Genomic DNA, 55279 nt, shown 5'->3' with positions numbered 1-55279 from the left:
GGACGGCCGGCATTTCTACCACCCGTTCGAGCGGCTGCGCATGGTGGACGGCTTCTCGATGGCGGAGTGGTGGCTCGCGCTGGGGGACAGGAGCGTGCCGTTCGACCGCTCGTGCTTCATCACCTCGGCCCTGTGCGAGGCCAAGCGCTCGCCCCGGATGCTGGACAGCTCGCTGTTCGCCGCCGGCCTGGACGGCACGCTCGGCCGCTCGACGCTGGCCGAGCAGCGCGCGCAGTTTCCCTACGCCTACCACTTCGACGCCGACGAGGTCGCCGGATACCTGGCCGGCATCGCGGTCAAGAACGGGGTCGCACACGTCCTCGACAACGTCGAGCACGTCGGCCAGGACGAGCGGGGCTGGATCAGCCACGTCCGCACCGCCGAGCACGGCGACATCGCGGGCGACCTGTACGTCGACTGCACCGGTTTCCGCGGCCTGCTGATCAACCAGACGCTCGGCACCCGGTTCGAGTCGTTCGAGGACGTCCTGCCGAACAACCGGGCCGTCGCGCTGCGGGTGCCGCGCGACGAGGCCACCGACATGAACCCCTACACCACGGCCAGGGCGATGAACGCCGGCTGGATGTGGACGATCCCGCTGTTCCGCCGCAACGGCAACGGCTACGTCTACTCCGACCAGTTCATCAGCCCGGAGGAGGCCGAGCGCGAGCTGCGCCAGGCCGTCGCTCCCGGCAGGGACGACCTGGAGGCCAACCACATCCGCATGCGCATCGGGCGCAACCGCGAGTCCTGGGTGCGCAACTGCGTGGCCATCGGCCTGTCCAGCGCGTTCGTCGAGCCACTGGAGTCGACCGGCATCTTCTTCATCCAGCACGGCATCGAGCAGCTCGTCCGGCACTTCCCCGACGAGCGCTGGGACGCCGGGCAGATCGCCGCCTACAACGACCGGGTGGCGCACGCGGTCGAGGGGGTCAAGGAGTTCCTGGTCCTGCACTACAAGTCGGCCCAGCGCGACGACACGCCGTACTGGAAGGAGGCCAAGGTCCGGGCGATGCCCGGCGGGCTGCGGGAGAGGCTGGACCTGGCCGGTGCGCGCCTCCTGGACGAGGAGACGGTCTACCCCTACTTCCACGGCTTCGAGAGCTACTCGTGGAACGCCATGAACCTCGGCCTGGGCCGGATCCCGCGCATGCCGCCGGCCGCGCTGCGGCACATGGACCCGGCCAACGCGCTGGCGGAGTTCGCCCGGATCAAGGCCGAGGCCGACGAGCTGGTCGCGGCGCTGCCCAGCTGTTACGAATACCTGGCCGAAATCCATGGCTGACGCGCGCGCCACGGCGACGCCCGACGCTTTCCGCGGCTTCATGGGCTCCTACTTCACCGGGGTGACGGTCGTCACCTCGATGGACGAGGGGGGCGGGCTGCACGGGCTGACCTGCAACTCGCTCAGCAGCGTGACGCTCGATCCGCCTACGCTGCTCGTCTGCCTGGACGTGCGCAGCGGCACCCTCGGGGCGGTGCTCGGCAGCGGCTCGTTCGCGGTGAACCTGCTCGGCGACTCCGCCCGGAGCACCGCCGAGCTGTTCGCCTCGCCCAAGCCCGACCGCTTCGCGCAGGTCACCTGGCGGCGGACGGCGCTCACCGGTCTGCCCTGGCTGGTCGACGACGCCCTGGCCGTGGCGGAGTGCCGGGTCGCCCGATCCGTTGCGGTCGGCGACCACACGGTCGTCCTCGGCCGGGTGCTCAACATCGAGAACGGCTCCGGCGACCCCCTGCTGTACGGCCGGGGCAGGTTCGCCGCCGCCTTCCGGCCGCCGGTGCCGGCGAGCGGGCCATGACGAGCCTGCCCGGAGCCGAGCCGACGGCGGGCCGGCCGGCCACGACGAGCCCGCCCGGAGCCGCGCCGAGGGCGGGCCGGCGGGCCGTGCTCGGCGCCTGCGTGGGGCTGGTGGTCCTCGTCGGGTCCATCGCGCTGTGGGCGCCCGGCCGGTCCACGCCCGACCCGGTCACCAAGTTCCTGCTCGCGGTGGCCGTCATCCTGCTGGCCAGCCATGCGTGCGGTGAGCTGATGCGCCTGGTCCGCCAGCCCCCGGTGCTGGGCGAGATCCTGGGCGGGCTGCTGCTCGGGCCCTCGGCGCTCGGCGCCGTGTGGCCGGAGGCGGTGACCTGGTTGTTCCCCGCCGACGTGCTGGCCGCTCTGGACAAGGCGGCGCAGCTCGGGCTCGTGGTCTTCATGTTCCTGCTCGGCTGCGAGCTGCGCACCGACCGGATCAGGGTGCCGCGCATCCTGGCAGCCACGCTCGTCGGGGGCATGGGCCTGCCGTTCCTCGCCGGCGCGGCCATCGCGCTGGTGGCCGGGCCGATGCTGGCGGGGGCGGGCGGGGTGTCCCCGGCCTACCACCTGTTCTTCGGGCTGGCGCTGGCCGTCACCGCGCTGCCCGTGCTGGCCAGGATCCTCGTGGACCTCGGGATCGAGCGCACCAGGGTCGGCGTGCTGTCGTTGTCCTCGGCGGCCATCGGCGACGGCGTGGCCTGGCTGGCGCTCACGCTCATCCTGGCCGGTGTCGGTGCCGGGGGGACCGGCGACCTGTGGCGGACCGCCGCGCTCGCCGTGGCGCTGATGCTGGTCACGTACCTGTGCGTCAGGCCCGCCCTGGCCACGCTGGCCGCCAGGACGGACTCGGCGAGGGTGCTGACGATCGTGCTCGTGGTCGGCGCGACCGGGTTCTCCGCGCTGACCCAGATGATCCATCTCCATCCGCTGATCGGCGCGTTCCTGTTCGGCGTGGCCGTGCCGCGCGGCGCTCCGGTCGTCGAGCGGGTCGGCGAGCAGCTCCAGGGGTTCACGCTGATGATCCTGCTGCCGCTGTTCTTCGCCGGGGTCGGGCTGAAGACGGCGGCCGGGCTCATCGGCGCGCATCCGGGGCACTGGCTCGCCGCCCTCGCGATCCTGGTCCTGGCGCAGGCGACGAAGGTGGTCGGAGCGGGCGGCGGGGCCTTGCTGGCCGGCCTGCCCGGACGGCAGGCCCTGCAGGTCGGCGTGCTGATGAACTGCCGCGGCGTGACCGAGCTGGTGATCGCCAGCATCGGCCTGCAGTACGGGCTGATCAACCAGCTCGGCTTCACCATCCTGGTGCTGGTCGCCATCGTCACGACGGCGCTCACCGGCTGGCTGATGCGTCACACGGCGGGCGGGCGGCCGGTGCGTCACACGGCGGGCGGGCGGCCGGTGCCCTGAGCCCTGTCCGAGTAGGCGTGCACCCCGTGCGTCGGCGGAAGGGGCCGCGGATGCAGCGGGACGCGGCGGTCGCCGCGCAGGGCCCGCCTGATCTCGGTGGCGGCGGTGGCGGCGTCGTCCACGGTCACGATGAGCTCGCCGCCGCCGCGCAGCGCCACCAGCAGCGCCTCGCCCTTGCGTACGACGATCGCGTGCCGCTTGATGCTGTGCATGCGCCAGCCCCAACCGCCCCACCGGCGCGGGTCGACGAGGATGGCCTCGGCGGTCTCGATGCGCCCGAGGGGGATGCGGACGATGACGCCGAGCGGGATACGGCCGCGGACCGACAACGTCTTGCCGTCGAAGGAGGCCAGGACGCCGCCCCACACGTGCAGCGTCGCCAGGCACACGAGCGCGGGGATCACCATCCAGTAGGTGCCGATCAGGGCCAGCACGAGCATGACCGCGGTGGCCGCGAGCGTCTTGCGCATGAACGGGCGGTTCCGCGACTGCCCGATCCACACCGTGCGCCCGCGGCGCTCCCTGAGCCGGGACAGGATCGGCTCGGGCGGCAGCTCGGCGATCTGCGCCGCGCTCCGGTAGAGGGGGTGGACCGCGATCGCCCCCATGGCGAAGGCCACCACGCTGGCCACGATCGTGAAGGGCTCCGACATCGGCGCCGGCCGGGCCGCGCTCCAGTGGGGGGCGTCCAGATTGGCGAGCACGATGCCCAGCAGCACGCTCCCGGTGATCGCCGTCGTCAGCGCCATGACGCAGCCCGCCGCCAGCCGGTTGCCGATCGACCCCGGCGGCCGCAGAAAGGCCAGCAGGGCCAGGATCGAAGACGCGGCGACGTCCAGGACGATGATGTCGCGGACCGTCGGCCAGAACGGGGACGACCCGTCCGGGCTGTCGCCGCTGAAGTGGGAGGCGACGGGGTGGGGGAGCCGCTCCTGGAGAACGAGGGAAGTCGCGAGGGTGAGGGCGATCATCGCCGTGGGTGCGGCGACGATGACGAGGATGGCAGGGGTGGCCGCATGCGTGAGCCCATGACGAATGTGCACCTTTCCCCCGAACCTGCACGTCTTGCCGTAAGGGTGGATCAGTCAGGCATGCTGTCATAGTCGCTGTTCTGTCGGAAGGTGCGTAACACAAGATTCGTCAGCACTTCCTCCGACAGTCCCCGGCGCCGCGCCTCCACGACGAGCCGCACGACCGCCTGGTTGAGCCGCCGGTCCTCGATCTGCGTCCCGGACGAGATGATCACTGTTCCCCGGCCACGGCGCACCTCGACCACGCCCTCATCGCGCAGTTGGGCGTATGCCCTCAACACGGTGTGCAGGTTCACCCGCAGGGCGGACGCCAGGTCCTTGGCGGGTGGGAGATGTTCTCCCACGTGCAGTGTTCCCTCGGCCAGTTCGCGGCGCACACCTTCGGCGATCTGGTCGAACAACGGAGTTCCACTGCTGGGATCGATGCTCAAATGCATACAGGCTCAGCAGCGCTGGGTGCCCTGGAGCGGGCCCAGGTCCCCTGGCCGCGGCATCGGAGAATCTTTACTCATAGTTCTAGAAATTATAGAGTAACTTCCGTGTCAGAAGTGACGCCTATTTCAGGGGTAGCTGATGCAGTGGAAAGCAACCATCCTAGGAGTCGTCTTAGCCGCCGGTCTAACAGGGTCCTCCATGGCGGCGGCCGGCGCCACCGACCAGCAGCGTTACAGCGGGCAGGCGTTGTTCGAGGGGTTGTTCCTCGGCCGCGGGCCGGTCGCGGAACACCATCCGGACCTGCGCGTCCCGACGTCGGGCGCGACGTGGACGGCCGCGCGGTCGGGGCAACTGATCGCCGCGATCAAGCAGGCGGAGCCCGGTTTCTTCAGCACTTTCCAGCGTGAGATCACCAGCGGCGACCGGGTGCGCATCGAGCGGGCCACCGTCGCCGCGGACGAACTGGCCGCCCGTGTGATGGCGGGGGCGCCGCCGGGGACGGCGTCCGCGTACGGCACCTTCATCGTGGTCAACCAGACCTTGGTCGTGCAGTCCAACACCATCTGGGACCAGACAAGGGTCTGGGTCTCGACGGACGGATCCGGGTCCGCCCTCGCCAAGGAGACGTTCGTGAACGACGTGGCCGAGGCCCTCTTGCCATGAGCCCCGGCCGTCGGTTGGGTGCCGTCGTCGTCACCCTCGCGCTCGGCTGGGCCGTCGTGATCGCCTATGTCGTCATCGGTCAGCTCCCCGCCGCCGCCCTCCGGCTGCCCGGCCAGCGGGCGGTCAGCGAGCCGGCCCGGGCCGTGGCGCCCCAAGGCTGGGCCTTCTTCACCAGGTCGGCCCGTGAGCCGAGAGAGATCGCCTGGAGCCGCGCCGCCGACGGCACGTGGCGGCGCGCCGGCCCGGGACCGCACGCCGAGCCCCGCAACCTGTGGGGGTTCGACCGGCGCTCTCGCGCGGAAGGGATCGAACGCGGCATGCTGCTGGCCGGCGTCCCCGCCGCCACGTGGCGGGACTGCCGGAACGAGGTCGTCGCCTGCCTGGGCCTGCCCGGCCCGTCCGTGCCCGTGCACAATCCGGCCCCCGATCCCATCCTCTGCGGGACCATCGAGGTCACCCGGCAGGAACCCCTTCCCTGGGCCTGGTCCTCGGCCGCCGCACAGACCCACATGCCGCTCAAGGTCGTCCGATTGGAGGTCAGGTGCTCGAAGGGTTAGGCGAAAGGGCGCGGAGGATCGCCGGAACGAGCCCGTGGACCAATGTGTACGGTCTGGCCAGAACGCTCGCCGCGCTCTGCACCCTGACCACCCTGCTCGCCAGCGACGGCTCCTCGCTCTTCCGCCCGGCCCAGGGCGTCCCCGCCTTCCCGCACTGTGACGGCGCCGCCGCCTACAGCCTGTTCTGCGTCGTGGACGTGGACGTGGCGCACGTCGCCGCCGTCGTGATCCTGCTGACGGCCGCCTCAGGCTGGCGGCCACGTCTCACCGCGCTGCCCCACTGGTGGGTGGCCGTCAGCTTCCAGGTGTCCGCCACCGTCCCCGACGGGGGCGACCAGGTCGCCGCCGTGCTCACCCTGCTGATTCTGCCCATCGCGCTGACCGACCGGCGCGCCTGGCACTGGCAAGCGCCCCAGCCGGTGGGCGACCCGGCCGTGTCGCTGGCCGCCTGGTCGGCGCTCATGGTCGTCCGGCTCCAGATCGCGGGCATCTACCTGCAGGCCTCGGTGGCGAAACTGGGCAGTGAGGAGTGGGCCGACGGCACCGCCGTGTACTACTGGTTCGGAGACCCGCTGTTCGGCGCCCCCGGCTGGGCGGCGGGCCTGATGGGATGGCTGACCGCTTCGCCGCTGGGAGTCACGATGCTCACCTGGGGCGCCATAGCGGTCGAGTTCGCCCTGTTCCTGGGGCTGGTCGCGCGCCGGGCGGTGCGTCCGTACCTGCTGGCGGCCGGACTCGCCCTGCACGCCCTGATCGGGCTGCTCATGGGGCTGGGGAGCTTCGCCCTGGCGATGGCGGCCTGCCTCGTCGTCTATCTGCGGCCGGTCGATCTGCCGTTCGCGCCGGTCCGCCTGCCGCTGGGACGCCTGACCTCCCGGTGGCGGGCCCCGCGTCCGCCGGGTCCCGCGCGGCCCGTCGCCGGCGAGGGCACCCCGAAACTTCTGCAACCCGACACGCGCGCCTGATCACCGGGGGCGATCCTCCCGGAGAGCCGGCGCCGGACCCTCACCTCATTCGAGCTGCTGCTGGCTCATGTCTTCTGTCGAAAGAGCAACGATGAGCGATCCTCTCATGCCGAAAAGAAGGACCAGCGCCGGCCGCGACCGGCGGACCCCACAGCCCGAGAACGGACCACGGCACGGGCTGGGACTCGACCGGATGGTGATCCCGAGAAGGACCGGCCTGCAGTTCCCGACCGAGATCCCCTTCTCCAACTGGGAGAGCATCGGCCGTCAGTTGTCCCTCATCGCCGACTCCTCCGCCTGGTGGCTGGGCGACTGGCTGGTGTACGGCGAGAAGCAGTACGCCGACCGCTACCGCACGGCCATCGAGCGCACCTCGCTCGACTACCAGACGCTGCGCAACTATGCCTGGGTGGCCCGCAGGTTCGGCCTGGCCAGGCGCAGGGACAAGCTGAGCTTCGCCCACCACGCCGAGGTGGCGGCGCTCAGCATGGCCGAGCAGGACCTGTGGCTCCTGCGGGCCGAGCAACAATCCTGGTCCAGAAACCGCCTGCGCCGGGAGTTGCGGCAGGCTGCGGCGTTGAAGAGCGGCGAGGCGCCGGACGGCGCGGAGCCGGCGCAGCCCTCGAACGTGAACGTCAAGCTGCAGCTCAATCCGAGCCAGGAGCAGCTCGAACGGTGGGAACGCGCCGCCCGCACGCAGAACTGCGACCTGGCCAACTGGATGGTGCTGGCCCTGGAGCGGTTCGCTCATGAGATCACGCACGACGGCGCGCGGGCTGCGAGCTGAAGGGGTAAGGGTCCGGATGCGGGATCGGCCGCATCCGGACACCCTCCGATCCGGTGAATCGCCCGTAGCCGGATTCTCCGATCGCCTCAGTCCTGGTGGATCGCCCGCAGGACGTTCATCCGGGCGGCGCGCCGGGCCGGCCAGACGGCCGCGACCAGGCCGATCAGCACCGCGCTCAGCAGATAGAGCGCCAGCCTGCCGTACGGGATGTCCAGCACCTCGATGCCGGTGCCCGCCATCGACCGCTGCAGCGCCCACCCGATGACCACGCCCAGCCCCACGCCGAGCACCGCGCCGAACAGCGCGACGACCACCGCCTCGTAGCTGATCAGGGACCGCACCTGCCCGCGTCCCATGCCCACGGCCCGCAGCAGCCCGATCTCCCGCGAGCGCTCCATCACCGACAGGCTCAGCGTGTTCACGATGCCGAGGGCGGCGATCAGGATGGACAGGACCAGCAGGACCACGATGAGGTTGAGCACCTGGTCGATCTCCTGCCTGGCCTCGGCCCGCAACGCGTCGCGGTCCTTGGCCGCCACGCTCGGGTAGGCCCGTAGCGCCGTCATCACCTCCTGACGCGCCTGCTCCCGGCCGTCGTCGAGGTCGACGAAGGCCCGCTGGACCAACCCCAGGTCGGCGTGGGCCCGGTAGGCGGCCGTGGTCACGATGAACGGCAGTCCGAGCACCTCGTTGCCGGCGTACAGACCGGCGATGGCCGGTCGCGCCGTGGACCGGTCGGGATACTGCGCGTCGACGCGGTCGCCGACCTTCCACTTCCGCTCCGCCGCCAGGGACGCCTGGACCAGCAGGTCGCCCTCGGCGGGCAGGGCGCCGCCGGTCAGCTTCAGGCTCGCCGGCCCCGCCAGCGCCGCCGCGTCGCCCACCAGGACGGAGACCTGCTCGCCCCCGATCCGCATCGCGCCCGTGCGGACCGGGACCACCGACCGCACGCCGGGCACCGCCGCCACCTTCTGCACGACCTCCTCGCCGAACCCGGTGAGCCCGCGCGCCTCCAGCGAGAGCTCGACCGCGAACTGGTCGTCGATCCTTCCGCCGGCGGACGCGCTCATCGATCCGGCCACCACCGTCGAGACGGTGACCAGCGCGAGCCCGACCATCATCGCCGCGGCCGTGGCCGAGGTGCGCCGCGGGTCGCGGCGGGCGTTCTCCTTGCTCAGCCGGCCGACCGCGCCGCCCAGCTTGGCGACGGGCCAGCCGAGCACCGCGATGACCGGCCGGCTCAGGACGGGGCTGAGCATGACCAGGGCCAGCAGCACCAGCAGGCCGCCGCCCACGATGAACACCGCGGCGTCCGCCGCGCCCGACGCCGCGCCGCCGCCCAGGGCGAGCGCGCCGAGAAGCCCGAGCAGCGAGCCCGCGACCGCGCGCAGCCTCGTCGACCTGCGGGTGAGGGTGACGTCCTGCCGCAGCGCCGCCACGGGCGGGATCTTCGCCGCGCGCCGGGTCGGCAGGTAGGCGGCGAGGACCGTCACGACGAGGCCCACCCCGTACGCCCACAGCGCCGTCGCCGGCGTGACCACCGGGGTGCGCAGCGGGACCTGCGTGCCTCCGGAGAACTGCTCGAAGACCACCCTGAGCGCGTAGGACAGACCCACCCCGGCCAGCAGGCCCAGGGTGGACCCGAGGAAGCCGACCCCCAGCGCCTCGCCGAGCACCATCCGGGTCACCTGCCCCCGCGCGGCCCCCACGGCCCGCAGCAGCGCGAGCTCGCGGATGCGCTGCGTCACGAGGATCGTGAACGTGTTGAAGATGATGAACGACCCGACGAACACCGCCACGCCGGCGAACACCAGCAGGAACCGGCTGATCAGCGAGAAGATGGAGTCGAGCTGGCCCTTGACCTCGCGGGTCTCGTCCGTGCCCGTCTTCGCCTCGTAGCCGGCGGGCAGCGCCGCCGCGATCTGCTGCCGCAACCGCTGCTGCGAGACGTCGGCCTTCGGCCGGACGAAGATCGCCGAGTAGCTGTCCGGCCCCGTGAGCAGGGTCTGCGCGGTCTCGGGGGTGAAGGCCACGTACGTGGCGGCCCGGCCGAGCTGGTCGTTGACCGGCCTGAAGACGCCGACGACCCGCATGCTCCTGGTCGCCCGCTGGGTCACCACGCTGACCGCGTCGCCGACCTTGAGGTTGCCCTCGGCCGCGGTGCGCTCCTCGACCACGACGTCGTCGGCCCCGGCCGGCTCCTTGCCCGACAACAGTTGCAGGCCCGCGCCCGGGCGCTGCAGGTAGGCCGCGCCGATGTGCCCGGCGCGGTCCTCGCCCACGATCCGCCCGTCGGTGCGGACGACGGCCGCGTACCCGTCGAAGTAGCCCTTGAACTCCTGGGCGTCGGTGACGTCGCGGCGGAGCGTGTCCAGGAGCGATTCGGGCACGGTGGCGGCGGGGGCGCCCTCGGCGTCGATCGTCCGCGTGGCCCGCACGATCACCGTCGTGCTCTCGCCGCGAGCGGCGAAGATCGGGTCGAAGCTGCGGGTGGCGGTGTCCCGGAAGATCATCGTTCCGGCGACGAAGGAGACGCCGAGCGTCACGGCGAGCACGGAGAGCGCCAGCCTGATCCGGTGCGCCAGCAGGTTGCGCAGGGCGAGCTTGGCGAGCATCAGGCGTGGCCCTCCGTGCGCCGGCTCGCCGGCGAGTCGAGCTCCTTCATCCGCTCCAGCACCTTGTCGGCCGTGGGGGAGTGCATCCGGTCGACGACGCGGCCGTCCGCCAGGAAGATCACATGATCGGTGTACGCCGCCGCCATCGGATCGTGGGTGACCATGACGATGCTCTGGCCGGTACGGCGCGCCGAGTCGCGCAGGAAGGACAACACCTCGGCGCCGGAGCGCGAGTCGAGGTTGCCGGTCGGCTCGTCGGCGAAGATCACCTCGGGCTTGGCCGCCAGCGCCCGGGCGCACGCGACTCGCTGCTGCTGGCCGCCCGACAACTGGTTGGGGCGGTGGTCGAGGCGGTCGCCCAGGCCGGTGATCTCGATGACGGTGTCCAGCCAGTCCTGGTCCGGGATGCGGCCGGCCAGGCGCATCGGCAGGAGGATGTTCTCCAGGGCCGTCAGCGTGGGCAGCAGGTTGAAGGACTGGAAGATGAAGCCCACCCGGTCGCGGCGCAGCCGGGTCAGCTCCTTGTCCGTCATGCCGGTCACTTCCTGGTCGCCGATGAAGACCCGGCCCTCGTCGACCGTGTCCAGCCCCGCCATGCAGTGCATGAGCGTCGACTTACCGGACCCGGACGGCCCCATGATGCCGCTGAACTGGCCCGACTGGATATTCACCGACACGCCGTCGAGAGCGGTGACCGCCGTCTGTCCCGTGTTGTAGCGCTTGTGAATGCGTTCGGCGCTGGCGGCGGCGGGACCGGTCGTATTCTCGGTGGACACCGCTGTCCTGTTCGTCACCATGAATCTCCTGGATGAGTTTCTTCCGCTTTTCTTCCGTGTGCTGGCACGAGGCGGGCACGGCCGCCGTCCACGATTCACGGTAGGGGTGGCACGTACGCCCGCGAATCGGCTTTCGGGATGCGTCCGGGCAACGGAAGTAGCGGCGGCGGCGGCGCCGTCCGACGAAAGTATGAGACTTTCGCGCGATGGTCACGAGTGGGCGCGAGAAAACGGATTCCGGACGGCCCCTTCCGTGCCGATCGCTCGGTTCTCAGGAAAGGCGGGGGAGCATGGAGTAAGCGGCCAGCATGCTCTCAGTTTTCAGGAAAGGCGGAGAGTATGGAGCAGGCCGCCCGCAGTGCCTCCTGCCAGGAACGCAAGGGCGGCAGGCCCAGTTCGTGCGAGCGGCCGTCGCGCAGGACGCTGAAGGCCGGGCGCGCGGCCGGGCGCATCAGGGCGGCCGAAGTCGTCGGCCGGACGCGTCCGGGATCGGCCCCCGTCAGCCGGAACACCGCACGCGCCAGGCCGAACCACGAGGTCTGGCCCGCGTTCGTGGCGTGGAACACGCCCGCCGCGCCCGACTCGCCCACGGCGACCAGGCGCTCGGCGAGGTCGGGCGCCCACGTCGGCTGGCCGCGCTGGTCGTCCACCACGTCCACCGTGCGGCGTTCGGCCGCCGCCCGCAACATGACGGTGACGAAATTCCTGCCGTGGGCCCCGTACAGCCACGCGGTCCTGACGATCGCCGCGCCGGGCAGCAGGGCCAGCACCGCCTCCTCGCCCGCCAGCTTGGTGCGCCCGTACGCGGTCCGCGGCCCGGCCTGGTCGCCCTCGCCGTAGGGCAGGCCGGCCTCGCCCGAGAACACGTAGTCGGTGGAGACCTGGACGAGCCGTGCCCCGTGCCGCGCGCAGGCCGCGGCCAGCAGTCGCGGCCCCTCCGCGTTGACGTGAAAAGCCTCGCTCTCCCGCGACTCCGCCTCGTCCACCGCGGTCCAGGCGGCGCAGTTGACGACGACGCTCGGAGCGTGCGCGCCGAACGCCGCCTCGATCGCCCCCTCGTGGCAGACGTCCAGGTCCTTGCGGCCGAGCGCGGCCACCCGGTACCCGCGGCCCCGCGCCGCGGCCACCACCTCGGGCCCGAGCAGGCCGGTCGCTCCCGTGATGAGCCAGGTCATGTCGTCCTCCCTCCGGTCGGTGAGCCGGGCCCTTGTCCCGCCGATGGGACAAGGAACCACGGCCGGCCCGCGGGTCATACTTTCGTCTATGGACACGTCCGCGGGCCGCGACTTCTGTCGGAATGCGCCGTCCCGACGAATGATCCGCGCCCGGGGCGACCGGCCCTAGGCTGGTGCCATGCGTAAAGTCCTGCAAATGCTGGGCCTGTTCATGGTCGCCGAGGGCGTCAGCGGAACGATCGACCAGATCGCCGTCCAGCCTTTCTTCGGCGTGGTGCTCAACGCCTTCAACAGATTCGTGGTGGAACGGCTGGACGTCCTGGAGGGCTACGAGATATTCACGAACCTCATTCTCGCCATTCTCGGGGTCGTCGTGGTGGTCGCGGCGGTCCGGATCGAATCCACATAAGGGGTCGCATGCGCAAGTTTCTGAGTTTCCTTGCGATTATCGCCGTGCTCGAAGGCGTCACCGGCGTGCTGAACCAGGTGCTGGCCGGTGAGCCCAGCATTCCGCTCCGCCTATTCGACCATTTCAACCGGCTGGTTGTCGAGCGGAGCGCATTCCTGAACGGTTACGAGGTGTGGGCGAACGCCGCCCTGGCGATCCTCGGCGTCGTCCTCGCCGTCGCGGTGCGGCTGCCGCGCAAGACGAGGGCCTGAGGGCTTCCCAGCTGCGGGCGCCCACACCACCGGCCTCAAGGCCGGTCAACGCCCGGGGCGAACCCCGGGCGGAAGCCGCTCGCCTTCATCATCACGGTCGGTGGCCGCGGTTCTCGTGGGGTGGTCGAGCAGCAGGTCGGTGACGCGGGCGAGGACCTGGGCCCGGGTGCGGTCGCCGTGGTCGGCGGCGAGGAAGTGCTCGCCGATCGCCACGCAGAAGGCGAGCAGGCTGCGGGCCTCGACCTCATCGGCATCGGAGCAGAAGCTGCCGATCATCTGGCGCAGCAGGCCCATGCGCCGGTTGTCCACTCGTCGCAGGCGCGCGGCGACCGCCTCGTCGCGCCGGGCCCAGTCCCGGACCGCGAGGTCGATCGGCAGCAGGCGGTCGCTGGAGAAGGTGAGCACACCCGCGCGCTGGATCTTGGTCCGCGGATCGCCGCCCTCGCGCTCGACACGGTCGAGCACCTCGTCGACGCTCTCCCGCTCCCAGGTGTCCAGCATCGCCTCCAGCAGCGCGTCGCGGTCGGCGAAGGATCCGTAGAACCCGCCTTTCGTGACGCCGAGCTTCTTGGCCAGCACTTCGACGCGGACGGCGTCCAGGCCGCCGGCGGCCAGCGCCCGCAGCCCTTCCTCGATCCAGCTCTCCCGCGGCGTGCGAGTCGTGGCCACGATGCGCCGCACCTCATCTCTCCTATATACGCCACCGTATAAATGGGTTAGCCTGCTTCTATACGGCATCGTATACACGAAGGGAGACAGCGAGATGACTGTCGGCTCCATTGGCAGTGCCGTGGGGACGCACAACATCCCCGAACCCGACCGCGCGCTCAGCTCGTTGCCCGGCATCAACTACGCCGACCAGTTCACCCTCTCCGTGGACGTGGACGCGACACCGGAGCAGTGGGCTCGGGCGATGTTCGGCGACGTCCCCAGCTTCGCGGAAGTGCTGATCTGGCGCGGGCTCCTCGGTCTCCGGCTCAGCCGGGGACGATCGCCGGCCACCGTGGGCGGCTGGCGGATCGGCGGACGCGGGGAGGACTGGATCCGGCTGGAGGCCGCTTCCTGGCTTCTGACCGGCAACTTCTTCGTACGGACAGGCCCGGGACGGGTGTCGCTGGCGACCTTGCTGCACTATGAGGGGCTCCTGGGCCATGCCGTATGGCCCTTGTTGTCCGCCATCCATCGCGCACTGATTCCCGGAGTGCTCCGCAGTGCGGCGGCAAGAATCCGGGCATCGGAAATGATGCGCTGAAGGTGTTGTCGACGCGGTTCACACGGTTGTTCGGGGTGCGGCAGCCGATCGTGCTGGCGCCGATGGGCGGCTCGGCCGGTGGGGCGCTGGCGGCGGCCGTCTCGCGGGGCGGCGGGCTCGGGATGCTGGGGGCCGCGGACGGGGACCGGGAGTGGCTCGACCGTGAGGTGGCGATCGTCGCTTCGAGCACCGACCAGCCGTGGGGCATCGGGTTCCTGACGTGGGCGATCGACGTCGGCGCGGTGGAGCGTGCGCTGGCGTACGGCCCCAGGGCGGTCATGTTGTCCTTCGGCGACCCGGGCCCGTTCACGGAACGCATCAGGCGAGCGGGGGCCGCTCTGATGATCCAGGTCACCGACATGGAGGAGGCCCGGCGGGCCGTGGACCTGGGCGCCGACGTCATCGTGGCGCAGGGCGCCGAGGCCGGTGGCCATGGCGCCCTGCGCGGGCGGTCCACGTTGCCGTTCGTCCCCATCGTGGTGGATCTCGCGGCGCCGGTGCCGGTGCTGGCGGCCGGCGGGATCGCCGATGGCCGTGGCCTGGCCGCGGCCCTGGCGTTGGGCGCGGCCGGAGCCCTGATCGGCAGCCGCTTCCAGGCCACCGTCGAGGCGCTGGCCGACCCCGCGATCACCAAGGCGATCGTCGAAGGACGGGGGCAGGACACCGAGCGCAGCAGCGTGCTGGACATCGCGCGCGGCTCCCGATGGCCGTCGAAGTACGCCGCCCGCACCCTCGGCCACCCCTACCTCGACCGATGGCGCGGCCGCGAGGCGGAGCTCGCCGCCGACTCCCAGGCCCGGCAGGACTACCAGCGCGATGCGGCGCGCGGCGCCATACCCCCGCTGCCGATCTGGGCCGGCGAGGCCATCGACCTCATCACCGACCTTCCCTCGGCGGCGGACCTCGTCACCACCTTGGCCACCCAGGCCGAGGACACCCTGGCCAGAGCCGGACGGAGCTGAGCCCACCCTCATCAGCGATCACCACAACCCGGCCGGGGCCCCGCCGGGTCGCCGCCCGGCGTCGCCACCCTGCTCAGTGCCCGCCCTGCTCAGTGCCCGCCATGTTCGGTGCGGCCCTGCTCAGAGCGGCGATGAAAGGCTCGCGGATGCCGGCGTCGCAGTGCGCGTCCTCCAGGGCTCGCTTGTCCGCGTCGGGGTCGGGACCGGCCGCATGGTCGGTCCCGGTCCCGCACGCGACCGGCATCGAGCCGGTGCCGTCCCAACCCGGGCCGGACGGGAAAGTGACGTCGATGACGACTCGGTGCCCGTCCAGGTCGATGGTCAGGTACCGGTGCACGTCCCACAGACCTTCCCCGGGCACCGCGGCGGCCACGTCCGGGCCGAAGTTGCGTGCCGCGTCCTCGGGCGTGCACCGGTAGACGCGATGGACAAGCCGCGGTTCCGTGTGCGGCCAGTGTTCCGCCAGGACCACGGCCAGCAGCGCGTGCTTGGTCGAGCAGGTCCCCCGCCACTCGGCGAGCGCTCCTTGGGCGCTCCGCTCCGTGGGACGCCCGTACGGCATCGACCGCACCGCTTCCACGACCTCCGCAGTTGAAGCGTTCGCCGACAGACCCGCCCTGGCGATCAGCGCGGCGAACATCAAGCCCAGGCCCTCCGGGGAAGGGAGGCGCTCACCGTGGTGCCTTCTCCGCGTACGCCGTTGACGGTGAGGCCGCCGCCCAAAGCTGCGAGCTCGGCCCGCCTGCTCCGCAGCTGGACCTCATACGCCTCGGCCGCCGTCCCCTGGCCGTCGTCGCTGACGGTCAGGCGCAGCCCGCTGGGCGCCACGGTGAGCGCGATGGAGACGGTACGGGCCTGTGCCTGTCGTTCCACCTCCTTCAGGACCTCCCGGATCGCACCATGGACGATCTCGGTGATGAAGGCGGGAAGCGGTTGTTCAGGCAGGGCCCAGCTCTCCACCGTGATCCCGGTCCGCAGCGACCATTCCGCCAGGTGATCCTCCAGGGCGGGTAAGGCCGTGCGGCTGCCTGTTTCGGAGCTATGTGTCATCTGCCTCTCCCTGTTCGCCAAAAGGCTACTATTGACCGACCGGTTGGTCAATAGCGGAAACCCGCGTCGGCCGAGCGCCCGGATCAGGCCGGGTTGTGCGCCGATTCGAGGAAGGGCAGTGCTGCGGCGAGGAAGTCTTCGGGTGCTTCGGCGAAGGGCGCGTGGCCGGTCCGGAGGGGGTGCCACGTCGCTCGGGGGATGCAGCGGCGGGCCTGCCGGCCGTCGATGCCGAGGAGCGGGTCGCGGGTGCCCCAGAGGAGCAGCACCGGCGCGGTGATGTGTGGCGCCTGGGCGCGCAGGTCGTGTGCGGGGGAGTTGAAGCTGCGCCAGATGGCCGCCTCCAGGGCGATGGCGGCCCGGTCGCCGCGCCGTCGCGTGTCGCGGGCGAGCATCTCGCGCACGACCGGAGTGCGCCGGCGGAGGTACACCTTCGGCAGCCGGCCGATCAGCGCGCCGGTGACCCTCTCCGTCCCTTTGCATCGGGTGACGGCCCGCGTGACGACGTTCTGCCGGGTGAAGCCGCCGCTGTTGGCCAGGACCAAGGCCGCGACACTCGCCGGGTGGGTGACGGCGAGCCGGGCCGCGGCGTACCCGCCCACACTGTTGCCGACGAAGGCGGCGCGGGCCAGGCCGAGGCCGTTCAGGATGCCCGGCAGGAGGTCCGCGTAGGCCATCGCCGTGACGGCGCTCGGGTTGGGCGGCGCCGGGGAGCGGCCATAGCCCGGCCAATCCACCGCATAGGTGGTGAAGCGTTCCGCGGCCGGCGCGACGATCGCGTCGAAGTCGCGGCTGTCTCCGGGATTGGCATGCAGCAGGATGACCGGGGCGCCCGCGCCTCGCACCGTCACCGCGACCGGTCCGAGCGCGGTCGCCACGGTGGTCCGGGTCATCGGGGCCGGTCCAGGTGGTCGGGAAGCGCGGTGGTCCGGGTCATTGGGGCCGGTCCAGGTGGTCGGGAAGCGCGGTGGTCCGGGGTCATCGGGGCCGGTCCAGGTAGTCGAGGAGCGCGGCGCGCAGTTCCGGCAACGCCGCGTCCGCTGCGGACTCCGCGACGGCGACCTCGGCGGTCATCGTCACCCACAGGCGTGCGGCCGCCTCTGGGAAGCGCCGGCCCATGGCCGCGAAGTCGGGTGCCACGAGGTCGGTGAACTGATCGTTGCGCTGGGCGACCTCGGCGAGGACATCACGCTCGGCGCGTGCCTCGACCAGGAGGGCGCGTACGGCGCGGTCGGCTCCGCAACCATCGAGGTAAGCCTGGGTGCCCGCCTGCAATCTCGCCCGCCCTGGGGGGAGTTCGGAGATCGCGTGGTCGATGCGCTCGGTGAGCCGGTCGTGGAAGCGCCGATGCAACTCCGTCAGGAAGCCGGCGCGGCTGCCGAAATGGTGGAAGAAGCTGCCCTTGGCCACCCCGGCCGCCGCCACGATCTTGTCGACGCTCAGCCGGCCGAGCCCGGCCTCCTCGGCGAGCGTCAGGCCGGCGTCGATGAGGGTCGCCCGCTTCGCGTCTGGATCTCTGGTACGCACCCCTGAAGGCTATTATTGACCGACCAGTTGGTCAATAATAGCCGGCATCCGCCACCGGCTCCGCGGACGGGCTGATCGCCCGAGCCGCGGAGGATGCCGGCAGGAGCGCCGCCGCCTGGTGCCGGGGGCCCTTCCCGCACGCGCGGCGGCGGTCGCGCCGCTCCTCAGAACCGGTGGTCCCCGCCGGTGGGCGCCGGCCCGTAACCCTCGCCGCGCGGCGGGTGCGCGAACATGGGGGAAGGCGTGTCGGCGGGCGTCCGCGGCGGAACCTGGACGAGGTGGACGCGGTGGTCCTCGACCTCGCCGCTGTCGGCCCAGCCGGTGGCCGAGGCCGTCGTCTCAGAGCGCGCGGTCATGCGGAGCCGCATCCAGGCGGGGCCGTTGCGCAGCCGCTGGGGCGCGAACCAGCTCAGCCGGGCCGTGGTGGCACCCTCCGGGATCTGGGTGGTGGCCCGCTCGCCGGTGTCGAAGCGACCGTCACGGTCGAAGTCGATCCACCCGGTGACGTTCGATGGCGATCCGGCCCGCACCGGCACCGAGAGCGTGCAGAAGCGGCCTCGGGTCGCCACCCGCGCCCGCGCGGTGCTCACGGCGTCGTCGTCATCCGTGCCGGTGGGCAGGCCGCGCGGCCTCGCGCTCACCGTGTCGGTGTGGTCGGCGCTCACGGAGCGTCCCAGCGAGGAGTCGGTGATCGCGTGGGCGGCCGGGCCGTAGGAGGCGGGCGCGTCGGAGCCGTCCTCGGTCAGTGACAACTTGAACGCGGCCCACAGTTCGGGAGTGGGGCCCCCGTGCCCGTGGTGCACGTCATGAGCCGCCAGTTTGACGGTGAACGACCGGACGGTGCCGTTCACCTTGACCGTCCCGCAGGTGTAGACGACGCCGCAGGTGGTCGACTCGGTGAGACGTACGCGGTCAGGCTCGATCGAGCGGGCGCTGACCCGGTAGCCGGGAAAGCCGGCCACCGGGGAGAAGGCGGGCGTGGCCGGGGTGCCGCCGACCAGGTGGACGGCGGCCCAGTAGTCGTCGCGGTCCTCGACGTCGCCCGAGGAGCCGCCGGTGCCGAACACGTGCAGGTGCGGGTCGCGTACCGGCCTGGAGAAGGTGAACGTCAGGAGGGCGACGTCGCTCCAGTCGTCCGGTTCGACCGCGAAGTCCTCGTAGCGGTCGATGAAGCCGGCCGTCGTCTTGGCGTTGGCCGGGACGAGATACTCGTCGGCGTTCGCGGCCGGGTCGGCGGGCGACACCTCGGCGGAGGCCACCCGGGTGGATCCGATCATCGTCTTCCGCACGGTCACCGTGACGCCGGACGGCGTCCGGCCTGAGGCCCTCGTGACCGAGTTGCTGAAGGACGATGACGTGGTGTCGGCATGCGTGACGGGAACGATGCCCGGGACACTCACGAAAGCTGTGGCCGTACAGGCCAATATCGCGCGAAAAGCCATGATGATTCCCCCCGAAATCGGTGATCTGGGTGTGCCAACCTGCCGTCTCGGCCCCGCAGGGCGTGATCAGAACATCGGCGGCCCCGAAGTCCGTCGCGAGGTGCGCAGGCGGCTCACGAGGCCCCGGGTCACCCGGCGGGCGGCGAAGTCGCAGCCGCACACGAACCGCATGGCCGGGCCGAACGTGGCCGCCGCCGCAAGCCCGACCAGGTACAACCCCGCGACGGACGTCTCGAAGGTCGGGCTGAGCCGGGGAGCGGGACCCGGCGACGCCACCGCCCGCCGCAGGTCCTCGCGGAGGATCGCGATCCTCGCCACGTCCACCCGGTAGCCGGTCGCCGCGATCACGTGCTCGGTGTCCAGCGTGGTGACCGTTCCCGCGGCGTCGGCAAGCCGCAGCCGGACCCTGTCGCGGTGCTCGGCGGCCATCAGCCGCATCCCCAGGGCGACCGCCACGGTGCCGTCGAAACGCTCCCGCAGCCACCAGGATCCGGCGGGTCCGAGGGTGGTGCGCACGATGTGGCCGCGGGCCGCCCGCGGCAGATACCTGACCGCGCCCGGCAACCGCGACCAGGCCACCGAGGGCCAGCCGCTGCCCAGCATGGAGCGGGGCGCCCGGACACGGGACAACGTCGAGCGCCGCTCCTGCGGGACGTCGTTCCAGGCCAGCGCGGCCGTCCTGGCGACGATCCGGACGCTCGCCCCGGCCTCGGCCAGCAACGTCGCGGTCTCCAGCGCCGACTGTCCCGCGCCCACCACGGTCACGTCCCGGCCCGCGAACGTGCCGAGCTCGTGATGGTCGGAGCTGTGCGTGGCGGCATCGGACGGCAACGCGGCCAGGGCGCCGGGCCGGAAGGCGAACGGCAGGAAGCCCAGCGCGAGCACCGCGGTCCTGGCCAGCACGGTCGTCCCCGACGACAGCGTCAGGGCGAACAGCCCCTCCTTCACGCCGAGGGCCGTCACCTCCGACTCGTCCAGAGCCTGGCCCACCGTCCGCGCGCGGAACCACTTGCCGTAGGCGGCGAACCGCTCCACGGGCACCGGTTCGCCGTAGGAGCAGGAGTGGAAGGCGTCCAGGCCGTAGCGCCGATCCGGGTCGCCGAGATGCGAGGCGGCCGGTTCGGATTTCAGCAACATGCCACGGGGCATGTGCCGCTCCCAGGCCCGCATCGGCCGGCCGAAGACCCGGGCGTTCAGTCCCGCGTGCAGCGCGTGCGCCGCCACTGACAGCCCGTACGGGCCCGCGCCCACGATCGCGACGTCGATCACCGGGGTACGCACATGTCCTCCCTCAAGGTCGTGATGGTCCGGCGCTATATCCGTGACCGGCTCAGCCGGGCGACACCGCGCTTCATCGTCCGTCCGGCCATGGCCACGAAGGGCCGCAGGTCGTCGGCCGACAACCAGGCGAACTCGTCGGCCGCGCACAGGGCGCGCAGGCTCCTGGGGCCCGCGGTGAGGAGGTCGTAGTTCTCCACCACATAGGTCCGCCCGTGCCCGGCGGGTCCCCGCACCGTCTGGCGGCCGGAGAGATGCAGGTGCGCGGCCCGGACCAGATCGAGGCCGTTGCCGTCGCGGAACAGCCGGAACTGGGCGCCGAGCCGGGGATTGAAGTCCAGCAGGTGATAGGCGTCCGCCGCCGGGTCGTGACGGAAGTCGAGGTCCAGGACACCGCGGTAGCCCAGCGTCGCCGCCAGTTCGTGTGCGGTCCTCTCCACGACGGGGTTGGGCAGCCACCGCCCGTAGGTGGTGAGGCCGGCGCCCGCCGGATAGGAGCGCTCTTTTCGTCCCGCTCCGCCGTACAGGCAGCGCGAGTGCTCGTCGAAGTAGCCGTGAAAGAACCAGTCCGAGCGGGGGCCGCCCGGCACGAAGCGCTGGAACAGCAGGTCGCGGCCCGGCGCGCTGCGCAGCAGCCGGTCCACGTCCTTGGCCTGCCGCACCAGGCTGGTGTTGCGCAGTCCGAGGCCGGCGGGAATGAGCCAAGGTTGCGCCCACTTGGCCACCAGGGGCAGCCCGAAGTCGGCCACGGCCGCCGCGGCGTCGTGCGCGCCGGTGATCAGACGTGTCTCCGGCTGGGCGATGCCGAGCGTGGCGCAGAGCTGGGACAGCAGGCGCTTGTCGGCGAGGGTCCGCGGCAGGCCGGGGACCTGGTCCGGCATCAGGTAGTGCGGGCGCAGCTCCGCCGCGTGCTCGGCGACGGCGATGGCGCTCGCGTCGTCCAGCGCCACCAGGACGGCCCGGCGTCCGATGTGCTCGGCGGCCCGCGTGAGCGCATCGACGATGTCCCGGTCGCGCGGCCACGTGTGCAGCCGCGTCAGGTATTTCGAGCGGGCGGCCGGCTCGTGACCGCTGTCGATGAGCCCGTGCACCTCCACTCCCGCCCTGCCGAGGGAGCGGATGGCGCCGAGCGTTCCATGGTGGAAGAGATTGCGGTCCTGCCGCAGCACGAGCGCCGGGACGGTGCAGTCGAGCATGGTTTTCAGGTCCTGCTCCTTCGCGAGAAAGCCATGAATCGGGCAAGTCGCGAGTCGAATATCCGGTTTACCGCTACCTGGGCCGTATGAAGGGGAAAGGGCAACGCATGGGGATGTGCGGTGGTGCGTAGAAGAAGCTGTCTGCACTGCTCGCTGGCGATCGTCGCGGGTTCGGTGGCGGCGGTCTGGCTGGGCCTGGGTGCACGGATCGACACCTCGGAGAGCCGCGCGCGCACGCGTGCGGAGCTGGGGGTCTTCCTCGGCTCGGACGTACGCGGCGTCCGGCGTGTGGCCGGCTTCGAGAGGTGGTCGCGCGGCACGGTGACGGTGGGGCGCACCTACCTGCCCGGTGAGCGCTGGGAGGGGATCCAGGGACCCGCGTTCATCCTCGATCCGTGGATCGCCTGGCGCGCGGCCAAGCCCGGCCGGACCCTGGCGGTGAACGTGCCGATGATCGCCCCGAACGAGGCCGGCATGCGGGACGGCGCGGTGTCGCAGCGGCTCGCCGAAGGCGCGCGCGGCGTGCACGACCATCATTTCCGCCGGCTCGCCGGGAAGCTGGTCTCCGGCGGCGCCGAAGACACGATCATCGTGCTCGGCTGGGAGATGAACGGGACGACCTACTCCAGCCGGTGCGCTCCCGACCCAGAGGCGTGGAAGCAGTACTGGAGACGCATCGTGACCACCATGCGGGGGATGCCCGGCCAGCGTTTCCGCTTCGACTTCGCGCCCAGCCGCGGCCGGGACGCGATCCCCTGGACCGAGTGTTACCCGGGTGACGACGTGGTCGACATCATCGGCATGGACAGCTACGACCAGGGGCCGGGCCGGCTGTTCTCCGACTATGTCGACCAGCCGTACGGCCTGCGGGCCCATGCCGACTTCGCGGCCCGGCACCGCAAGGCCATCTCCTTCCCCGAGTGGGGGCTGTTCCGCTACGGGGATCGTCCCGAGTACATGCGGCGGATGCTCGACTGGATCGGCAGTCACGACGTGGCCTATCACTCGATCTCCGATTACTGTCCGCACGGCGTCTGGCAGTGCTGGTCCAACCCGCGCTCGTCGGCCGTCTTCCGCGACCGGCTGAACGCGCCGCCGACGCCCGTTCCCGCCCCGGCGGCCACCTCCAGCGTGTGCGCCGCGAGCGCCGCCATCGACCGGTCCGCGTCGAAGGCACCCGCCAGCACCGCGGCGGCCGAACCCTCCGCGGCGGCCAGCGCGGGCTGCCCGAGTCGCAGCAGCAGCGCCTCGGCCAGTGCCGCGCCGTCGCCGGGCTCGACCAGCGCACCGACCGCGCCGGTCACCACCTCGGCCAGCCCCGGCACCGCACAGGCGACCAGCGACCGTCCCGTGGCGAGCGCCTCCAGCGCGGTGAGCGGCAGCCCCTCCCAGCGCGAAGGCAGCACCACCACGTCGGCCGCGGCGTACCAGGATCGGACGTCGGCCACGTCGCCGGCGAAGTGAACGCCTGGCACGGCCCGCGAGCGCAGCTCACGCAGCAGCGGGCCGTCGCCGACCACGGCCAGCCGGGCCCGGCCGTCGCGCTCGGCCACCCGCTCCCACGCCGACAACAACAGGTCCTGGCCCTTCTGGCGGGTGACCCTGCCGACGCAGACCGCCAGCGGCGTCTCGTCCGGTAGGCCGTGCGCGGCGCGGGCCGCCGCACGTTCCTGAGCGCCGGCGGCGGTGAAACGGCGCAGATCGACGCCGTTGCGCACCACGACGAGCGATCCGGGCACTCCGTGCCGTCTGGCCAGCGCGGCTTCGTCCGTACCCACGCAGATCACCCGGTCGGCCCAGCGCGCGGCCAGCCGTTCCCAGCCCAGCGCCGCGGCGGCGAACGGGCCGCGCGCGGCCAGCCAGGACCAGCCGTGCGGCTGGAAGAGGGTGGGCACCCGTCCCCTGAGCGCGGCCCGGCCCGCCAGACCGGCCTTGGACGAGTGCAGGTGCACCACGTCGGGGCCGAACGCGCCGACGATCCGCGACAGCGCGGCGGCCCGTACGACGTCGGACGGCCGAGGATCGCGAGTGGCCGCCCAAGCCAGGCAGGGCACGCCCAGACCGGCCAGCTCATCGGCCAGCGGGCCCGCCGGCGGGCAGGCGACGGCGACCCGCCAGCCCTGCCGGGCCTGGTAGGCGGCGGCCATGGCCACGTACGCCCCGACGCCGCCGTCCACCGGCTGCGTGACGTGCAGGACGCTCGGCGTCAACGCCATGCCGTGACTCTTTCCACCAGTCGCGGGCAGCGCCGCTTCAGCAGCTCCTGACCGGCGGCGCGGGCGCCCGCCGTCGCGGCGTAGGCGGTGGCGCGCAGGTCGCGTCCGAGCAGCACCCGCTGGTTGACGACCGCCTCGCAGCCGAACTTCGTCTTGTACGGCTCGTCGCCGCGCAGCAGGCTGAGCACGGGCTTGCGCAGCCGGTGGGTCGTCGCCAGGTTGTGGCGCAACAACATCGTGAGAACGTCGGCCTCGGCCCGCAGATCCGGATGGGCGCCGTAGAGGTAGCCGCCCACGAAGTCCTTGCCGACCACCGTGAAGTCACAGGCCAGCAGCCGCCCGCGCATCCGGTGCTCGGTCAGCATCGCGTGGCCGTCCACCACGAGCGACCGCGCGGTCCGCGCCAGGTGGTCCCGGAACCGCGGCTGGGTGTGCTGGGTGTTGATGCCCCGGCTCTCCCACTGCAGGGTGTGCAGGCGCAACAACTCGGCCATCGACTGCTCGACCCGATCCGCCTCGACCTCGGCGACCGAGATGTCCATGGTGTCGAGCTTGCGCAGCGCCGCGCGCAGCCGGCGCGCCCGCCGGCTGTTGAGCGCGGTGAGCACGTGCTCGATGGGCCGCCCGGGGAGCTGGAGGCAGGTGGACGCGGGCAGCGTCCAGGCCCTGCCCTCCCAGAGCTCCGCCAGCCGGCGGATCGCCGCTCCCGGCCGTGCTTCGGGCAGGTCGATCACGTCCCAGCCCGGTTGCGCGAGCAACCCGGCCCGCAGTTCGAGCAGGCCCGCGTCTCCCTCGGAGTCGTCCACCACGATGTCGGTGAAGTCGGCCTGCCCGCCGCCGACGGGGGTCAGCACCCGGCAGCCCAGCCGCTGGCCCAGCGTGAACGGCGCCGCCGCCACCAGTTGCCCGCCCCGGCGCGCGAGGAAGACCCGCAACCGCCCGGAGGTTCCGTACGCCCGCCACCACGAGGAGAGCCAGCCGTAGGACTGGAACGGCGTGGCGGCCGAGCTGCGGGCGTACAGGTCCGGCCACTCCGCCGACAACGCGGCCAGGTCCTCGTCTTCCCTGACCACCTGCACGGTGAGCCCGAGGCGCGAGGTCCGCGCGGGTGCGGCGCTCATGCGCTCGCCCCGCTCAACACGGCCGTGGACTCGCGGCGCGCACGGGGGTGGGCGCGCTGCGGTGCGGCCAGGCGGATGAGACCGGCCACCAGTGCCGATCCGCAGGCGCCGACGGCCACGCTGATCAGCGGCACCGGGAAGGAGGGCAGGCTGGAGGAGGACGCGCCGGCGAAGGAGGACAGCCAGACGTGCGTGTCGGCGGAGTGGGTGGCGGCGTAGGCGATCAGCTTGGTGGCCGCCCGGTCGGCACGATCGACGGCCTCCCGCGCGGTGCCGGCCACGGAGGTGAGACGCACCAGCGGAGCGTCAGGTGAGGCCGCCACGGTCAGGCTGTCCTGCGCGGCCTGGTCGCTGGTGAGGAGGCCGGGCTGGCCGGCGATCCGGGCGTAGGCGGCGGCGAAGTCGGCCGCCCGCGTCTGGTCGCCGGCCGCCACCACCACGACGTAGGCGTCGGCGGCGTAGACCGCGTCCGCCGCCAGGGTGTACACGAGGCCGCCCAGCGTTCCCAGCGTCAGGGACAGCGGTAGCCACCATCGCGTGAGCACACCGGTGATGCGGGCCCGGGTCCATGTCATCGTTGTTCCTCCTTGGGCGTTCCGCCCAGCAAGCGCAAATAGAGAGAATCCAGCCGGCCCGCCTGGCGGCGGACGTCGTAGAGGTGGACGGCGTCGGGCGGCGACAACCGCTCGGGCGGCCGGGCCACGAGGGCGGACAACTCCGCGGGGAGCCGGTCCGGCGTGACGCGTCTCGCTCCCGGCGCCGAGCCCGGTGGCAGGTCGTCCACGGCCGGGCAGGCGTCGTACAGGACCGGCAGGCCGCAGGCGAGCGCCTCGACGACCGCCAGGCCGAACGACTCCTCGACCGAAGGCGCGACCAGCACGTCCATCGCCGACAACATGGCCCGCACGTCGGTCGACTCACCCACGAAGATCATCCGGCCACCGGCTCCCGCCGCGCGGGCCAGCTGCCGCAGCCGCGCCTCGCACGAACCGGAGCCGACCAGCAGCAGCACCGCTTGTTCGAGCGCCGCGACCGTCTCGATCAGCAGGTCGAAACGTTTGCCCGGCTCCAGCCGGCCCACCCCGCCGACCACGAAGGCGTCGCCGGGCACACCCAGCCGGTCCCGCGTGCGCCGGCGCAGCGCCGTGTCGAAGCCGAACGCCGCGCAGTCGACGCCGTTGGGGATCACCACGATGCGCGAACGTGGCACACCCCATCGCGACAGCCGGTCGGCCACGGTGGGCGAGACCGCCACGGTCAGGTGCCCGAGCAACTCGCTGGCCAGGTAGAGCGCCCTGATCGCACGGGTGAGGCGGCGCCCCTCGATGTGCTCGTGCCCGATCGAGTGCTCGGTCGCCACGATCGCCGGGACGTTCGCCAGCCGCGCCGCCAGCCTGCCGTAGACGCACGCGCGGTACAGATGGGTGTGCACCACTTCGTAGCGGTGCCTGCGCATGAGCCGGGCGAGCCGTCCCACCGCTCGCAGGTCCCTGTTGCCGCGCATGCCGATGAGGTGGAGCGGCACCCCGGCGCCCTCGATGGCGTCGGCCACCACGCCGCGGCCGGTGAGCACCGCCACCTCACACCGGGCCCGCAGATGCGGCAGCAGGAATCTGAGCTGCTGCTCGGCGCCGCCGGCCGCCAGGCCGGTGATGACATGCAGAACCTTCACCGAGTCCATCCACCCCGCCGAGTCCCCTGGGCCCACTGAGTCCACCGGCCCCACTGAGCCTGGTGGCGGGCCCGCTTGGCGCGCAGCCGCAGCGCGCCGTCGCGGTCGCCGACGTAGGTGCGCGGCAGCGCGTGCCTGCCGCTCAGCCCGGACTTCCCGATCGCGCAGGCGTAGTCGTAGCCGGCCTGGCGGACGGCGGCCACCTCCCGGGCGGTGGCGTGTCCGTACGGATAGCAGAATCCGTTCACCTGAGCGCCGAGCACCTCCTCCAGCGCCGCCTTGCCCACGGCGACCTCGTGCCGCAACTCGGCCTCCGCCAGGCCGACCAGCGAGCGGTGCCCGGCCGAATGCGAGCCGACCTCCATGCCCTGCCGCGCCGCCCAGCGCACACCGTCGGCGTCCATGAGCCCCTTGCGCGGGCCTGCGGCGTCCCAGACGTTGTACGCGCCGAGCAGATCGGACACCACGAAGACCGTCGCGGTGAACCGGTGCCTGAGCAGGACGGGGACGACCTCTCCGAGGAAGTCGTCGTACCCGTCGTCGAAGGTCAGCCCGACCAGGCCGCGCGTGCTCCCCGCGCTCTGGGCGCGCAGGAGCTCACGCATCGAGACGCCGGTGAGGCCGCGGCGAGCCAGCCAGTCCAGCTGCCGGGCGAAGCGGTCAGGGGAGACGGTGATGCGGAACGGGTCGCTGTCACATTTCTCCACGGAGTGATACATGAGGACGAGCGGCATGGTCATAGACGACCTCGCATCCTGATCAAGCGGATGATCCCGGTGAATTCGGTGAGCGCGGTCCTGGCTCCCCCGAGAGCTCTGCCGAGGGCTCCTCCGAGAGCTGCCACAAGAGCTGTCACGACGCAGAACACGGCGGCGATGGCGAGCGCCGTCAGAGCCAGGGCGATCGGCAGGGGCGCGCTCGCGACCAGCGACCGCGTTCCCCAACCGGCCCCGGCGGCGACCGCGGCGGCCAGCAGCAGCGCGCCGAGGGGCGCGGCGGCGGCGCGCAGCGGCAGGGCGATGATCCGCCCGCGCAAACCGGTCATCAGCAGCGCCGCGGTCAGCGTGATCCCGGCCGCGTTGGCCGCGGCGATCCCCGTGACGCCCCACGACGGCCGGGCCAGCACGCCGGTCGCGACGAGCCCGGCGGCCATCGCGAGAGCCGGGTACCAGGAGGCGCGAGCCCCGCAGAAGAACGCCCGGCACACGACCCCGACCACCGCCTGGCCGAGCAGCCCCAGCGAGTACACCCGCATGATCCACGCGGTGGCGGCGGCGTCGGCCTCGGTGAACGCGCCGTGCCGCAGCAGCACGGCCACGACGTCCGGAGCGCACACCAGCAGTCCCGCCGTGGCGGGCAGCACGATCGCCGAGGCAGTGACCAGGTCGTCGACCATCCTGCGACGTGCCTGCGCGCGGTCGCCGGCGGCGATGGCGCGGGCGAGCTGCGGGAAGCTGACCGTCGCCACGATCAGTGACAGGACCATCGCCACCTGAGCGATCTTCTGCGCGTAGTTGAGATGCGAGATCGAGCCTTCGGCCAGCGACGAGCCGACGAACCGCTCGATGAAGACCTGACATTGGCGGGCCAGCGTGAAGACCGCGACCGGCAGGAACGCGCCCAGGGCCAGCGGCACCGGGTGCGCGGGCAGGCGAAGCGGCCGGCAGAGCCGGACGAACGCCGGGGCCTGCACCAGCACCATGCCCACGCCTCCCACGGCCAGCCCGATCGCGGCCCCGTACGCGCCCTGGTCGCGCAGGCACCACACGCAGGCGACGATTCCCGCGTTGTAGGCGAGGTAGATGGCGGCCGGCGGCGCGAAGGCGTGCTGCGCGCGCAGCGCCGCGCTCAGGTAGCCCGCCAGCCCGAACGTCAGGATCGTGATCGACGCCACGCGCATGCACTCGGTGGCGAGACCGGCTCGCGGGATGCCCGGGGCGAGCACGCCGACCAGCCACGGCGCGCTCGCGGCGGTCAGCGCGCTCAGCGCCGCGAGCGCGAGGCACAGGCGCGGCAGCGTCGACGACACCAGGATCCGCAGATCGTCGCCGGCCTCCACCGCCCGGCTGAACAGCGGAACCAGCACGAACGCCATCGCCCCTTCGATCAGCAGGGGCGCGGCGGTCTCCGGAATCGTCCAGGCGACCAGGAACGCGTCAGTGCCGGCGTCGGCTCCGAAGGTCGTGCCCAGCAGCAGATCGCGGACGAACCCGAGCATGGAGCCGAGCCCGACGAGCAGAGCCGTGACGCTGACCGCTTTGAGGCCGGGCGAAGCGGTCGTGGTCATCGCGCCCCGCCGCGACCGACGGCGTCCGGCGCCATCCCCACGGGGCGGCGGTCCCCGGAATCGTCCGGCGCCATCCCCTCGGGCCGCGCGGCGACCGTCCCGGCGTCCGGCGTCCCCATCGCCCGGGGCCGGGCGGCGAGCGACAGGACCAGCCCCAGCGCGACGGACGTGACCATCGTGGGCGCGCCGCCGATGTCAGCGTAGGCGAAGTCGATGATCTGCCAGGTCAGCAGTCCGGCCGCGATGAGAATGCCACCACGCACCGCCCACCACGCCATGGCCCCGAGGAACACACCGAAGGCGGCCAGCCCGAGCAGGCCCTGCTCGCTGAGCGTCAGCAGGTACATGTTGTGCGGGGAGAGCAGCGGCTGGCGCTGGAAGCCGTGCACCGGGTCGTCGGTGTCGCTGCCGGACGACAGTTCGAGAGGCGCGTGAGTATCACGCAACTGCGCGAACCTGCGCGGCCCGACCCCCGTCAGCGGCTGCTCCATCCACATGTCCACCGCGGTGCGCCACAGGCTGTATCGGTCGCTCAGGGACTGGTCGGGTTGCGACACGGCAGAGGTGATCGAGGCCAGCCGCCGTCCCAGCACGCCATCGCCCGTGCCGACACCGCAGGTCAGCAGCATCGCCGCCGTGGCGCCCACCAGGACGACCCGGGCGGCGAGCATCCGGCTGTGCACGAAGAGCACGACCAGCGCCGCGCCCAGCAGGGCGAGCCAGGTGCCGCGGCTGAGCGACAACACCAGGGGGACGCAGAGGAGGCCGGCGCCGGCCAGCGCGGCGGCGCGACGGCCGCCGCGTAGCGTCAGGCCGGCGGCCAGCAGGATGATCGTCCCGTAGCTGACGACGCTGGCCATGCCCATGACGTCGTGCGAGCCGTACGTGCCGACGGCCCGCACCGGCTCTCCCGCGTACGACGCGCCGGTGCCGGTGAGCACCTGCACGCAGCCGACCAGGCCCTGCAGCGCAGCCGCCCCGACGAGCGCGCCACCGACGATCAAGGTATCGGTGCGGTCGCGCATCGTCACCAGGACGGCCAGCGGGATGATCACGAACACCTGGAGGTAACGGACGTAGCCGGGCGCGCTCGCCAGCATGTCGGCGGAGGTCAGCGTCGCGACGCTGACCGCGCCCGCCAGGGGCGCGAGGACCAGGGCTCGGGATGGCAGCCTGGCGGCCGTCCGGCTCTTGAGCAGGATGGCCCCGGCGACGACGGCCAGCAGGATCGAGGCCAGGTCGGCCGCCGTCGGGCGCACACTTGAGTACGGCTCTTCCGGGCCGAGCGGCAGACAGGTCAGCAACACCGTCACGGCCGCCGCCAGGCTGGGCCGGCGGAGCGTCGCCGCGAGGTTGGACCGGCGGAGTGCCGCAGTCAGGGTGGGCCGGCGGAGCGCCGCCGCGAGGCTGGGTCGGTGGGCCCCCATCAGCTCCCGCCCAGCCGGATCAGCGACTTCACGGTCCGCATCATGATCTTGACGTCCGACAGGAGGGTCCACCCGTCGATGTAGTGGTTGTCGAAACGGGCGCGCTCCTCGATCGAGGTGTCGCCTCGGAGCCCATGGATCTGGGCCCAGCCGGTGATCCCGACCGGCATCCGGTGCCGCGAGCCGTAGCCGGGAATGGTCCGGGAGAACTCCTCGACGAAGTGCGGGCGTTCGGGCCGCGGGCCGACGATGCTCATGTCGCCCTTGAGAACGTTCCAGAGCTGCGGCAGCTCGTCGACCGACGTCCTGCGCAGCAACCGGCCCACCGGGCCGACCCGGCTGTCATGGGCGATGCTCCACAACGTCGCGGACTCGTGGGTGTCCGCGCCCTTCATCGTCCGGAGCTTGAGGACCTCGATCGGCTCCTCCCGGTAGCCCAGGCGCTGCTGCTTGAAGAACGGTCCCGGGCCGACCTCCCTGCGCACGATCACCGCGCAGATGGCGAGAATCGGCGCGGCCACGATGAGGCCGCTCAAGGCGACGGTGATGTCGAGCGCGCGCTTCAGCGGCCAGGCGAGGCTCCGTTGTGCTTCGGGACGCATCCGCAGCAGCGGGAAACTGCGCACGTGCTCCCGCGACGTGACGAAGTCGACGATCAGATCGCCGGAGTCCGGCGCGAGGTACACCTCGCAGCCCAGCGCCCGCGCCGTTCGCGCGAGTGACTGCTGCCCGGGTCCCGCGATGACCACCGCACGCACCCCGTACGCCTGCACGATGTCGGTGAGGTCACTGAGCCGGCCCAGAACGGGCAGGCAGGAGCTCTCCCCGGCGGTCTCGTCCAGAAAGCCCAGCGGGAACAGGCCGTACTCCGGACAGGTGAGAAGGCTGCTCGCCAGCCGGTGACCGTGTGTTCCCGCGCCGATCACCAGTGCGGGAGCGGACCTTCCGCGCCGGCGCGCCCGGCGGATCGCGGTGTGGAGGACACCTCTGGCGCACAGGGCGAGAAGGGTGAAGAGCGCCGCGCACAGCACGACCGTGGCGAGCGGCGTGGTCGTCCCGAACGCGGCCAGCGCGGCCACGAGACCTGAGCCCGCGAGCCAGAAGCCGCAATCGAGGCCGGAGGGCAGCACGCGCGGCGCGTATACACGGCCGATGCTGTTGACCGCGATCACCAGCACCCCGGACAGGGCGATCTCTGGCAGGTCATGGTCCGCGTTGGCCGCCGTGAACGTCATGCACACCAGGTCGATACAGACCAGGCTGAGCGGCTGAACGGTTTTCCAGAGTCGTGACCTCTGGTCTTCCGTGCGCCGCGCGACCCGGCGGTCGGCCCTAACATCAACAGCCACTGCTTCTCCGGAGATAACTAGTTTGACCGGACTGGCGCGTGATCGGCCGGTCTGATCCATCAACGGCCGCTGTTCACCCTTCAGGGAGTACGTCGCCGCACAGCGGGGGTCTGGCATCTCGCACGTTCGCTTCGTGATCCGTGGAGACCGGCGGCGGGCCGCTCGCCGGAGTACGGTGGAGGCGCAGCATGGGGATCCTTCGGTGGCTGAGACGAATGTTCACCGAACGTAAGTTGGCGGAGGCGGTCGGCGTCACAAGCCACCCCGCGCCGTCGGCTCAAAGTTTTTTGATCATTAGCAAGCGAACCTGTGGCCCATCGCGGACGTCGCGATCACCTCCACCCGGCCGATCTGGCCCGCGCACCGCTCCGCGCGCCTTGCCCGCCGCTTTGCGCGCTTCCTCGGCCGCCCGGCGGTCACCGCCGTGAGGGCGCGATCACCCCGCCCACCAGGTCGTCAGGGATCCTGCGGCTATGCGAGAGGGAAAAACCTGCAATTCATGCCTAAATAGTTGGATATAGTCGGCTGCGTGAACCATGTACCAGGTGCGGGTGCTGCGGACCGTGTCGCCTCGGCGGACCGCTCGCGGGCCACCACATGATCGGCGACCTTGGCGCCGGAGACTTCGACCGGCTCATCGAGGCGGCCCGGCTGGCCGTCGAATCGGCCGGGACGCCGGCGCCCGACCCGCCCGAGGTGCGGCACAAGAGCGCGGACCCCGACGGGCTGGTGAGCGTGACCGCCGTCCTGACCGCCACGGGCGCCCGCCTGGGATCACTGGAGCTGAACGCGAGAGCCAGGCGGATGGACTCGCGCGACCTGGCCGAGCTGGTCCTGCGCACGGTGAACGAGGCACTGGACGGCCTGGTCGTCTCCGCGCATGCCGAGTCCGCCCCGGACCTGGCGGAGCTGTCGGCTGAGTTGCGCGCTCTGCAGGACTTCTCGGCCGAGAACTTCGGTATTTTCGCGGACACCATCAACGACGTTCTCCGGCGGTTCGAAAGGCAGACCGAGGGATAGCGGCATGGAAATCCGAAAGACCGTTCTGGGGAACGCCGGAATGGACCTCCACAGTGTCGCCGGCGACGTGCGTGGCGCGTTCGACGAATTACTCGCGGCCATCTCCGCAGCCGGTCCGATGCCGCAGAACGACGACATCAGCGCCATGATCTCCGCCGCCTGCGCCGCCATTCAGGAAATCGCGGCCGGCTCCGTCGAATCGGCGGTCGCCGCGCTGGGCGGGCACGGTGACGGGCTCGCCGCCATGGCCGCCGAGTACGAGGCCACCGAGCAGGACGCGCTCCGGATGATCGGCGGCGGGACATGGGCGTGAAGCTGCCCGCCGAACTCACGATCCTGCTGAACGACCTCGGCTACCTCTGGCCCGAGACGGACGAGGAGGCGCTGCACCGGCTGGCCACCGCGTGGCTCGGGTTCGCCGGTCGGCTCGACGGCATCACCGGGCGGGCGGACGCCGTCGCCGCCGCCGTTCGCCGCAACAACGCGGGGGAGGCGATCGACGCGTTCCTGAACGCCTGGACCGGGCAGGAGGCTCCGCGCACGGTGGTCGCGGGCGGCGTGACCGGCGCGCGGGTCGTCGGGGTCTGCCTGGTGGTCTGCGCCGCGCTCGTCCTCGCGCTCAAGATCGTCATTTTCGTGCAACTCGTGGCGCTGGCGGTCCGGATCCGCCTGGCCATCGCCACGTCGGCGGCCACCTCGGGCGGCTCGCTGCTGACGATCCCGGCGTCCAGGCGGCTCACCGCGGCGATGCTGAACCTGTCGATGAACCAGGCGTCGCGAGTGCTGGTTGCCTAAGATCCCGGCCGGCGCGGCCGGGTTCATCGCCCGCCGCGCCGCCAAGTTCTTCCCCGGAGCCCGGCGGGTGCCGCTGCCCGGCCTGATCAGGGACGCCCGGCGCAACGGCGGCTTCTCCTGGTCTCCGGCCACCGGCAGACGGCCGGTCAGGGGCTACATGGTGGCCACGACCGGGCGTACCGCCCAGTTTCCCGCGAACATCCTGGACGACCCGGACGTCGCGGCACGAGCCATCGACCGCTACCTGCGCGACAACCGGGACGTCTTCGAGAATCGCAAGAACATCTATCTGGGTTGCTGGATCGAGGACGGGAAAGTCTGGCTCGAGCCGTCGATGAACATCGCCCGGAAAAAGACCGCGATCAAGCTGGCCAGGGAGACCGACCAGATCGCCGTCTACAATGTCAAGACTCGCGACTATACCGACACGGGAGGTGCTGGTGGCTTTCTTTAAACGACGTAAGATCAGCGCCGCGCTGCCGGAAGGATATTTCGACCTGCTCGAGGAGGAGCGCCTGGACTGGACGCGGAAGCTGGCCGAGGAGCTCAAGACCGAGCGCGACAGGCAGCAGGACGAGGAGGAGTAGCGCGTCCTCCTTGGGCGTCCTGCGCACGGTGAACGACGCAGTGGACGGCCTGGTCGTCTCCGCGCACGAGGAGTCCGTCCCGGGCCATTGCTGGGACGCCGGCGGTTACGGCTGCCTCGTGTGTCCCGAACTCGTGACGAACTGGGCGCCGGCAACTCACCGCCCTAGGCCACGTTCCTGCCGGCCGCAAAGTACACTATACCGCTAGGTAGTGACGGTATAGGGGTGGTGGCCCTGACCAGTGGTTTCCCGACTGCGCAGGGATGGGCCCGGATGAGGAGAATGTGATGTCTATGACGGATTACACCACTTCATCACCTTTACCTACGCCGTCGTACACATCCACCGCGTCGCCGTCACCCACCCCGAGCCCGACGGACTCGAGTCCGTCACCCACGCCCACCCCGAGTCCGACGAGCCCGACTCCCACTCCCACTCCCACTCCGAGTCCGAGTCCGACAGACCCCACCCCCACTCCGAGTCCGACAGACCCCACTCCCACTCCCACGCCGAGCCCGACAGACCCGACTCCCACCCCGAGCCCGACGAGCCCGACCCCGACCCCGACCCCCACGCCGAGCCCGACGACGTCCCCGAGTCCCACGCCGACGCTACCGGCGCCCGGCCCGTCACCCTCGGCATCGGCGGCTCCTCCGACCACGTCACCGTCACCGACGCCGTCCCCCACTTCGCCCGGTCAAGGAAGCACTGGTCTGCCGACCATCGATGTGCACAGAGGCGACTTCACGAAGGCGGCCGGCTACATCATCGCCGAACGCGATGAGCTGCGGAAGGACGTCCGCTGGATCCTCGATTCCATCGCCGCGCTGGGCGACTTCGCCGGCACGGACGAAACGGCGAACACGTTCAGGCAGAGCTATTCCACGGCCCTGGAGAAGGCGAAGACCTACGTGGACGCGCTACGCGACAAGTATCCCGAGATCGCCGGCCAGTTGGCCGGGATGAAGACCAACCACGACCGCGCGAACTGGGCCAACATCGTGTCCCTGCCGACAGTGTCCGACGAATTCTCGAAGCCGGACGGAAAATCCCAACCCTGACGTTTCTTGGAGACCTGATGACCAAGCCAGACGACAGCGCCTCTTTTCTCGACGAGGAGATGCGACGCTTCATCGCCGAGTTCCAGACCGACACCGGACCGCTGGAAAGATTGCAGCGGGGCCTGGATGACGTTCGCGGCCGGGGGACGGCGGCCAACGGCCAGGTGCGGGCCGAGGTGCTGCCCAGCGGTGCGCTCGGCGGCCTGAAAATCGACCCGCGGGCGATGCGGCTCGGCGCGGACGCGCTGGCGGAGGCGGTGCTCGCCGCCGCGCGCGACGCCGGCGCGGACCTGAGCACGCAGATGGCGGACCTGATCACGGACGGCCTGACCCCGTTCGCCGACGAGGTCAGGCGCTTCGATCGGGATTAGCCATGCTGAAAGGCTCTTACCTGACCAGGCGCCTGTACGAGTCCTGGCCTGCGGCGACACCCAGCTTGGTGAGCATCTGCTGCCAGGTGGGCAGCAGGCTGGCCGGATCGTCGATCACGTCGCCGGGCCTGTTGATCACATTCGCCGTGGTGGTGAAGATGGTGGATCCCAGCAGGAACATCACGGCGTTCCGCGCCGCCTCGTTCTTGGGCAGCAGATTCGCGGCCTTGCCCATGTTGGCCGGATCCACATGGTAGAAGACCAGGGCCGCCGCGAAGTTCGTCAGCATGTAGGCGCCGCGGTCATCCCACGAGCCCAGGTCCTCGTGCCTGCCCAGCTTGAGCCCGTCGACGATCGCCTGGTCGAGGGCCGTGTACGCGAGGCTTCCCCCCACCGCGTAGATGAACCGCTTCCCCACGGCATGGTTGAACATCTTGAGCAGCAGCCCCGCCTGCTTCTTGCGCATGGCCGAGTTGATCACGTACTGGATCTTCTTGTCGATCGCCGGCCAGCAGCAGAACATCAGCAGCTCGAGCCACGAGGTCCAGGCCATCGTCTTGAGCGTGTGCTGGGTCTCTTCCAGCATGTCGGCGTAGTCGTCGACCGCGTCGGCCAGTGCGCGGATGAACGCCGAGACCAGCGGCGGATAGGGCGCGATCTCCTTGGTGAAATAGGCCCTGAAGGCGTCGATGCCCGCTCCGGAGTTGGGCGGCCGCCACAGCCGGCTCGCGATCTCCTCCACCTCGTCCAGGCTGACGTCCACCCGCTTGGCCAGCTGCCGCAGCAGCTGCGCGACCTGGCGCGCCTTGTCCGGATCCCCGTCGGGGTAGTTGACCGACAACATCTGGTAGACCACGCTGCCGATCCCGGCGGCGGAGAACAGGAGCCCTGCCGAAGGGAGAAGCTTGGGAAACGGACTCACGGAGCAGACCCTTCTTCACACCGGACATATGGTTGTCCGATCATCCTGCCTTTGTCAGCTGTCACGCTAGTGCCATAAGTGCAGCGATCACCCCATTTCGAGCAGACTGCACCCCATAGGGAACGCTTACGCGCAGCGCGCGACAGGCAGCAGGACGAGGAGGGGCAGCCCTTCCTAGGCTCCGCCGTGGGTGTCCGATCGGCTGCGCCGCCGGTATTCGGTGGGGGTGAGGCCGACCAGCGTCCGGAAGCGGCGGGCGAAGTAGGTGGGGTCGTCCCAGCCGACGGCGGCGCCGACCTGAGCGGCCGGCAGGGTCGAGTGCGCCAGCAACGTCGCGGCGCGCTCGGCGCGCAGCCGGGCCAGGAAGGCCATCGGCGTCAGCCCGGCGTGCCGTCCGAACAGCCGGCCGAGATAGGCGGGATCCAGGTTGACCGCCCGGGCGAGGTCGTCCAGCCGCCACGGCTCCGCGGGCGCCGCCTCCAGCCGGGCGATGGTGGCGGCGACGGCGGGGTGGATCGCGGCCCCGGGCGTCTCCCTCCCGTGGTCACGGCCGTCGGCCAGGATGCCGAGCACGGTGACCAGCCGGCCCAGCACCCGGCCAGGGCGGGCCCGGCCGGCCTCGAGGTCCCGTTCGAGCAGGCCGATCTCCGTGATGGCCTCCTCCGTGGCGGCCGGGTCGACGTTCGTGACCGCCACGCCGTGCGTGCCGGCCGCCACCGGATCGCTCCACAACATCCGGCGCACCATCGGCAGGTCGTACAGCGCCGCCAGGTCGGCCCGGAGCGCCTGCGCGGACAGGCAGCAGTTGGCGACGGTCAGGCCGGCGCAGCCGGCGAACCCGTGCCAGGCGCCGGGGCGGAGCACGATGACCTGCCCGCGCCGCAGCGCCTGCTCGCCCTGGCTGGTCACGTGCCGGCCGCGGCCGCCGCCGATCACCGCGATCTCCAGGAAGTCGTGCGCGTGCGGCTCGATGCCGGAGTCCAAGCGGTGCACACCGCCCAGGACCGGGCTTCCGGCGAACAGCGCGTGCTCGTGCAGCGTGGCGGGCATGTCGCAATCGTACGAGTACTCGCCGGGATCGGCCTAGCCCGGGGCGGCGCGCCTCGACGATGCTGGGCGGTATCCCAACGGCGAGAATTATGGAGGTCAATGATGGCGACGACCACCGCAGAGCGGCCCGGCGGCGATGTCGGCACTGACGGCCGGCTGCCGGACGAGCTTGTGACGGCGTACCGCGAGTCCGGTTTCGTGCGAGTACGCGGCGTCCTGGAGCCGGACCAGGTCGAGCGCTTCCGGGGGAGCGCGCAGGCGTTCCTGGAGGCGCATCGCGCGGAGAGCCTGGAGCGGCAGGGCGTCTTCAGCCAGCTGGTCAACGTCTGGCGACGCGACCCGACGTTGCGGGAGCTCACGCTCGATGAGCGGCTCGGCCGGATCGCCGAGCAGCTCGCCGGGTTCCCGCTGCGGCTCTGGCACGACCAGATGCTGGTCAAGGAGCCGTACAACAACGCGGCCACGGAGTTTCACCAGGATCGCCCGTACTGGCCGCACACGGGTGACCGGCTCGCGCTGTCGGCGTGGATAGCGCTGGTCGACGTCCCGCCGGAGCGGGGCTGTATGACGTTCCTGCCCGGCACCCAGGATCGTACGGGCCTGCGTCCGCAGGACCTCCACCACGAGGAGGACCTGTTCGAGATGGACCCGTCCCTGCGCTGGGTCCCCCGCGTCACCGTGCCGCTGCGCGCCGGCGACTGCACCTTCCACAGCGGCTACACCGGCCACATGGCGCTGCCCAACCGCACCGGCCAGGCCCGGCTCGCGCACGTCGTCATCTACATGGACGAGGCGGCTCGCTACAGCGGGACCGGGCACATCGTGACCGATCCGCTCGGGCTCGCCGCGGGCGACCGGCTGGACGGGGACGCCTTCCCCCGCCCTTGGGCTCAGGCGCCCGACTCTCTGTAGAAGTCTCAGGCCCGGTTTGTCCGGCGCGCCGGGCTGGGTGGCGCGCCGGGCGTACGGGCCGGCCGGGGTGGCGCGTCAGCCGAACGCGCCGGCGTGGACGGCGCGTCGGGCGTACCCGCCGGTCGGGGTGGCGCAGCAGGCGTACGCGCTCTCCTGCGCCGGGCCAGCAGCAGGACGCACGCGACGGCGCCGAGCAGCACGGTGGCGAGCCCCGAGCCGCCGAGCGTGACGCGCGGGCCCAGCGCCGTGATGAGCGGTCCGCCGAGCGCGGTGCCGAGCGGAGCGGCGGTGAGCAGCGCCGCGCTGCGGGCGGCGAGCATCGCGGCCAGGTGCCGCGGCGGCGCCTTCGCCTGCATCAGCGTCACCGACAGCGTCACGAACGGCCCGTAGATCACGCCGCCGAGCGTGAAGCACGCGACGGTGACGGCCACCGGCACGTCGAACCCGAACGGCAGCAGCGCGAGCCCCCAGGCGACCACGATGGCGACCGTCACCGGCCAGAGCGGCAACCGCCGCAGCGCGCCGACGGCCAGCCCGCCGAGCACCGCGCCGGCGCCGAACAACATCCAGTAGAGGCCGAGCAGCGTGCCCGGCGCGTGCAGGTCGCCGGTCACGTGCAGCGGCAGCGCGACCTCGACGGGTCCGTACAGCAGGTTGAAGAACCAGGTGAGCGTCAGCAGCCCGAGCAGCTCGGGATGGGAGCGCAGCAGCGCGAGCCCGCCCCGGGCGGGCGGTTGGCCGGCGGGGGAGAGGTGCCCCGGCTCCGGCAGCCGCGTCCGCGCGACCAGCACGGCGAGGAACACATAGGTGAGCGCGTCCAGGCCGAGCACGAGCGCGGAGCCGGCGTAGGTGACCAGCACGCCGGCGATCGCGGGCCCGGCGATCGTGGCGGCGAAGTCGAGCGAGCCGACGAGGGTGTTGGCGGCGAGCCGCTGCCCGTCGGGCAGCAGCTCGGCCGGCAGGGTGTACTTGGCCGCGCTGCCCCACGCGTGCAGCAGCGAGGAGAGCGCGAGCAGCACGACGTACAGCGGCGGCGTGAGCAGCCCGGCGAGCCAGGCGAGCGGTATCGCGCCGAGGAACACGCCGCGCACGACGTTGTCGGCGAGCAGGAGCCGCCTGGCCGGCAGCCGGCGCAGCCGGCGGCCGAACAGCAGCGCGCCGGCCACCCCCGGCAACGTGTACGCGGCCACCGCGCCGCCGACCCACCACCCCGCGCTCGCCTGCGGCGCGAGCTCGATGGCCAGCCACGCCACCGCGACGAAGCTCATCCCGTCCCCGAGGGAGGAGACCGCGAAGCCCAGGATCAGCCGCCGGAACACCCGGTTGGCGAGCACCGGCCGGTAGGGGGAGGGGATGAGGCGCGTCACGGGGTCTCAGCGTTCATCGACGACCTCGCCGTCCAGGGCGGTGGCGTCCTTGGTGAGGGCCATGGTCAGCGGTGCCTCCGGGAAGGTGGGCAGGGCGGCGAGCGCGGCGCCCATCTGCTCGATGGTCTCCCAGTGCCAGGTGTCGGTGTAGGTGCCGTCCTCCAGCCGGATCAGCACGACGTGGGTGAGCCCGGGGTGGCCCTCGCGGACAGTCGCGATCAGCGAGCTCCGGCGGGCCAGGAACTCCTCCAGGTCGGCGTCGGCGATGGAGTAGCGGTGTGAGCGGACGACGGACATGCCGGTGTCTCCTGTTGGGTGCGGGACGGGGTTCACCAAGTGCCGGCGATCTGCCGGATGGGGGCGTTCAGGCGGTTGAAGAGGTTGGTGACGGCGATCATCAGCAGGATCGAGGCCAGTTGCGGCTCGTCGAAGTGGTCGGCGGCGTTGTTCCAGACCTCGTCGGAGACGGCGTCGGCGCGGCCGGCCAGCAGGGTCGAAGCCTCCGCCAGCGCCAGCGCGGCCCGCTCGGCGTCGGTGTAGTACGGCGCCTCGCGCCAGGCGGCGACCAGGCCGATGCGCTCGTCGCTCTCGCCCAGCTTGCGCAGGTTCTTCAGGCCGGCGTCGACGCAGAAGCTGCAGCCGTTCACCTGGCTGACCCGCAGGTGGATCATCTCCATCAGCTCCTGGGGCAGGCCCTGCGACTGGGCGGCCTGCATCAGCTCGAAGATCGGCTTCTGCGCGGCGGGGATGATCGTGGCGGGGTTCTTCATCCGGGCTTCCACTGTGGGTGCCTCCGTCTTGGTTCGTCTCGGTTCGTGTGAGATCAGGATGTCCGCCCGTGTTGATACATTCGCTATGCGCCCACGATGCGATGTGTTAGAGGAACGATGTTGCGCTTCACCCTTCTCGGCCCCGTCCAGCTCATCGTCGACGGGGAGCCGCTCACCGGCATCGCCCCACGTCACCGCGCGGTGCTGGCCTACCTCCTGCTCAACTCCGGCCGCGCGATCAGCATCGAGCGGCTGATCGACGCGATGTGGGGCTACGACCGGCCCGACACCGCCCGATCGCAGATCCACGCCTCGATCACCGCGATCCGCAAGGTCCTGCGTGGCGCGGGAGCCGGACGGCTGCTGGAGACGCGGGCCGGCGGCTACGTCGCGCAGCCGGAGGCCCGGCAGGTCGACGCGCAGGAGTTCACCGAGCTGGTGGCCGCCGGCGCGCTGCGCCAAGCCCTGGACCTGTGGCGCGGCGAGGCGCTGGAAGACGTGCACGCGCACTTCGTCACCGACCTCCGGGGGCTCTGGCACGACCGGCGGTTGTCGGCGTACGAGCGGCTGGTGGCGGGCGAGCTGGCCGCCGGGCGGCACGGCGAGCTGCTCGCCGAGCTCGCCGCCCAGGTGAGCGCCAGCCCGCTGCGCGAGAAGCTCAACGGCCACCTGGTCCTGGCCCTGCACCGGGCGGGACGGCAGGCCGACGCCCTGGCCGCGGCGCGGTCCTACCGGACGGCTCTCGCCGACGACCAGGGCCTTGACCCCGGGCACGCCTTCACCGAGCTGGAGCGGGCGGTGCTGGCCGACGATCCGGCCCTGCGCCTGGCCGACGCGGCGCCGGACGCGGCGCCGGCCGGGTCCGGCCCGCCGCGTCGCTCCTTCCTGCCCTACGACATTCCCGACTTCTCCGGACGGGCCGCCGAGCTGGAGCGGCTGGTGGGCGAGCACCACGGGGCGGCGGTCGTCACGATCGACGGCATGGCCGGGATCGGCAAGACCACACTCGCCGTCCACGTGGCCCACCGGCTGACCGACCGCCATCCGGACGGCCGGCTCTTCATCGACCTGCAGGCCCACACCGCGGGCCGGGAGCCGATCGACGCCGCCGCCGCGCTGGAGGTCCTCCTCCGCCAGCTCGGGGTGCCCGCCGACCGCATCCCGGTCACCCTGGCCGAGCGGAGCGCCCTCTGGCGCGCCGAGCTGGCCGATCGCCGCGTGCTCGCCGTGCTGGACAACGCCTTCGACGCCGAGCACGTACGCCCCCTGCTGCCGGGGCACTCCGAGACCCTCGTCCTGATCACCAGCAGGCGGCGGCTCGTCCACCTGGACGGCGCCCACGCGCTCTCGGTCGACGTGCTGGGCGAGCAGGACGCCGCCGAGCTGTTCGAGCGGATCGTGGGCGAACGCGCCCGCCAGGAGCCCGCGGCCGTCCGCGAGGTGTTGCGGTTGTGCGGCCATCTCCCGCTCGCCCTCCGGATCTCGGCCGCCCGCCTCCAGCACCGCCCGCGCTGGACCGTGTCCTACCTGGCGGACCGGCTGCGCGACCATCGCCGGCTCCTGGACGGGGTGTCGGCGGCCTTCGCCCTGTCCTACGAGCAGCTCGATGAGGCCGAGCAGCGCATGTTCCGCCTGCTCGGGCTGGCGCCCGGCGGCGACATCGACCCCTGCGGCGCCGCCGCGCTGGCGGGGATCTCGGAGGAGGAGGCGGAGGAACTCCTCGAAGACCTCCTGGACGCCCACATGCTGCTGCAACTCGAACCGGGCCGCTACACCCTGCACGACCTGCTCCGCGAGCACGCGCGCTCGATCGCCGGGGACGACGGCACCGTCCCGGTCCTGCAGCTGCTCACCTACTACCTGCACCGCTCGCGCGCCGCCGTGGACCGGCTCTTCCCCGACAGCCTCAGCCACCGCGAAGGCATCCCGCAGCCGGCCACCCCGGTCCTGCCCATCGGCGACGCCGAGCAGGCGATCACCTGGCTGGACGCCGAACGCGGCAACATCATCGCGACCGCCGTCCACGGACCCGAGATCTGCGTGGGCATGCTCTCCCTGGCGCTGCGCCCCTACCTCGACCGGCAGGCGCACCACGACGACGCGCTCACGCTGCAGACGCTGGCGCTCCAGCGCGCCCGCAAGCTCGGCGACGCCCACCGCGACTTCGAGGTGCAGGCGCTCAGCGACCTGGGGTGGACCTACTGGCGGCTCGGCGACTACGAGCGCGCGGAGGAGCACGCCCACCTGGCCCTGGAGGCGTGCGAGGAGCCGTACGAGCGGGCCAGAGCACTGCTCACGCTGGGCAACGTGGCCCTGCGCCGGGGGCAGGACACGCAGGCGGAGCAGTATCTCAAGCAGGCGCTCGACCTCACCAGGATCGGCGCCGACACCTGGGGCGAGGCCCACGTGCTCGGCATCCTCGCCCTCGTCCTCGACCGGGCCGGCCGGCCGCAGGACGCCCGGCGCCATCTCGACCTGGCGCTGGCGCTGCACCGCAAGGTCGGCAACCCGGCGGGGGAGGCGGTGACACTCAACCACCTCGGCGTCGTCCTCCGGCGCCAGGGCGAGCTCGCTCAGGCACGCCTGCGTCACGAGCGGGCCGCGGCTCTCTACCGCGAGCTCGGCGACACCACCGACGAGGCGGCCGCGCTCAACGGGCTGGCCGAGGCGGCGGGCGACCCGGCTCAGGCGGTCGCGGAGCACACGGCCGCGCTCGCGCTCGCCGATCTGACGCGCAACCGGCCGGAGCAGGCGCGGGCGCACGAGGGGCTGGCGCGGGCGCACCTCGTGCTCGGGCGGGCGGAGCGGGCCGGCGAGCATGGACGGCTGGCGCTCGGCCTCTATGAGGAGCTCGGCGTCCCGGAGGCCGAGGACGTCCGCGTCCTCCTGGAGCGGGCCGGCGACCGCATCTAAGCGCGGAGCACCTGGTCCAGGACGTGATCGCCGATGGCCGCCATGCCGGGGTGGTCGGCCGAGTGGCTGGCCAGGGCGGTGCCCATGGACAGGGCCCAGCCCCGCGCGCGCTCCCAGGTCACCTCGTCGGCGTCCACGCGCGACCGGAAGACCGCGCGCGCGTCCTCGTCGAACACCAGCCACGCGGCGGCCAGGTCGGTGGCGGGATCGCCGCTGGTGAGGTCGCCGAAGTCCAGGACGGCCGCCAGTCCTGCACCGTCCAGCAGGAGGTTCGCCGGGTGGGGGTCGCCGTGCAGCCAGAGGGCGGGGCCCGGCCAGGGCGGCAGGGCGGCCAGTTCCGTCCAGAGGGGGAGGAGCTCGCCCGATCGCGGCAGGGAACGCAGGCGGTGCCGCACCGCTTCGTCGCGGGAGGGCAGCGGGACGCCGCGGACGGGGTTGCGCGGCGCGTCGGGCGGTGCGGGCCGGTGCAGGCCGGTCATGAAGTCGGCCAGCGGGGCGGCGATGCCGTGGCGGCCGGCCGGCGGCACGTCGGCGACCGTGCGGCCGTCGAACCAGGGCGCGATCGTCCACGGCCACGGATAGCCCTCGCCGGGCACGCCGGTCCTGACCGGCACGGGCAGCGCCACCTCGACGTACCCGGCCAGGACCGGCAGCCAGCGTTGCTCGTTGACGATGAGGTCGACGGCGACCCGGCGGCGCGGCAGGCGTACGGACAGGTCTGTCCCCAGGCGATAGACGACGTTGTCCCAGCCGTTGGCGACGAGGAGCAGCGGGCCCGCCAGGTCCGGGTGCTGCGCGCGGATCAGGCGGTCCACGAGGTCGTCGTCGATGGTGATTTCCGCGGCCGGGGTGTTCATGCCGCAACGATAGTGGTGGTGGCGGCGGAGGAGTCGACGGAGGTCACGAATGGGGCGGATGTCTTGAACGGCGCGGGATCGGACTGTTAGACAAGGTCAGCGGTTCTCGCCTTCGAGGGTCTCTTCCGTGCAGCAGCCCGTTCTCGTGGGAAAGGCGGTCTCGTGACACAGCTCGTCGTCGAAGGCCATGGCAGCTCCGTGACGCTCGATCCGGGGCGTTCGTACCGGGTGGGGCGCGATCCGGAGTCGGATGTCGTCATCGACGCCGATCGTGTCTCGCGGACGCACGCCGTGCTGCGCTGCGAGAGCGGCCAGTGGATCCTGGAGGACTCGGGCAGCCGCAACGGCACGTACGTGAGCGGCCACCGCGTCCAGCGGGTCATCGTCGGCCCGGGCACCAGGATCGGCCTCGGAGACCCGGCGCAGGGCGGAGTCATCCACTTCCGCGCGGCCTCGGACCGGCCCCCGGCACCGCCTCCCGCGCACCGGGGGGAGGCGGGCGAGGTCGCGCCGACGCCCACGGTGCGCTTCCCGCGCACCGGGCAGTGGCGTGAGCCGGCCGCCGTCAGGAGCCTCGGCGGCGCGCAGGTCGTGCGCATCGGCCGGGCGCCGGAGAACGACATCGTGGTCACCGATCTGCGGGTGTCCCGGCGGCACGCCGAGCTCCGGATCGCCGGCGGCGTCCACGAGATCGTCGACGTGGGCAGCCGCATCGGCACGTACGTCAACGGCCGGCGCGTGCAGCGGGCCCGCGTCTCCCCGGACGACCTGGTCGGCATCGGGCCGTCGACGTTCCAGCTCGTGGGCGACACCCTCATGGAGTACGCCGACACCGGCGAGGTGTGCCTCCAGGCGCACGATCTCACCGTCACCGTCGAGGGCGGCAAGGTGCTGCTGGACCACGTGACGTTCCCGGTCGGCGAACGGTGCCTGCTGGCGATCATCGGCCCCAGCGGCTCGGGCAAGTCCACCCTGCTGCGCGCGCTCACCGGATTACGCCCCGCCGACCAGGGCCTGGTCACCTACGACGGGCGCGACCTGTACCGCGACTACGCCGAGTTACGCTCGCGGATCGGCCTCGTGCCGCAGGACGACATCCTGCACAGCCAGCTCACCGTGCGCCGCGCCCTCATCTACGCCGCGGAGTTGCGTTTCCCCGACGACACCAGGCAGCACGAGCGCAAGGCGCGCGTCGATGAGGTGCTCCAGCAGCTCGGGCTCGACAACCGCAGGGACAACCGCATCTCCTCGCTCTCCGGCGGCCAGCGCAAGCGGGTCAGCGTCGCCCTGGAGCTGCTGACCAAGCCGTCGTTGCTCTTCCTCGACGAGCCGACCTCCGGCCTGGACCCGGGGCTGGACAAGTCGGTGATGCAGATGTTGCGGGGCCTGTCCGACGACGGCCGTACGGTCGCCGTCGTCACCCACAGCGTCGCCAATCTGGACATCTGCGACCGGCTCCTGGTGATGGCGCCGGGCGGGAAGATCGCCTACTTCGGCCCGCCGGAGGAGGCGCTGCCGTTCCTCGGCTTCAGCGACTGGGCGGACGTCTTCCTGGCCTTCGACGACCCGGCCAGGGACTGGGCCGGCGAGTACGCGCGGTCGGCGCCGCACCAGAAGTACATCGTGGCCGACATGATCCAGCCGGTCGCGACGGGACGCCCCGAACGGCGGGAGAGCCCGCCGAAGCCGCAGAGCCGGCCCGAGCAGCTCAGCACGCTGGTGCGCCGCTACTGCCGGGGCATCGTGGCGGACCGGCTGTTCCTCGCCATCACCGTCGCCCTGCCGATCGTGATGGGCCTGCTGGCCCGCGTCGTCCCGACCGGCGACCTGATGGGCCGCCCGAACAGCAACGGCAACGCCGCGAACCTGCTGCTGATCCTGTGCATCGGCGGTTGTCTCACCGGCGCCGCGAACTCGGTGCGCGAACTGGTCAAGGAACGCGCCATCTATCAGCGGGAACGGGCGGTCGGGCTGTCCAGATCGGCCTACCTCTGCTCCAAGCTGCTCGTGCTCGGGCTGATCACCGTGGCGCAGGGCGTCGTGCTGACCTACGTGGCGATGTACAACGTGCCCACCTACGACGAGGGGGTGTTCACGGCGCCGATGGTCGAGCTCTCGCTCGCCGTCGCGCTGTTGTCGTTCACCGCGATGACCGTGGGGCTGCTCATCTCCGCGCTGGCCAAGACCAGCGAGATGACCATGCCGCTGCTCGTGCTCGTCACCCTGATCCAGCTCGTCTTCTGCGGGGCGCTGGTGCACCTGGACGGCAAGCCGGTGATGGAGCAGATCTCGTGGCTCGTACCGGCTCGCTGGGCGCTGGCCGCGCTGGCCGGAACGCTCGACGTGGGTCAGCTCATCCCGCATGTCCAGGATCCGCCGGACCCGCTGTGGAGCCAGGAGATCGGCACCTGGATCCTGGACATGAGCGTGCTGGCCGTCCTCGCGGTCGTCTGCGCCTTCCTGGTCGCCCGCATGTTGCGCCGCCATGAGCCCGCGGTGATGCGCGGCAAGTAGCCCGGCGCCCCTTCAATAAAGCATATATTGCAGGTAGGTTTTAGCGATAAGGGAGTCGCGCGCGCCGCTCGCCCGAGAGAACAGGAAGACCCGCCGATGAGCCTTCAGTTCCTCTGGTACATCCCGAACCAGGCGCAGCCGGGGCACCGCGGCGACGACGTCGCCGCGAACCACAACAGCCTGGAGACCCTCACCGCGCACGCCGAGGCCCTGGAGCGGCACGGCTGGGCCGGGGCGCTCATCGGCGCCGGGTGGGGGCGGCCCGACACCTTCACGGTCGCCACCGCGCTGACCGCGCGGACGACGACGTTCCAGCCGCTGATCGCGGTCCGGCCCGGCTACTGGCATCCGGCCAAGTTCGCCTCCGCCGCGGCGACCCTGGACCATCTCTCCGGGGGCCGGGTGCTGGTCAACATCGTGTCCGGCAAGGACGACCTGGCGGCGTACGGCGACAGCGAAGGCGACCAGGCCCACCGCTACGCCCGTACCAAGGAGTTCATCCAGATCGTGCGCAGGTTGTGGACCGAGGAGAACGTCACCTACCACGGCGAGCACTTCGGCGTCACCGGCTCCACCGTGCGGCCGCGCACGGTCGTCCGGGACGGACGCGCCCACCCCACGCTCTACTTCGGCGGCGCCTCCGCGGCCGCCGAGCAGGTGGCCGCCACCGAGGCCGACGTCCAGCTCTTCTGGGGCGAACCGCTCGACGGCGTCGGCGAGCGGATCGAGCGGCTCAAGGGACTCGGCGAGAAACTGGGACGCGAGCATCCTCCGCTGGAGTTCGGGCTGCGGATCACCACGCTGGTCCGGGACACCACCGAACAGGCGTGGGCCGACGCCGAGGCCAAGGTCGCGGAGATGGCGGACGGCGCCATCGCGCGCGACCCCAACCGGCACGCCGCCGTCGGCCAGCAGCGGCTGCTCGACCTGGCCGCGCGGGGAGAGGTGCTCGACGACAACCTCTACACCGCCCCCGGCAGGTTCGGCGGCGGCGGCGCGGGCACCACCTGGCTGGTCGGCTCGGCCGAGGACGTGGCGAAGTCGCTGCGCAAATACCAGGCTCTCGGCATCAGCCACTTCGTCCTGTCCGACACCCCCTACCTGCCGGAGATCAAACGCCAGGGCGACCGGCTCCTTCCGCTGCTGCGCGGCTGACCGACGCGTGGCCGCGCCCGGTCCCGGCGCGGCCACGCGTGTTCCTAGAGCTTCAGGCCCACCAGCAGCGGGTCGTGGTCGGAGGAGCGGAACGGGTCGGGCGCGTACAGGTAGGGCGGGTTGAACTCGGTGTTGTAGTCCATGAACCGGCCCTCGTCGGCGTTGACGTGCCAGATGGTGGCGCCGGTCACCAGCTTGCGCGCGCCCTTGTCGGCCAGCACGTGGTCGAGCTCACCGGACAGGCCGTCGAAGACGTAGCTGTAACGGTCGTCCCGCTTGATGTGCTTCTTGCTCAGGCTGCCCAGCCCGGCGTCCTCGAAGGCGTGGATCGGGTCCTCCTCGCCGTAGGCGTTGATGTCGCCGAGGACGAACGCGTTCGTCAATCCCAGGTCGTCGATCAGGGCCAGCGCCGCCTGGGCCTGCTTGACGCGCTTGGCGTTGTAGCAGCTCTGCCCGTCGCCCTGGTCGGCGTCGGCGCCGGTGGCCGGGCCGTCGACGTCCGTGCAGCCCTTGGACTTGAAATGGTTCACCAGCACGGTGAAGGTCTTTCCGGTCCCGTCGGCCCGGCCGAAGGTCTGCACCAGCGGCGGCCGGTTGAAGATCGGGTCGGACGACGACCGCGCCGGTCCGATCGGGGTGACCTTGCCCGGCTGGTAGATCAGCGCGGTCTGGATGAGGTCGGTGCCCGGGTTCGGGTGCGTGATCGCCTGGTACGTGCCGGCGCCGGCCTGGGCGTTCAACGCGCCGACCAGGGCGTTGAGCGCCACGTCGTCGTTGCGTTCGACCTCCATCAGCCCGGCCACGGCGGGGTTGAGCGTCGTGATGTTGGCGACCAGCTTGGCGAGCTGGCGGTCCCGCTCCCCGGCGGTGGTGGCGCCGCGCGACCCGAGCGTGGTGAACCAGTTGAGCGTGTTGAGGCTGGCCACCCGGACGTCGCCGCCGACCTTCGCCGGCCGGACGGGACGGGGGTTCTCGGCCCTGAAGAGCACCGGCTCGGTCGGCTGGACGCGGTAGACGTCGAAGCCGTACGTGAGGACGCCGGTCAGGTCGCGCACCTCGTCGCCGATCCGGACGGAGGCCGATCCCCTGGTGTGGTAGGGCAGGGTGGGCGGGTTCTGCGCGTTCGAGCCGTCGTCGAGCAGGATCGTGCGCCGCGCGTCCTTCTCGACGTCCACGCCCGCGCGGTCGGTGGGCTGCCACAACCGGCTGTCCTCGGACAGGGTGATCTCGCCGAACCGGCCCAGGTTGAAGATCTCGGAGACGGCGAGGTCGTCGCCGAAGGTGACGAGCATGCCCTCGTAGCGTTCGAAGGTGATGCCCTGCTTGAGCGGCAGCCGCACCTTGGCGGGCTTGATCGCGCCGGTGCCGCAGACGTTCACCGCGGTGGCCGGCGACAACTCCGTGAGGCCGTTGAACTCGATCGCCTTGCCGGAGACGAGCACCCGGTCACCGGTCTTGACCGGGACCGAGGAGAACACGAACAGGCCCTCGGAGGTGGCCGGGTCGGCATCCGGGGCAGCGGACTGGACGGCGAAGCCGCCGAGCCCGCCGGCGCCCTGGAAGGAGCCGGTGACGATGCCCTCGACGCGGACGTTCTGGCCCTCGACCGGGCCGGCCTCGCCACCGCCCTGCACCTGGGAGATCTGGTGCGTGGGCGCGGTGTCGCAGCTCTCGGTGGGCGTGACGGTCGGGGTGGGGCTCGGTGTCGGGTCACCGCCGCAGGGGGCCGCGGTGGTGGTGCTGTTGCGCGGCGCGGGGGCCGCGCTCTCGAAGTCGGCGCCGTTGTCGTCGGTGTCCGCGCAGCCGGCGCTCTTGCGGAAGGCGCCGGTGGTGTTGGTGAGAGCGGGGGCGGGGGAGCCCTCGAAGAAGTTCGCGCCGCCGTACCCGACCAGGTCGGCGAGGAGCGCGAGCTGGTCGTCGGAGCAGGGCGTGGAGGAGCCGTTGCAGGCCAGCCCGTCGGCCGAGCGGACCAGCGCCACCTTGCCCGCGGTGCCGCTCATGTTGATGGACCCGACGTTGTCGGGCGGGGGCAGCGCGGCGCTGGGGGTGGTGCCCGCGGCGAGCTGCACGAGGTGGTACCGGCCGGGCGCCAGGGTGCCGGAGAGGTCGGCCTTGTTCGAGGCGAAGTTCCCGGTGCCGGTGGCGCTGGCGTACTGCACGGACCAGCCGTCCAGCGACACGGGGGCGGCACTCCGGTTGAACAGCTCGACGTAGTCGTTGGAGAAGGGGGCGCCGGCGTTGCCACCTCCTCCGTAGCCCTGGCTGATGACCACGGTGCCGGGGGCCGCGGCCATGGAGGGTGTGGAAAGGGCGGCGATCGAGCCGGCGACGACGCCGGCCGCGACGAGGATCGCCAGGACCCGGGACTTAGCGCGCATGCCGGGGAGCGTAAACCGACAAACAACGAAAAACTCTGACTTAGGCGTGGACAGTCCATGAAATCTCGAACATTGACACTTCCTGTCCATTCGGGGCGGCGAATCTGTCGTCGTCGGCCGATGCGAAGTCGCCCCGGGCCTCGACCACGCGCCCCGACGCCGCGCCGACGGTGTGGCGGCGGTCAGCGCTTGGGCGCGTGGGTCATGCCGCCGGGAGGCGGTAGACGGACACGTGGGAGGACGATTCGGCGGTGAAGTCGGCTCCGGCCCAGTCGGCATGCCTGCTCTCCAGCTCGAATCCGGCCAGCTGCGCCATGAGGTCGAGCTCGGGCGGCCAGATGTAGCGGTGCGGGCTGCGGAACAGCTGAGCCTGCCTGCTCTCGTCGAAGCTGAAGTGGTGCGACACGACGTGCTGGCGCAGCACGTCGTAGGTGTCCAGGCCGAGGTAGCCGGGCTCGCTGCGGAAGACCACGGCCTGCTGGCCCGGTGGCAGCTTGCGCAGCTCAGGCACCCAGAGCTCGATCACGAACCGGCCGCCGGGGGTGAGATGACGGGCGGCGTTGCGGAAGCACGCGACCTGCTCGGCCTGGGTGAGCAGGTTGGAGATCGTGTTGAAGACGAGATAGACCAGCGTGTACGCCCCAGGCGCGACGGCGGTCGCCATGTCGCCGGCCACCACCGGGATCGTCGCCTCGTCCGCTTTCGTCCGCAGTTGCTCGATCATCGCGGGGGACAGCTCGATGCCGGTGACGGGCACCCCTCGCTCGGCGAGCGGCACGGCCACCCGGCCGGTTCCGATGGCCAGCTCCAGCGCCCGCCCGTCGCCGGCGAGCTCGGCGAGGCGCTGCACGGCCGGCCCCAGGACCTCGGGCGCGAACATGCCGGTGCCTGGTGTGTCATAGCCCTGGGCCGCGTCGGCGTCCCAGATGTCCTCCTGGTGCATGGCGCCCATGATGATCGCGTACGTACCGGGGTGTCCAATGATTTTGTGACGTCCGCCCCCAGTGCCGCGCCGACGGCCGAATTTGCACTGCTTTGGCGCTGAATCTTCCCTCGGCTGGCAAGGAGGCAGGGAGAAGCCAGGGGAACTCTCGCCGAGGGCGGTGATCGGGATGGGCTGGTGGCATGGATCCTCCATCAGGTTCCGTCTGACCCTGCTCGCGAGCGCGGCCATGGTGGTGCTGGCCACCCTCGGCGTCGCGACCGCTCTGACGGGGCTGCGCCAGCAGATCAGGGAATATCAGCAGGCGGCCCTGATCGCCGAGGCGGTGCGCATCGGTGACAACGTCCGGCTGGACGGCCCGCCGCGCACCCTGTCCGGCGGGGTGAGCGAGGCCGCCCAGTTGTTCGACCCGACCGGGCGGCTGGTCGCCTCCAGCCCGAACGTGGCGGGCCGGACCGAGCCGCTGGTGACGGATTCCACCGTGGGCTCCACGAACTACACCACCCAAGAGTCGTGCGATCTGCCCATCTTCCCGGACCAGTGCATGATCGTGCTCGACTTCCCCATCCGCCTGCCCACCGGCACCTGGCGGCTGTACACGGCCACCCCCGTCCCGCCCTGGTACGGCCATCCCGCGGAGCTGGTCGCGCTCATCGCGGGCGCACTTCTGCTCGTGGCCGTGACCGCGGCCGGCACCTACCTCATCGTGGGCAGGACGCTCGCTCCCGTCGCGGTCATCAGCGACGAACTCGCCAAGATCACCAAGACCGACCTGACGCACCGCGTGCCGATTCCGAAGTACTCCGACGAGCTGAATGAGCTCGTCCAGGTGACGAACCGCACGCTGGATCGGGCTCAGGCCGCCGTCGAACAGCAGCTCAGGTTCGCCTCCGACGCCTCCCACGACCTCCGCAGCCCGCTCACCGCGATGCGCGCGCAGGTGGAGGAGGCACTGATGAACCCGGCGGACACCGACTGGCCCCAAACGACCGGCCGGCTCCTCACCAGCATCGAACGCCTGCAGGACCTGGTCGCCGACCTGCTGCAGATCTCCCGCCTGGACGCCGGGATCAGCGGCCGGCAGGAGGCCGTCAACCTGGCCGATCTCGTGAACGGCGAACTCGACGGGCGGCCCCGCGACGCCACGGTGGTCCGCCGGCTCGATCCGGCCGTCATCGTCGAAGGCGATCCGATCGCCCTGCCCCGGCTGCTGATCAACCTGCTGGACAACGCCGAACGGCACGCCGAGTCCACCATCACCGTCACCGTCGGCCGCCGGGAGGGCACGGCCATCCTGGAAGTGGCCGACGACGGGGAGGGCGTCCCACCCCACCAGCGGGAGGCGGTGTTCCAGCGGTTCGCGCGCCTGGCCGCCTCCCGCCGCAAGGACGCCGGTGGCACCGGCCTCGGCCTGCCGATCGCCCGGCAGATCGCCCAGTCCCATGGCGGCACCCTCACCATCGAAGACAGCCCGCAGGGCGCACGCTTCGTCCTGCGTCTTCCGCTCGCACCGGCGAAAGGGCGACCGCCCACGCGCCCACCGGATGCTCGCTGACGCCTGCGAGCAAGCACGAAGATCGTTTCGTACGATAGCCTCTCGGGTTCGATCGGCGCGTCCCGGTCGCCGACCTCACCCATCCGGTCCGAGGACAAGGACACTCATGCCGCTGTTAGCCCGCATGCTCGCCGCCCCCCTCTTCATCGACGTCCGGGCCGGTGCGGTCGCCGGCCTCGGCACGCTGCTGACCGACCTGCAGATCGCCCGGCGGGGCCGGGTCGCCGTCGCCGTCGGTCCCAGCCAGGGTGACGGCATCCGCGAGGAGCTGCGGATCGACGGGGCCGAGGTGCTCTGCGTGCCCGACGGCACCCTGGCCGCCGCCGCCGAGCTCGGACAGCGCCTGCGGGCCGGGCAGTTCGAGGCGATCGCGGGGATCGGGGGCGGCAAGACCATCGACGTGACGAAGTTCGCCGCGCACATGGCCGGCATCCCGATGGTGGCCGTGACCACGAGCCTGGGCCACGACGGGATCGCCTCACCGGTCAGCACGCTGCGCCACGAGTCCGGTACGGGCTCCTACGGCGTTGTGATGCCGGCGGCCGTGCTGGTGGATCTCGATCGGGTCCGGTCGGCGCCGGCGTCGCTGTCCACGGCCGGGATCGGCGATGCGATCAGCGACCTGTCCGCCGTGGCGGACTGGGAGCTGGCCGCCGCCGAGGTCGGCGAGCACATCGACGGGCTGGCGGTGGCGATGGCCAGATCGGCGGCGCTGGTGGTCCTGCATCAGCCGGGGCAGGCGCGGACCGACGAGTTCCTCACCGTGCTGGCCGAGTCGCTGATCCTGTCCGGGATGGCGATGGGGGTGGCCGGGTCGAGCCGGCCGGCCAGCGGCGGCGATCACGAGATCATGCATGCCGTGAACGAGCTGCACCCCGGGACGGCCAGCCATGGCGAACTCGCCGGAGTCGGGGCGCTGTTCTGCACTTACCTGCGTCAGGACGAGGACAAGTTCGAGCTGATCTCCGCGTGCCTGAAACGGCACGGGCTGCCGCGGACTCCCGGCGATCTCGGCCTGTCGGACATCGATTTCGCCCGGGCCGTGGCCTACGCGCCGCAGACCCGTCCCGGCAGGTACACCATCCTGGAGCACCTCGACCTGCCGGAGTCCCGGCTCGCCGGCCACGTGGCCGCCTATGTCGAGGCCGTCGCGGGCTGATCTGGCGTCGAGCCGGGAACGGAACGGCGAATTCCCCGTAGAAATTCCGGTGTGAATTCGCCGTCAAGCCCTGGCGAAATATGCCCAATTATAATAATTCGTCGTGATATGGGTGCTAATGTCGGAATTGAGAGGAAGGCAAACCAGGGGGGAGAGATGACTGGTATGTATGGCTTCGAAGAAGGCGGAGGCTGCGGTCGCCTCCGTGGCCGCTGGCGTCGCCGCCGCTGTCGTCGTAGGAGGCGTCGCTGGTGGGGCTGGGGAGGCCCCTGGGGCGACGACTGGTAAGCGACCCATTCGCTGACAAGCGCGGATCGCGGCGCCCTTCACCCGTTGGCTGCACACCGGGGGTCGCCGCGATCCGCTTTCATGACCGGTCAGCTCACAGAGCGATGGCCTCCGGGCCGAACAACTGCTTGACGTCCGCGGCGAAACTCGGTTCGGCGTTGACGGAGAACTCGGGCACGGCGTACGCCACGGTCTTCCCGGTGAGCGCGCGCACGTTGATCCGCAGCGGGACGTTGCCCTGGTGCAGCTTGAGCACGTTGCGCAACTCCTCGATGGACCGCTGGGTGAGGCGCTCCTCCCGGACCTGGATGGTCACCGGGTGCCCGGAGTCGCTGGTGATGCCGGACACGTCGAGTGGCGTGAGGTCCTGCGCGAAGACCGAGATCGCGCCGTCGCGGTTGTTGACCTGGCCGCCGACCGACACCACGACGTCGCTGCGGAGCTCGGGCGCGTACAGCTCGTAGCTCTTGGGGAAGAACAGGCATTCGACGGCCGCGTCCATGTCCTCGACCGTGACGATCGCCCACACGTTCCCGGCCTTGTTGACCCGCTTCTCGACCTTGGTGACCAGGCCGCACACGCGTACGTCGCCGCGGTCGTCACGACCGGACTCCAGCAGCTCGACGATCGTGGTGTCACGGTTGCGGGCGAGCAGCCGTTCGGTGCCCGCCAGGGGGTGGTCGGACACGTACAGGCCGAGCATCTCGCGCTCGAAGTCGAGCCGGGTCTTCTTGTCCCACTCCATGTCGGGGATCGTGACGGAGAACGCCGCGCCGTCCTCGTCGTCGTCCGCCCCGCCGAACAGCGAGTCCTGGCCGTGCGCCTCGTTCTTCTTGATGTCGATGACCGAGTCGACGGCCTGCTCGTGCACCATGAGCAGCGCCTTGCGCTGGTGGTCGAGCGAGTCGAACGCGCCCGCCTTGATCAACGACTCGATGACGCGCTTGTTGCAGGCCGTCAGCGGCACCTTGGCCAGGAAGTCGTTGAAGTCGGTGTAGGCGCTCTTCTCCGCGCGCGCCTTCA

55 protein-coding genes and 1 pseudogene (1 of these 56 cut by a window edge) are annotated in these 55279 nt (G+C 71.5%); 25 read left to right on the top strand and 31 right to left on the bottom strand.

Going from position 1 to position 55279, the window contains the following annotated elements; genetic code table 11:
* The 3 genes in view from ACWD0F_RS41290 to ACWD0F_RS41280 are tightly spaced (each overlapping or abutting the next) and all read left to right on the top strand, a layout consistent with a single transcriptional unit that may run on beyond the window.
* A protein-coding gene (locus ACWD0F_RS41290; protein ID WP_449886746.1) for a tryptophan halogenase family protein crosses the window boundary here: on the top strand, positions 1-1285 show its 3' portion. It extends 254 nt beyond the left edge of the window; only the last 1285 of its 1539 coding nucleotides appear in the window; its start codon lies beyond the left edge, outside the window; the stop codon is at positions 1283-1285.
* Entirely contained in the window at positions 1278-1799 is a 522-nt protein-coding gene (locus ACWD0F_RS41285; RefSeq protein ID WP_449886743.1) for a flavin reductase family protein, read from the top strand. Before ACWD0F_RS41290 ends, ACWD0F_RS41285 begins: the two co-directional genes overlap by 8 nt.
* Positions 1796-3199: a cation:proton antiporter gene (locus ACWD0F_RS41280; RefSeq protein ID WP_449886740.1), complete on the top strand. Its 1404-nt coding sequence runs from the start codon at positions 1796-1798 to the stop codon at positions 3197-3199. The genes ACWD0F_RS41285 and ACWD0F_RS41280 overlap by 4 nt, the downstream gene beginning before the upstream one ends.
* On the opposite strand, the gene ACWD0F_RS41275 is transcribed toward ACWD0F_RS41280, so the two are convergent.
* The gene (locus tag ACWD0F_RS41275) at positions 3169-4242 is read right to left on the bottom strand and encodes a hypothetical protein (protein WP_449886737.1); all 1074 of its coding nucleotides are present in this window, start codon (positions 4240-4242) and stop codon (positions 3169-3171) included. The genes ACWD0F_RS41280 and ACWD0F_RS41275 overlap by 31 nt on opposite strands.
* Before the next feature lie 38 nt (positions 4243-4280).
* Positions 4281-4631 carry a GntR family transcriptional regulator gene (locus ACWD0F_RS41270; protein WP_449886734.1) on the bottom strand — a complete coding sequence of 117 codons (351 nt, stop codon included), beginning with the start codon at positions 4629-4631 and terminating at the stop codon, positions 4281-4283.
* Between the two features lie 232 nt (positions 4632-4863).
* Between ACWD0F_RS41270 and ACWD0F_RS41265 the strand changes: the two genes are divergently transcribed.
* From ACWD0F_RS41265 to ACWD0F_RS41250, 4 genes are all read left to right on the top strand, one after another.
* Positions 4864-5328 (top strand): hypothetical protein, encoded by a 465-nt coding sequence (locus tag ACWD0F_RS41265; RefSeq protein WP_449886731.1) that lies wholly within the window; start codon positions 4864-4866, stop codon positions 5326-5328.
* Entirely contained in the window at positions 5325-5885 is a 561-nt protein-coding gene (locus tag ACWD0F_RS41260; RefSeq protein ID WP_449886728.1) for an SdpA family antimicrobial peptide system protein, read from the top strand. Before ACWD0F_RS41265 ends, ACWD0F_RS41260 begins: the two co-directional genes overlap by 4 nt.
* The gene (locus tag ACWD0F_RS41255) at positions 5870-6850 is read left to right on the top strand and encodes a sporulation-delaying protein SdpB family protein (protein ID WP_449886726.1); all 981 of its coding nucleotides are present in this window, start codon (positions 5870-5872) and stop codon (positions 6848-6850) included. Before ACWD0F_RS41260 ends, ACWD0F_RS41255 begins: the two co-directional genes overlap by 16 nt.
* 91 nt (positions 6851-6941) lie before the next feature.
* A complete protein-coding gene (locus ACWD0F_RS41250; RefSeq protein ID WP_449886724.1) occupies positions 6942-7637 on the top strand; it encodes an LmbU family transcriptional regulator in 696 nt (231 codons plus the stop codon).
* Between the two features lie 86 nt (positions 7638-7723).
* On the opposite strand, the gene ACWD0F_RS41245 is transcribed toward ACWD0F_RS41250, so the two are convergent.
* The 3 genes from ACWD0F_RS41245 to rfbD all read right to left on the bottom strand — a co-directional run bounded on the left by ACWD0F_RS41245 (position 7724) and on the right by rfbD (position 12203).
* Positions 7724-10252, bottom strand: coding sequence for an ABC transporter permease (locus ACWD0F_RS41245; protein WP_449886722.1), 2529 nt, complete (start codon positions 10250-10252; stop codon positions 7724-7726).
* A complete protein-coding gene (locus ACWD0F_RS41240; protein WP_449886720.1) occupies positions 10252-11049 on the bottom strand; it encodes an ABC transporter ATP-binding protein in 798 nt (265 codons plus the stop codon). Before ACWD0F_RS41240 ends, ACWD0F_RS41245 begins: the two co-directional genes overlap by 1 nt.
* Positions 11050-11342: 293 nt before the next feature.
* Positions 11343-12203 (bottom strand): dTDP-4-dehydrorhamnose reductase, encoded by an 861-nt coding sequence (gene rfbD / locus ACWD0F_RS41235; protein WP_449886718.1) that lies wholly within the window; start codon positions 12201-12203, stop codon positions 11343-11345.
* Between the two features lie 178 nt (positions 12204-12381).
* On the opposite strand from rfbD, the gene ACWD0F_RS41230 reads away from it, so the two are divergent.
* Together ACWD0F_RS41230 and ACWD0F_RS41225 are read left to right on the top strand one after the other, a co-directional pair.
* Positions 12382-12612, top strand: coding sequence for a hypothetical protein (locus tag ACWD0F_RS41230; RefSeq protein WP_449886715.1), 231 nt, complete (start codon positions 12382-12384; stop codon positions 12610-12612).
* A gap of 8 nt (positions 12613-12620) precedes the next feature.
* Positions 12621-12863: a hypothetical protein gene (locus tag ACWD0F_RS41225; protein WP_449886713.1), complete on the top strand. Its 243-nt coding sequence runs from the start codon at positions 12621-12623 to the stop codon at positions 12861-12863.
* 45 nt (positions 12864-12908) lie between these two features.
* On the opposite strand, the gene ACWD0F_RS41220 is transcribed toward ACWD0F_RS41225, so the two are convergent.
* Positions 12909-13544 carry a TetR/AcrR family transcriptional regulator gene (locus tag ACWD0F_RS41220; RefSeq protein ID WP_449886711.1) on the bottom strand — a complete coding sequence of 212 codons (636 nt, stop codon included), beginning with the start codon at positions 13542-13544 and terminating at the stop codon, positions 12909-12911.
* Positions 13545-13626: 82 nt separating this feature from the next.
* Here ACWD0F_RS41220 and ACWD0F_RS41215 point away from each other — a divergent pair, with 82 nt between their 5' ends.
* Together ACWD0F_RS41215 and ACWD0F_RS41210 are read left to right on the top strand one after the other, a co-directional pair.
* Positions 13627-14115 (top strand): hypothetical protein, encoded by a 489-nt coding sequence (locus tag ACWD0F_RS41215; protein WP_449886708.1) that lies wholly within the window; start codon positions 13627-13629, stop codon positions 14113-14115.
* Positions 14116-14120: 5 nt separating this feature from the next.
* The gene (locus tag ACWD0F_RS41210; RefSeq protein ID WP_449886706.1) at positions 14121-15077 is read left to right on the top strand and encodes an NAD(P)H-dependent flavin oxidoreductase; all 957 of its coding nucleotides are present in this window, start codon (positions 14121-14123) and stop codon (positions 15075-15077) included.
* 73 nt (positions 15078-15150) lie between these two features.
* Here the strand turns inward: ACWD0F_RS41210 and ACWD0F_RS41205 are convergent, their stop codons facing one another.
* The 7 genes from ACWD0F_RS41205 to ACWD0F_RS41175 all read right to left on the bottom strand — a co-directional run bounded on the left by ACWD0F_RS41205 (position 15151) and on the right by ACWD0F_RS41175 (position 21567).
* On the bottom strand, positions 15151-15717 hold the full coding sequence (locus tag ACWD0F_RS41205) for a hypothetical protein (protein ID WP_449886703.1): 567 nt from the start codon (positions 15715-15717) through the stop codon (positions 15151-15153).
* Positions 15717-16127: a hypothetical protein gene (locus ACWD0F_RS41200; RefSeq protein ID WP_449886701.1), complete on the bottom strand. Its 411-nt coding sequence runs from the start codon at positions 16125-16127 to the stop codon at positions 15717-15719. The genes ACWD0F_RS41205 and ACWD0F_RS41200 overlap by 1 nt, the downstream gene beginning before the upstream one ends.
* Before the next feature lie 83 nt (positions 16128-16210).
* Positions 16211-17017 carry an alpha/beta fold hydrolase gene (locus tag ACWD0F_RS41195; RefSeq protein WP_449886699.1) on the bottom strand — a complete coding sequence of 269 codons (807 nt, stop codon included), beginning with the start codon at positions 17015-17017 and terminating at the stop codon, positions 16211-16213.
* Positions 17018-17102: 85 nt separating this feature from the next.
* Positions 17103-17651 (bottom strand): TetR/AcrR family transcriptional regulator, encoded by a 549-nt coding sequence (locus ACWD0F_RS41190; RefSeq protein WP_449886696.1) that lies wholly within the window; start codon positions 17649-17651, stop codon positions 17103-17105.
* 164 nt (positions 17652-17815) lie between these two features.
* On the bottom strand, positions 17816-18928 hold the full coding sequence (locus ACWD0F_RS41185) for a GEVED domain-containing protein (protein WP_449886694.1): 1113 nt from the start codon (positions 18926-18928) through the stop codon (positions 17816-17818).
* 231 nt (positions 18929-19159) lie between these two features.
* Positions 19160-20374: an NAD(P)-binding domain-containing protein gene (locus ACWD0F_RS41180; RefSeq protein ID WP_449886691.1), complete on the bottom strand. Its 1215-nt coding sequence runs from the start codon at positions 20372-20374 to the stop codon at positions 19160-19162.
* 32 nt (positions 20375-20406) lie between these two features.
* Positions 20407-21567 carry a carboxylate--amine ligase gene (locus ACWD0F_RS41175; protein WP_449886688.1) on the bottom strand — a complete coding sequence of 387 codons (1161 nt, stop codon included), beginning with the start codon at positions 21565-21567 and terminating at the stop codon, positions 20407-20409.
* Between the two features lie 450 nt (positions 21568-22017).
* Here ACWD0F_RS41175 and ACWD0F_RS41170 point away from each other — a divergent pair.
* Positions 22018-22374, top strand: a pseudogene (locus ACWD0F_RS41170) (glycosyl hydrolase); the annotation flags it as partial.
* 209 nt (positions 22375-22583) lie between these two features.
* Here the strand turns inward: ACWD0F_RS41170 and ACWD0F_RS41165 are convergent.
* From ACWD0F_RS41165 to ACWD0F_RS41130, 8 genes are read right to left on the bottom strand one after another with little or no spacing between them, the layout of a single operon-like run.
* The gene (locus ACWD0F_RS41165; RefSeq protein WP_449886685.1) at positions 22584-23783 is read right to left on the bottom strand and encodes a glycosyltransferase; all 1200 of its coding nucleotides are present in this window, start codon (positions 23781-23783) and stop codon (positions 22584-22586) included.
* Positions 23774-24904, bottom strand: a complete 1131-nt coding sequence (locus tag ACWD0F_RS41160) for a GNAT family N-acetyltransferase (protein ID WP_449886682.1) — start codon at positions 24902-24904, stop codon at positions 23774-23776. Before ACWD0F_RS41160 ends, ACWD0F_RS41165 begins: the two co-directional genes overlap by 10 nt.
* Positions 24901-25479 (bottom strand): hypothetical protein, encoded by a 579-nt coding sequence (locus ACWD0F_RS41155; RefSeq protein ID WP_449886679.1) that lies wholly within the window; start codon positions 25477-25479, stop codon positions 24901-24903. The genes ACWD0F_RS41160 and ACWD0F_RS41155 overlap by 4 nt, the downstream gene beginning before the upstream one ends.
* Entirely contained in the window at positions 25476-26576 is a 1101-nt protein-coding gene (locus ACWD0F_RS41150) for a glycosyltransferase (protein ID WP_449886677.1), read from the bottom strand. The genes ACWD0F_RS41155 and ACWD0F_RS41150 overlap by 4 nt, the downstream gene beginning before the upstream one ends.
* Complete coding sequence (locus ACWD0F_RS41145) at positions 26573-27316, bottom strand: polysaccharide deacetylase family protein (RefSeq protein ID WP_449886675.1); 744 nt, start codon at positions 27314-27316, stop codon at positions 26573-26575. The genes ACWD0F_RS41150 and ACWD0F_RS41145 overlap by 4 nt, the downstream gene beginning before the upstream one ends.
* Positions 27313-28863, bottom strand: coding sequence for a lipid II flippase MurJ (locus ACWD0F_RS41140; RefSeq protein WP_449886673.1), 1551 nt, complete (start codon positions 28861-28863; stop codon positions 27313-27315). The genes ACWD0F_RS41145 and ACWD0F_RS41140 overlap by 4 nt, the downstream gene beginning before the upstream one ends.
* Positions 28860-30290, bottom strand: a complete 1431-nt coding sequence (locus tag ACWD0F_RS41135) for an O-antigen ligase family protein (RefSeq protein WP_449886671.1) — start codon at positions 30288-30290, stop codon at positions 28860-28862. Before ACWD0F_RS41135 ends, ACWD0F_RS41140 begins: the two co-directional genes overlap by 4 nt.
* On the bottom strand, positions 30290-31525 hold the full coding sequence (locus tag ACWD0F_RS41130) for a sugar transferase (RefSeq protein ID WP_449886669.1): 1236 nt from the start codon (positions 31523-31525) through the stop codon (positions 30290-30292). The genes ACWD0F_RS41135 and ACWD0F_RS41130 overlap by 1 nt, the downstream gene beginning before the upstream one ends.
* Before the next feature lie 711 nt (positions 31526-32236).
* Here ACWD0F_RS41130 and ACWD0F_RS41125 point away from each other — a divergent pair.
* Genes ACWD0F_RS41125 through ACWD0F_RS41105 form a run of 5 tightly spaced genes read left to right on the top strand, consistent with a single transcriptional unit; the run spans position 32237 to position 34041 of the window.
* Complete coding sequence (locus ACWD0F_RS41125; protein WP_449886667.1) at positions 32237-32659, top strand: hypothetical protein; 423 nt, start codon at positions 32237-32239, stop codon at positions 32657-32659.
* A 4-nt stretch (positions 32660-32663) separates the two neighbouring features.
* On the top strand, positions 32664-32972 hold the full coding sequence (locus ACWD0F_RS41120; protein ID WP_449886664.1) for a hypothetical protein: 309 nt from the start codon (positions 32664-32666) through the stop codon (positions 32970-32972).
* Entirely contained in the window at positions 32963-33454 is a 492-nt protein-coding gene (locus tag ACWD0F_RS41115) for a WXG100-like domain-containing protein (RefSeq protein WP_449886661.1), read from the top strand. Before ACWD0F_RS41120 ends, ACWD0F_RS41115 begins: the two co-directional genes overlap by 10 nt.
* Positions 33447-33908: a hypothetical protein gene (locus tag ACWD0F_RS41110; RefSeq protein ID WP_449886658.1), complete on the top strand. Its 462-nt coding sequence runs from the start codon at positions 33447-33449 to the stop codon at positions 33906-33908. The genes ACWD0F_RS41115 and ACWD0F_RS41110 overlap by 8 nt, the downstream gene beginning before the upstream one ends.
* Positions 33895-34041, top strand: a complete 147-nt coding sequence (locus ACWD0F_RS41105; RefSeq protein WP_449886656.1) for a hypothetical protein — start codon at positions 33895-33897, stop codon at positions 34039-34041. Before ACWD0F_RS41110 ends, ACWD0F_RS41105 begins: the two co-directional genes overlap by 14 nt.
* A 324-nt stretch (positions 34042-34365) precedes the next feature.
* Here ACWD0F_RS41105 and ACWD0F_RS41100 read toward each other — a convergent pair whose 3' ends face one another.
* On the bottom strand, positions 34366-34683 hold the full coding sequence (locus ACWD0F_RS41100) for a hypothetical protein (RefSeq protein ID WP_449886653.1): 318 nt from the start codon (positions 34681-34683) through the stop codon (positions 34366-34368).
* Positions 34684-34769: 86 nt separating this feature from the next.
* Here ACWD0F_RS41100 and ACWD0F_RS41095 point away from each other — a divergent pair, with 86 nt between their 5' ends.
* Entirely contained in the window at positions 34770-35102 is a 333-nt protein-coding gene (locus tag ACWD0F_RS41095; protein WP_449886651.1) for a hypothetical protein, read from the top strand.
* 17 nt (positions 35103-35119) lie between these two features.
* Positions 35120-35473, top strand: coding sequence for a YbaB/EbfC family nucleoid-associated protein (locus ACWD0F_RS41090; protein WP_449886648.1), 354 nt, complete (start codon positions 35120-35122; stop codon positions 35471-35473).
* A gap of 16 nt (positions 35474-35489) precedes the next feature.
* Here the strand turns inward: ACWD0F_RS41090 and ACWD0F_RS41085 are convergent, their stop codons facing one another.
* Together ACWD0F_RS41085 and ACWD0F_RS41080 are read right to left on the bottom strand one after the other, a co-directional pair.
* Positions 35490-36395 carry a WXG100-like domain-containing protein gene (locus tag ACWD0F_RS41085; RefSeq protein WP_449886645.1) on the bottom strand — a complete coding sequence of 302 codons (906 nt, stop codon included), beginning with the start codon at positions 36393-36395 and terminating at the stop codon, positions 35490-35492.
* A gap of 174 nt (positions 36396-36569) precedes the next feature.
* The gene (locus ACWD0F_RS41080; protein ID WP_449886642.1) at positions 36570-37445 is read right to left on the bottom strand and encodes an AraC family transcriptional regulator; all 876 of its coding nucleotides are present in this window, start codon (positions 37443-37445) and stop codon (positions 36570-36572) included.
* Positions 37446-37544: 99 nt separating this feature from the next.
* Here ACWD0F_RS41080 and ACWD0F_RS41075 point away from each other — a divergent pair, with 99 nt between their 5' ends.
* Positions 37545-38357 (top strand): phytanoyl-CoA dioxygenase family protein, encoded by an 813-nt coding sequence (locus ACWD0F_RS41075; RefSeq protein WP_449886639.1) that lies wholly within the window; start codon positions 37545-37547, stop codon positions 38355-38357.
* Between the two features lie 5 nt (positions 38358-38362).
* On the opposite strand, the gene ACWD0F_RS41070 is transcribed toward ACWD0F_RS41075, so the two are convergent.
* From ACWD0F_RS41070 to ACWD0F_RS41060, 3 genes are read right to left on the bottom strand one after another with little or no spacing between them, the layout of a single operon-like run.
* The gene (locus tag ACWD0F_RS41070; RefSeq protein WP_449886638.1) at positions 38363-39724 is read right to left on the bottom strand and encodes an MFS transporter; all 1362 of its coding nucleotides are present in this window, start codon (positions 39722-39724) and stop codon (positions 38363-38365) included.
* Positions 39725-39730: 6 nt separating this feature from the next.
* Positions 39731-40021, bottom strand: a complete 291-nt coding sequence (locus ACWD0F_RS41065) for a hypothetical protein (RefSeq protein WP_449886635.1) — start codon at positions 40019-40021, stop codon at positions 39731-39733.
* Between the two features lie 32 nt (positions 40022-40053).
* On the bottom strand, positions 40054-40494 hold the full coding sequence (locus tag ACWD0F_RS41060) for a carboxymuconolactone decarboxylase family protein (protein ID WP_449886633.1): 441 nt from the start codon (positions 40492-40494) through the stop codon (positions 40054-40056).
* 117 nt (positions 40495-40611) lie between these two features.
* Between ACWD0F_RS41060 and ACWD0F_RS41055 the strand changes: the two genes are divergently transcribed.
* Positions 40612-43407, top strand: coding sequence for a BTAD domain-containing putative transcriptional regulator (locus ACWD0F_RS41055; RefSeq protein ID WP_449886630.1), 2796 nt, complete (start codon positions 40612-40614; stop codon positions 43405-43407).
* Here ACWD0F_RS41055 and ACWD0F_RS41050 read toward each other — a convergent pair.
* Positions 43404-44264 (bottom strand): aminoglycoside phosphotransferase family protein, encoded by an 861-nt coding sequence (locus ACWD0F_RS41050; protein ID WP_449886627.1) that lies wholly within the window; start codon positions 44262-44264, stop codon positions 43404-43406. The genes ACWD0F_RS41055 and ACWD0F_RS41050 overlap by 4 nt on opposite strands.
* A 162-nt stretch (positions 44265-44426) precedes the next feature.
* Here ACWD0F_RS41050 and ACWD0F_RS41045 point away from each other — a divergent pair, with 162 nt between their 5' ends.
* Both ACWD0F_RS41045 and ACWD0F_RS41040 read left to right on the top strand, forming a co-directional pair.
* A complete protein-coding gene (locus ACWD0F_RS41045) occupies positions 44427-46778 on the top strand; it encodes an FHA domain-containing protein (RefSeq protein ID WP_449886625.1) in 2352 nt (783 codons plus the stop codon).
* A 96-nt stretch (positions 46779-46874) separates the two neighbouring features.
* Entirely contained in the window at positions 46875-47933 is a 1059-nt protein-coding gene (locus ACWD0F_RS41040) for an LLM class flavin-dependent oxidoreductase (RefSeq protein WP_449886623.1), read from the top strand.
* 44 nt (positions 47934-47977) lie between these two features.
* Here ACWD0F_RS41040 and ACWD0F_RS41035 read toward each other — a convergent pair whose 3' ends face one another.
* Positions 47978-50311 carry an ExeM/NucH family extracellular endonuclease gene (locus ACWD0F_RS41035; protein WP_449886620.1) on the bottom strand — a complete coding sequence of 778 codons (2334 nt, stop codon included), beginning with the start codon at positions 50309-50311 and terminating at the stop codon, positions 47978-47980.
* A gap of 202 nt (positions 50312-50513) precedes the next feature.
* On the bottom strand, positions 50514-51263 hold the full coding sequence (locus ACWD0F_RS41030) for a class I SAM-dependent DNA methyltransferase (RefSeq protein WP_449886617.1): 750 nt from the start codon (positions 51261-51263) through the stop codon (positions 50514-50516).
* 160 nt (positions 51264-51423) lie between these two features.
* Between ACWD0F_RS41030 and ACWD0F_RS41025 the strand changes: the two genes are divergently transcribed.
* Positions 51424-52809, top strand: coding sequence for a sensor histidine kinase (locus ACWD0F_RS41025; RefSeq protein WP_449886614.1), 1386 nt, complete (start codon positions 51424-51426; stop codon positions 52807-52809).
* 124 nt (positions 52810-52933) lie between these two features.
* Entirely contained in the window at positions 52934-53968 is a 1035-nt protein-coding gene (locus ACWD0F_RS41020; protein ID WP_449886820.1) for an iron-containing alcohol dehydrogenase family protein, read from the top strand.
* Between the two features lie 382 nt (positions 53969-54350).
* Here ACWD0F_RS41020 and ACWD0F_RS41015 read toward each other — a convergent pair.
* Positions 54351-55279 (bottom strand): OB-fold nucleic acid binding domain-containing protein (locus tag ACWD0F_RS41015; protein WP_449886612.1); only part of this gene is annotated, 929 nt, incomplete at its 5' end.

The sequence above is a fragment of the Nonomuraea sp. NPDC002799 genome (genome assembly GCF_053592075.1).
The sequence above is the reverse complement of the archived record's forward strand: the minus strand, read 5'-3'. Positions and strand labels throughout refer to the sequence as shown.

Bases quoted from the DNA above. Each gene is read 5' to 3' on its own strand.
- ACWD0F_RS41075 (WP_449886639.1), top strand. From the start codon at position 37,545: ATGATGGCGACGACCACCGCAGAGCGGCCCGGCGGCGATGTCGGCACT.
- rfbD (WP_449886718.1), bottom strand. From the start codon at position 12,203: ATGACCTGGCTCATCACGGGAGCGACCGGCCTGCTCGGGCCCGAGGTG.
- ACWD0F_RS41115 (WP_449886661.1), top strand. From the start codon at position 32,963: ATGGGCGTGAAGCTGCCCGCCGAACTCACGATCCTGCTGAACGACCTC.
- ACWD0F_RS41050 (WP_449886627.1), bottom strand. From the start codon at position 44,264: ATGAACACCCCGGCCGCGGAAATCACCATCGACGACGACCTCGTGGAC.
- ACWD0F_RS41285 (WP_449886743.1), top strand. From the start codon at position 1,278: ATGGCTGACGCGCGCGCCACGGCGACGCCCGACGCTTTCCGCGGCTTC.
- ACWD0F_RS41090 (WP_449886648.1), top strand. From the start codon at position 35,120: ATGACCAAGCCAGACGACAGCGCCTCTTTTCTCGACGAGGAGATGCGA.
- ACWD0F_RS41165 (WP_449886685.1), bottom strand. From the start codon at position 23,783: ATGGCGTTGACGCCGAGCGTCCTGCACGTCACGCAGCCGGTGGACGGC.
- ACWD0F_RS41065 (WP_449886635.1), bottom strand. From the start codon at position 40,021: ATGTCCGTCGTCCGCTCACACCGCTACTCCATCGCCGACGCCGACCTG.
- ACWD0F_RS41250 (WP_449886724.1), top strand. From the start codon at position 6,942: ATGAGCGATCCTCTCATGCCGAAAAGAAGGACCAGCGCCGGCCGCGAC.
- ACWD0F_RS41280 (WP_449886740.1), top strand. From the start codon at position 1,796: ATGACGAGCCTGCCCGGAGCCGAGCCGACGGCGGGCCGGCCGGCCACG.
- ACWD0F_RS41240 (WP_449886720.1), bottom strand. From the start codon at position 11,049: ATGGTGACGAACAGGACAGCGGTGTCCACCGAGAATACGACCGGTCCC.
- ACWD0F_RS41230 (WP_449886715.1), top strand. From the start codon at position 12,382: ATGCGTAAAGTCCTGCAAATGCTGGGCCTGTTCATGGTCGCCGAGGGC.
- ACWD0F_RS41145 (WP_449886675.1), bottom strand. From the start codon at position 27,316: ATGACCATGCCGCTCGTCCTCATGTATCACTCCGTGGAGAAATGTGAC.
- ACWD0F_RS41160 (WP_449886682.1), bottom strand. From the start codon at position 24,904: ATGAGCGCCGCACCCGCGCGGACCTCGCGCCTCGGGCTCACCGTGCAG.
- ACWD0F_RS41195 (WP_449886699.1), bottom strand. From the start codon at position 17,017: ATGACCCGGACCACCGTGGCGACCGCGCTCGGACCGGTCGCGGTGACG.
- ACWD0F_RS41025 (WP_449886614.1), top strand. From the start codon at position 51,424: ATGGGCTGGTGGCATGGATCCTCCATCAGGTTCCGTCTGACCCTGCTC.
- ACWD0F_RS41125 (WP_449886667.1), top strand. From the start codon at position 32,237: ATGATCGGCGACCTTGGCGCCGGAGACTTCGACCGGCTCATCGAGGCG.
- ACWD0F_RS41205 (WP_449886703.1), bottom strand. From the start codon at position 15,717: ATGTTCGCCGCGCTGATCGCCAGGGCGGGTCTGTCGGCGAACGCTTCA.
- ACWD0F_RS41060 (WP_449886633.1), bottom strand. From the start codon at position 40,494: ATGAAGAACCCCGCCACGATCATCCCCGCCGCGCAGAAGCCGATCTTC.
- ACWD0F_RS41140 (WP_449886673.1), bottom strand. From the start codon at position 28,863: ATGACCACGACCGCTTCGCCCGGCCTCAAAGCGGTCAGCGTCACGGCT.
- ACWD0F_RS41155 (WP_449886679.1), bottom strand. From the start codon at position 25,479: ATGACATGGACCCGGGCCCGCATCACCGGTGTGCTCACGCGATGGTGG.
- ACWD0F_RS41215 (WP_449886708.1), top strand. From the start codon at position 13,627: ATGACTGTCGGCTCCATTGGCAGTGCCGTGGGGACGCACAACATCCCC.
- ACWD0F_RS41080 (WP_449886642.1), bottom strand. From the start codon at position 37,445: ATGCCCGCCACGCTGCACGAGCACGCGCTGTTCGCCGGAAGCCCGGTC.
- ACWD0F_RS41030 (WP_449886617.1), bottom strand. From the start codon at position 51,263: ATGGGCGCCATGCACCAGGAGGACATCTGGGACGCCGACGCGGCCCAG.
- ACWD0F_RS41135 (WP_449886671.1), bottom strand. From the start codon at position 30,290: ATGGGGGCCCACCGACCCAGCCTCGCGGCGGCGCTCCGCCGGCCCACC.
- ACWD0F_RS41130 (WP_449886669.1), bottom strand. From the start codon at position 31,525: ATGACGTTCACGGCGGCCAACGCGGACCATGACCTGCCAGAGATCGCC.
- ACWD0F_RS41100 (WP_449886653.1), bottom strand. From the start codon at position 34,683: ATGCCGAGGGTGACGGGCCGGGCGCCGGTAGCGTCGGCGTGGGACTCG.
- ACWD0F_RS41020 (WP_449886820.1), top strand. From the start codon at position 52,934: ATGCTCGCCGCCCCCCTCTTCATCGACGTCCGGGCCGGTGCGGTCGCC.
- ACWD0F_RS41260 (WP_449886728.1), top strand. From the start codon at position 5,325: ATGAGCCCCGGCCGTCGGTTGGGTGCCGTCGTCGTCACCCTCGCGCTC.
- ACWD0F_RS41040 (WP_449886623.1), top strand. From the start codon at position 46,875: ATGAGCCTTCAGTTCCTCTGGTACATCCCGAACCAGGCGCAGCCGGGG.
- ACWD0F_RS41245 (WP_449886722.1), bottom strand. From the start codon at position 10,252: ATGCTCGCCAAGCTCGCCCTGCGCAACCTGCTGGCGCACCGGATCAGG.
- ACWD0F_RS41035 (WP_449886620.1), bottom strand. From the start codon at position 50,311: ATGCGCGCTAAGTCCCGGGTCCTGGCGATCCTCGTCGCGGCCGGCGTC.
- ACWD0F_RS41175 (WP_449886688.1), bottom strand. From the start codon at position 21,567: ATGCTCGACTGCACCGTCCCGGCGCTCGTGCTGCGGCAGGACCGCAAT.
- ACWD0F_RS41265 (WP_449886731.1), top strand. From the start codon at position 4,864: ATGGCGGCGGCCGGCGCCACCGACCAGCAGCGTTACAGCGGGCAGGCG.
- ACWD0F_RS41055 (WP_449886630.1), top strand. From the start codon at position 40,612: ATGTTGCGCTTCACCCTTCTCGGCCCCGTCCAGCTCATCGTCGACGGG.
- ACWD0F_RS41185 (WP_449886694.1), bottom strand. From the start codon at position 18,928: ATGATCGGATCCACCCGGGTGGCCTCCGCCGAGGTGTCGCCCGCCGAC.
- ACWD0F_RS41120 (WP_449886664.1), top strand. From the start codon at position 32,664: ATGGAAATCCGAAAGACCGTTCTGGGGAACGCCGGAATGGACCTCCAC.
- ACWD0F_RS41225 (WP_449886713.1), top strand. From the start codon at position 12,621: ATGCGCAAGTTTCTGAGTTTCCTTGCGATTATCGCCGTGCTCGAAGGC.
- ACWD0F_RS41200 (WP_449886701.1), bottom strand. From the start codon at position 16,127: ATGACACATAGCTCCGAAACAGGCAGCCGCACGGCCTTACCCGCCCTG.